Below are 43,717 nucleotides of genomic sequence, written 5' to 3'. Positions count from 1 at the left end.
TGTGGCGGCATAGAAAGTTAAACTTTTTGTGTCTAAGCTATTGACACAAGTCCACATATTCCTTTTTATTTATATATATTAATCTAGTTCATATATTCATAGAATAATAAAGAAGCTGAATAAATAGATTGATGATAATACATAAATATATTTGATTGTCTTGTAGATGCAGAAACAATTAGAGAAAGTAAGCCAGAGATTGTGCGTAGATTGGCAGAAAGAATGGATATAATTAAAGATGGTCTAAAATATACATTTCATCTAAAAAAAGGTATAAAGTTTCATAATGGTGGAGAATTAAAAGTAGATAATGTTTTATATACATTTTATAGAATGTTAACTCCTAAAATCCAAGCATTAAATATGGATTTTCTTGAATTGAATCATGTTCTATAAAATGGAAGAATAGATAAGTTTATGAGATAGAGGTTTAATAAAATATCCCTAATTGCATAATAGTATAAGAAGAATAGTGCTTAATTATGTGGAGTAATAGCCTTCATTATTATGATATCCTAAGTTGTATATATTACATATTGACAATCATTGAATATATGTTAGACTATATTAAACTTTACCCAAAGAATTACATACAAATATTATATAAAAATAAGCTCTATGAGATATTGATTAGAAAAGAATGAATTGATTCCATCAAAAAATTCCTCATAATAAGTTTATTTTTATCCCTATGCACATAATAAGTACAAGAGAATAAATTATTATATATGATTTTTTAGGAGGTTTTTATATGGCAAAAATACGAAGAATGTTTCCGGGAGGCAATACAGCCAATGGATTCTACGCTCTTCATGATAATATAATAGGTTTAAATAGAAATGCATTATATATATTGAAAGGTATGCCGGGAGGAGGAAAGTCTTCTTTAATGAAGGAAATAGGAGAGAAGGCTTTTAATAAAGGCTATAGTATAGAATATCATCATTGTCCATCAGATCCTAATTCCATAGATGGAGTAGTTATAAAAGAATTAAATATAGGTATTGTAGACGGTACAGCTCCTCATACAATTGATCCTATTTATCCAGGATTAACAGATAAGATTGTAGACTTAGCACAATTCATAGATCCTCATGCATTAGAATCCAGTAAATCGGAGATAGTTAAAGCTAAAGTAAATAATAAACGGGCATATAGAAAGGCCTTTAGTTATTTTAAAGCTGCCAAAATAATACTTCAGGATATAGAAGAAGATAATAGATTAAAATTAGATATTAGAAAAATAAACAATGAGAGTAAAAAAATTATAGAAGAAATTTTTTCTAAGAAAGAAACTGAAATAATATCTAATGGATTTAAAGAAAGACATTTATTTTCTACGGCCTATACGCCATATGGATTTGTAGACTATACAGATACCATATTAGAATATGTAAAAGATGTATATTATATAAATGGTGATATAGGAACAGGAAAATCCACATTATTAAATAGAATATTAGAAGAATCAAGACTAAGAAACTATCAATTAGAATTATATCATAACTCTTTGGTGCCAGAAAAACTTGAGTCTATTTTTATTAAAGAATTAGATACGATAATAACATCAAATAAAAATGGAGAAAACTTTGCGAAAGCAAAATTAGATTTAAATAGATATTTTGATCATAGTGATTTAAATAAAGAGGATTATAATATGTTTAATTCTTTAGTAGATAAAGGCGTTAAAAGCTTAGATGGAGCAAAAGAGAACCATTTTATTTTAGAAAGGTCTTATAGACCATCTGTTGACTTTTCAGGGGTTAATAGAGTTAAAGAAGAAATATTTAATGAAATTTTAAGCTATAGATAAAGCAAAAGGTTAGAGGTTTTCCTCTAATCTTTTGCTTTGTTTTTTACGTTTTCAAAGAAGGCATTTAGTAGCTTGTCTAAATCATCAAGAGAACATCTGCCTTGAACAGTTTGAGAACTGCCTCCTCCTTTTATTTCAAATTCTTCAGAGATTTCCTGAAGTACATCTTTTAGATTTATATTTAGGTCTTTAGATACACTGATTAAAAATTGTCCCTTATTCTCATATTTAGCTCCAAATATTTGAATAGAGTTACTTATATTATTTAGAAAAATTGATATTTTATTAATTTCTTTTAGATTCTTGTCATCAAATATCTTAGTGATAAACAATAAATCATCTATTTTAATAGAATTTCTTAATAAATCTTCACTTTTATATCTAATAAGTTCTTCTTGTAAGGTTCTATTATTTTTTTCTAAATCTTCTTTTTGATTATATAAAATTTTTACTTTTTCCAATACATCAGTATCTTTTGAAGACAATAATATGGCTATATCCTTAATCATTTTACTTTTCCATCTATAATCGAATAGGGCTCTATTGCCGCAAACAAATTCAATTCTAATATTGCCTTTATACTTTTCCCATTTTCTTATTTTTATCATGCCTATTTCTCCAGTATTTCTTAAATGAGTACCTGCACAAGGAGAAAAGTCTATATTATCAATTTCTACAATACGGATATTAGAATTTACAGTAGGTTTTTTTCGCACAGGGATTTTGTTTATATCATTTTTTTCAATATAATAAGATTTAATTTCAAAATTTGAAGATATTATTCTATTTGCGTATATTTCGATTTTTTCGGCATCGTCCTCTGATAAATCTGGTAAGGTAATATCAATATATACGAAATCTTTACCTATATGAAATCCGATTGTTTCACCATTATATAATTTATAAAAGGCAGCTGATAGAAGATGTTGTCCAGTATGCTGCTGCATATTGTCAAATCTATTCTCCCAATCTATATTTAAGATTACTTTATCACTATAAATATTTTCTTTGGTTACATGTATTATGTCACCATCTTCTTCGTATACTTCTAGTACCTGAACACCGTTTATAGTACCTTTGTCTCCAGGCTGACCACCAGATAAATGAGGATAAAAAATAGTTCTATTAAGTTTTATATAATACTTTCCATCTTTATATATTTTATCAACTATCCTTGAATCTATTTCTCGTAAGTAAGGATTATCTAAATAAAGTCTATGAGTCATTTAGCTATCATTCCCTTCAATAATTATATATTATATATTATCATAAAAAAGCAAAAACACTAATAAAATATTAGTTTGCTATGTTATAATAATATAAAATGAAATGGGGTGATATACTTGCCAGACGGTAGCTTAATGGTTTTGTTGGGAATAATACTTATTATTTGGAGTTTAAATAGAATACATAGAAAGAAATAGGTTGGAGGATTTTATGGACAGGCCCTTTGTGTTTATAACAATTCCATTAGCTTTAGGAATAATCATCTCCTATTATTTAGAGATTAATAAATCTATGGTCTTTATTTTAATTGTATTGACCATAGGAATTTATATTTTAAATCTTATAATGGAACAGTCCAACAACATAATATTATTTTTTATTCTTAGCTTATTGGGAATGATTCTTGGAATTTATAATTTGAATAGTAGTACCCTTATGATCAAAGTAGATGAAAATATTATGCTTAAGGGTATTGTTGAAGATATAATATGGAAAGAGGAAGAGCAAGGGAGATATATTGTTAAAATCAATGAAATAGTAGATGACTCAATATCTACTAAAATAAAAGAAAAACTAGTATTAAAAATCATAGGAAATAAGGATATTGAATTAGGTGATGAAATAAGTTTTTTAGGGAGATTAAAGATTCCGCAGAATAATACAAATCCAATGCTTTTTAATTATAGATTAAATTTACTATCAAATAGAATATATACAGTAATGACTATAAAGGATTATTCTATAATAGAAATTAAAGAAACAGATAGACCTATTAAATATAGAATAAAATCCAGTTTTATAAAAAATATAGAAAAATTATTTGATAATAATTTAAGTAAAGAAAACAGCTCTATGATGAAGAGTATAATACTTGGAGAATATTCCTATTTAGAAGAGGAATATGTGGAAAAATATAGAAGCTTAGGACTAGCACATATATTAGCTGTATCAGGATTACATATAGGAATAATAGCTGGATTTTTAAACTATATATTATCTAATTTAGGCATAAAAAGAAGATTAAATATAATTATAACACTTAGTATTATTTGGTTTTATGGGTATCTTATAGGATTTCCACCATCTTTACTTAGAGCTAATATAATGTTTAGTATAGTTTTTTATGGAGAATCTCTAAGGAAACCTTATGATTCTATAAATGCTTTATTTTTCGCAATGTTTATATTATTAATTATAAATCCAATGTGGATTTTTAGTCTTGGATTTCAACTTTCATTTATGGCAACATTTTCAATCATTTATTTTACTCCTAAGATACAAAAGATTTTATATCCATACAATAATAAATTAACTTCTACATTAGCAGGGGTATTAGGTGTTCAAATAGGGTTATTACCAGTACAAGTCTATTATTTTAATAAGATATCCATAATTAGCATATTCTCTAATTTAATAATAGTTCCTATGCTATCTGTGTCTTTGATTATTGGGGGTATTATGTTATGCTTGTTTTATGTAATACCAATATTGATTCCATTATTAGGCAATGTATTAGACTTGATTTTATCAATACAATTTAAGTTCGCAGATACTTTGTATAAACTGCCTTTTGGTACAGTAAAATATCATTCACCTAATATTTATGAAATTTTATTATATTATATTTTGCTACTTATAGTATTTAAAGTTATAAAAATAGATAGAATTAGTTTTAGTATAAAAAAAGCAATTATATATTATTTGGTTATTTTAGTATTATTTAATTCCATAGTATTCTTTACTGATAAATCTATTGAAATACAATTTATAGATGTGGGTCAAGGAGATGCAATCCTAATTAATACTAAAAACGGAAATTATTTAATAGATACAGGAGGAAGTATATTAGACTCATTTGATGTAGGCAAGAGCATTACACTTCCTTATCTGCAGAAAAATGGCATAAATAAGCTTAAGGGAGTTTTTATAACTCATTTTGATGATGACCATTGTAAAGCATTATCTACTCTAATAGATAATATGGATATAAAAAATGTTTTAGTATCCTATGAAGACAATAAAAATCCAATATATAATAAGATAAAAGAAAAAGACATACCCTTAACTATATTAAAAGAAAAGGACTTAATATGGTTAGATAAGAATACATCTGTAGAAGTTTTAAGTCCCAGTGAAGATTTAAAAACGAGATCATCAGATGCTAATAATTTATCCTTAGTACTTTTGCTCTCCTATTATGATAAGAAGATACTTTTTACAGGAGATATGGAAAAGGAAGTAGAACTAATATTATCAGAGAAAATTAGAGAAAATGTAGATATAATAAAAGTGCCTCATCATGGGAGTAATACTTCTTCTACTGAGGAATTGTTAAACAAAATAAGACCATCAATAGGTATTATTTCTGTAGGAAGAAATAATTTTTATGGACATCCTCGAGGTGAAGTTTTAGATAGGTATAATGAACTAGGTACTCAACTATATAGAACAGATACTATGGGAATGATTACAGTAAAATTAGATAAAGAAGTTATGGATATCAAAACTTTTATACACGATGATGTGGAATTGATGTATTTCTTAAATGAAAATTTATTTAGTATTATTTTATATATAATCTATTATTTAATAGCTTATATTTTAGCAAAGGTTTACTTACATTTGGAAGAGGGGTTGGCAATTAATGAATTATAGTGAATTTATAAACTTTATAAAAAAAGATAATCTATTACCAGTATATTTCTTTACTGGAGCTGAAGAATATCTTATGAACGAGGCAATAGAGGCTTTGAAGGAAAAATATATAGATGAATCCTTAGAAGCATTAAATTATATAACAATAGATGGGAAGGAAATGAAATTTGACAACATCTTAAATGCATGTGAAACACTTCCTTTTATGGCATCTAAAAAAATAGTTATTGTAAAGGATATAAGTGAAATTATAGAAAATGAAGGAAATAATTTAGAAGTAAAGCTTAGTTCATATGTGGAAGGATTAGATAATTATCTTTGTTTGATTATGATGGATAGGTCAAATAAGCTTAAAAAGACGAGCAAATTATATAAAACTATTAATAAATTAAATGGAGTAGTAGAATTTGGGAAGTTAAAGGGTAGAGATTTAAATATATGGCTGGAAAATAAACTAAAAAAATATAATAAAAAAATATCAAATGCAGATTTGAATTATTTTATTCAAGCATCAGGATATAGTGATTATAATAGTGTCAAGACGCTTTATGATTTAGAAAATGAATTGTTGAAAATAATTAATTATGTATCGAATAATGAAATCATGAAAGAGGATATAGATATGATTTTAACTAAGACATTGGATACTAATATATTTAATTTACTTTCCAGTATAAATAAGAAAGATAGTGATTCAGCTTTAAGAATATTTAATGAAATGTATATATCTAATGAGCCAGTCCAAAGAATACTTGTTATGATAATCAGGCAATTAAGATTAATGTTAGGATATAAACTATATAGAGAAAAAGGATATTCTGAAGGAGATGTTCAAGAAAAATTACAAATAAAACCCTATGAATTTAAGAAAATATCTAAGGAATCCCATAAATTTAGTGAAAAACAACTAAATGAAATCTTAGATTATATTTTAGAAATGGATGTAAAACAAAAGACCAGTTCTTATGATGAAAAACTAGCTCTTGAAATGCTGATTATAAAATTTGCTTATTTAACATAAAAAAACTTCGGCCTCCCGAAGTTTTATCTACTTTGATTACATTGCATTATTTAATTTCTTCGTTAAGCGGCTAACTTTTCTAGACGCATTATTCATGTGAATAACATCCTTATGAGCAGCTTTCTTTAATTTCTTATCAATAGCTTTAAGCAATATTTTCGCTTCATCGAAGTTTCCCTCATCAATAGCTTTATCAAATTTCTTAATATATGTTTTAATTTCAGATTTTCTAGCTTTATTTATAGCCGTTCTTTTTTCTGTAATAAGAATTCTTTTTTTAGCAGATTTAATATTTGCCAATAGTTTCACCTCCTCTAATCTAACAAAAAACATTTTATCACGAAGAACTATAAAATGCAAGGATATTTAAGATTATATCTGGATAAAATTATAAGGTAAAAGAAAATTTTAGTAGGATATAAGAGAGGAGAATTTAATTGTATCAAATTCGTACTGATTTAGCTGTAGAAAATAGGGAAATATATAGAAAAAGCAGCAATAAAGAGTCTAGAGGCATTGATATAGAAAAAGAAGAAAATGAATCCTATGGAATTACAAGAATAAGAGTTTTAAATAAAGAAGGGAGTGAAAATTTACACAGACCCATAGGTAATTATATAACTATTGATGTACCTAAGTTAAATAAATCTGATGAAGATTTAAAAGATGAAATTTCTCAAGTAGTGGCTAAGGAAATAAAGGGGCTCGGTAAAACCAATGAATATAGCAAGATTTTAATTGTAGGTTTAGGAAATTGGAATATTACCCCAGATGCATTAGGACCAAAGGTTGTAGAAAGGGTTTTAGTCACTAGACAATTTTTTGTTAGTTATAATAAGGAAATAGATGAAACTGTTGCCAATGTAGCAGCCTTATCTCCTGGTGTCATGGGAATAACAGGTATAGAAACAGGAGAAATAATAAAAGGGGTAGTAGAAAAGGTAAAGCCAGATTTGGTAATAGCTGTAGATGCTTTGGCATCGAGAAAGATGGATAGGGTCTCTACTACAATACAGATATCAGATACAGGTATAAATCCAGGTTCAGGTGTTGGAAATAATAGAATGGAATTTAATGAAAGCACCCTTGGAGTTCCAGTGATTGCAATAGGTATCCCAACTGTTGTTGATGCAGCTACTATTGTAAATGATACTTTGGATTTGATAATAGAGTCATTAAAGTCTGAGTCTAAGGTAGGGTCAGAATTTTACGATTTACTATCTAAAATGTCATCAGAAGAAAAGTATTCTTTGATCCAAGAAGTATTAAATCCTTATATGAGAAATGTTGTAGTGACACCTACTGATATCGATGTGTTAATTGATGATTTATCTATAATAGTAGCCAATGGTTTAAACATAGCATTACATCCAGGTATAGATTTAAAAGATGTTAATAGATATATCAGATAAATAAATTTTAGTATATTTGTCTCCCTAGAAGAATATAATTTCTGTATTGAAAGTATATTAGGGAGTGTTCAACATGAGAAAATCTAGAAAGTCTGATTATATTATTTTAGCATTAGTATGTCTAATAACTTTAAATATTGGGGCAATAGCTATTGGATTGTATTCATCAAAAGGGAATTTTAATTTAGAGAGAAAAGAGTTTAAATTAGCAAATATTTCATTTGGAAAAATCAAAAATGTTTTAAATATAAATGCAGAAATAAAAAAGGCTATAAACTCTTTATTTCCTGTAAATAAGATATCAGATGATAATAAAGATGCCATTGAAGTTGGGGGTGCTATTCCAGAGGACGAAGAACATAATTCTGAAAAAGATATAATTATAGAAAATTTAGATGAATACGAATCATTGATAATAGTTAAGGATTCTGATGGAGTGAATACAATAGATAATATTCCTGAACCTTTAACAGTAAAAAAATTTAAAGTAGATAGGGGGAAACCATATATTTTAATATATCATACTCATGCAACAGAATCCTACTTGCTTGCAAAGTCTAATAATTATCGTACTCCGGATAAAAAGAATAATATGATAAATATAGGCGATATAATGACCACTGTTTTGGAAGCTAATGGACACAAGGTAGATCATGTTGAAACTATTCATGATTTACCATCATATAATCAATCTTATTCTAGAAGTCTTAACACTATAAAGAGTAAGATAAATGAATCTAATAACTTGAAAGTATTATTGGACATACATAGAGATGCTATTTTGGAAGATAATTCAAATATAGATAATATAAAAGTAAAATCTAAAATAGAAGTAGGAGGAAAATCAGCGGCTACTTTTTCATTAGTAGTAGGACCTGACTCTGCTAATAAAGAACAAGTTCTTGGTTTTGCTAAATATGTTAAAGCTGTATCTGATACTTTATATCCTGGATTATGCAGAGGAATATTGATAAAGCCTAGAGGAAAATATAATCAATATTTATCTGATTATTCGGCTCTAGTAGAAGTAGGATATAATTTTAATACCTTAGAAGAAGCAAATGAAGGGGCAAAATTAGTAGGTGAAGTTTTGAGTTTAGCTATAAGCAGTATATTAGAAGAATAGTCTTTTACAATTCTTATAAATCTGATATAATGTAAATTACTTTAGATAGTATTGGGAGGTAGTACTTATGGAAGAAAATAATAATAAAAATGTAAAGAATGAAGCTATGGAATGGATTAAGAGTATTGCAACAGCTATAATTATTGCAATTTTAATTAAAACTTTTGTGTTTAATACTACTTATGTAATAGGGAATTCTATGTATCCTACTTTGCATGAGAAAGATAGACTTTTTGCAAATAAAGTTTCATTATATTTTGGCCGACCATCAAGAGGTGATGTAATAGTTCTTAAAGCTCCAGATGCTCCAGATAAGGACTATATAAAAAGAGTTATAGGTATAGAAGGGGATATAGTAGAGATTAAGGATGGAAAGGTATATGTTAATGGTTCTATGTTAAATGAGGAATATTTAATTAATGATTCATATACCCAGGTATATGATGAGGACACTTGGGAAGTTCCAGAAGGACAGGTCTTTGTTTTAGGAGATAATAGAGCAGAGGGAGCTTCTAAGGATAGTCGTTATTTCGGATGTATAACTGTTAAATCTATTAAAGGTATTACAGGATTTAGATATTTCCCAATAGATAATAGGTTTGGAAAAATTGATTAATATTTAGTATAAAATATACAAAAATTGGATAATCTAATCTGGGTGATAATATGGAAACTAGATTAGAGAGAAATAGAAGGCTACGAAGAGAAAATCGTAAAAAAAGAATAAAGAAATTTTATGTTTTAGTATTATTTTTACTTTTGATATTAGGGATAGAGATTGTAAACCAAAATATTATAGCATTAGATTGTTTAGATAATCCAAATATTTTTAGAATCAATATAAACACAAGAACATTAGACTTTTTTGGGGAATCCTATATAATTGATTTCTCCTATTTAAAGAAATTATTAAAAGACCAGTTTCTGGTCTTTTAGTTTTACATAATAGCAATTTTCTGCTATAATTGTCTAGAGTTATCTTGAAACTTCATAAGGAGGAAAAGTATGCAAAGAATTAGACAAGAAAATATTAGAAATTTTTCAATTATTGCTCATATTGACCATGGAAAATCTACTTTGGCAGATAGATTAATAGAGAAAACAGGAATGTTAACTTCAAGAGAAATGCAAAATCAAGTTCTAGATAATATGGACTTGGAAAGAGAAAGAGGTATAACTATAAAATTAAAGGCAGTAAGACTGATTTACAATGCTAAAGATGGAGAAGAATATATATTAAATCTCATAGATACTCCTGGACATGTGGACTTTAATTATGAAGTCTCAAGGTCCCTAGCTGCATGTGAAGGAGCAATATTAGTAATAGATGCTACTCAAGGAATAGAGGCACAAACCTTAGCTAATGTATATTTAGCATTAGATCAGGATTTAGAAATATTGCCTGTAATAAATAAAATAGATTTACCAAGTGCAAGACCAGATGAAGTAAAAAAAGAAGTGGAAGATATTATTGGAATAGATTGTGAAGAAGCACCCCTTATATCAGCAAAAGAAGGGGTAAATATAGAAGATGTACTAGAAAGTATAGTGAAAAATGTACCTGCACCTAAGGGAGATCCGAAAGCACCTCTAAAGGCATTGATATTTGATTCTTATTATGATAGCTATAAAGGTGTTGTTTGTTATATAAGAGTGTATGAAGGTACAATAAAACCTGGTATGAATATAAAAATGATATCTACAGGAAAGACTTATGAGGTAGTAGAAGTTGGTGTAAATACTTCAAAACATATAACATTAGATAAATTAGAATCAGGAGATGTAGGATTTGTAACTGCTAGTATTAAAAATGTAAAAGATGCAAGAGTAGGGGATACTATAACTGATGATGATAACCCAACTGAAGAGGCTTTGCCAGGATATAAGAAGGTTATTCCTATGGTTTATTGTGGTATTTATCCAGCAGAAGGGGAGGATTTTAATACAGTAAGAGAAGCTTTGGAAAAATTGCAAGTAAATGATGCCGCCCTAGATTTTGAACCAGAATCTTCTGCAGCATTAGGTTTTGGATTTAGATGCGGATTTTTAGGACTTTTACACATGGAAATTATCCAAGAAAGATTAGAAAGAGAATTTGATTTAAATATAATAACTACTGCACCTTCAGTTATATATAAAGTAACTAAAACTACTGGAGAAGTCCTTAATATACAGAACCCATCTAACCTTCCTCCTACTACGGAAATATTATATATGGAAGAACCTATTGTAAGTGCAAATATTATGACACCTACAGATTATGTTGGTACTATAATGGAACTTTGTCAAAATAAAAGAGGTACTTTCTTAAATATGGAATACTTAGAGGAAAAAAGAGTTGTATTACACTATGAATTGCCTTTAAATGAAGTTATTTATGATTTCTTTGATGCTCTTAAATCAAAGACTAGAGGATATGCATCTTTAGATTATGATTTAAAGGGATATAGACAATCAGAGCTTGTTAAGATGGATATACTCATTAATGGAGAATTAGTAGATGCCTTTTCTTTAATAGTACATGAAGAAAAAGCATATGAAAGAGGAAGAATTATTGCAGAGAGACTTACAGATGTAATACCAAGACATCAATTTGCAGTACCTATACAAGCTGCTATTGGCACTAAGATAATAGCTAGAGAAACCATAAGAGCACTTAGAAAAGATGTACTTGCTAAATGTTATGGTGGAGATATTTCAAGAAAGAAAAAATTGTTGGAGAAGCAGAAAGAAGGTAAAAAACGAATGCGACAAATTGGTTCAGTAGAGGTTCCGCAGGAAGCTTTCTTAACAGTATTAAAATATGATGAAAAATAATTTATTTGGTTGACATCTGTGTCACCTTATATGAAACTGTAGGGAACGATTTCTGTGTCGTTCCTATTTTATTGGGAGGAATATAATGTTAGATTTATCTCTGTATATCCATATACCTTTTTGTATAAGCAAATGCTATTATTGCGATTTTTCGTCTTTTACTAATATAAATCATAAAATTGATGATTATATAGATAGTTTAATAATGGAATTAAACTTATATAAAGAAAAAATAAAGGATTATAATATTAAAACTATATTTATAGGTGGAGGAACTCCTTCATGTATAGATTCAAAGCATATTTATAAAATATTAGAATTTATATATAAAAACTTTAATACTACTGGATTAGTAGAAGTAACTATGGAAGCAAATCCTGGTACTATAAATAAAGAAAAAGTAAAGATATATAAGGAATCAGGAATAAATAGGGTAAGTATGGGAGTACAAACATTAGATGATAGTTTATTAAAATCCATAGGCAGAATACATAGTACTAGAGATTTTTATAAAAGTTATGAAATTTTAAGAGAAGGAAATATAAAAAACATAAATGTAGATTTAATATTTGGACTTCCTAATCAAAATATAAATCATGTAATAAATTCATTAAAAACCATAATTGAATTAGGATTAGAACATATATCATACTATGGACTTATATTGGAAGAGGGTACAAAATTTCATAGATTATATGATGAGGGAAAAATATCTTTACCAGATGAAGATACAGAAAGATTAATGTATCATGAAGCTACTGAATATTTAACTAGTCATGGATATAAACATTATGAAATCTCTAATTATGCATTACCTACATACGAATGTAAGCATAATTTAATATATTGGGATGTAAAACCATATCTTGGAGTAGGACTAAGCAGTCATTCAAATATAGATCAGAAAAGATTCTTTAATACATCCAATATAAATATCTATATTGAAAATATAAATATGAATAAATTACCTATAGAAGATGAAGAAATAATAGATAGAGATACTGAAATAGTAGAATTTTGTATTCTTGGAATAAGGAAGATAAATGGTATAGATAAAAAAGAGTTTAAAAGTAGATTTGGAATTGAAATAGAAAATATATATGGGGATATAATAAATAAGCATGTAAATAATGGTTTAATATTAAATAATAATAATTATATTAGTTTAACGAAAAAAGGCCTTGATTTATCTAATTTAGTTGAAGTCGATTTCTTAAAATAATGAAATATTTTCAATAAAGGTATTGACAAAATTTATAAGTAGTGGTAACTTTAAATCGTAAGCATTAGCACTCAGTGCTATAGAGTGCTAATAAAACTATCTAGTATGTAAAGAATACTGAGGTGATTGAATATGCTAGATGACAGAAAACTCAGAGTTCTCTATGCGATTATTAATTCTTATGTGAATAGTGCAGAGCCTATAGGTTCTAGAACAATAACTAAACAATATGATTTAGGTGTAAGTTCTGCTACAATAAGAAATGAGATGTCTGATTTGGAAGAATTAGGATATTTAAATAAGCCACATTCATCTGCGGGAAGAGTTCCATCAGATAAAGCATATAGATTGTATGTAAATGAGATTTTAAAAAAACAAAAACCTAAAATAGATTTAATAAAAAAAGATGAAATAAAAAAGATATTAGCTAAGGAGTCTAGGGAAATAGAACAATTGTTACAAAACTCCGCAAAGGTTTTATCATCAATAACTAGCTATACAGCACTAGCTATATCTCCGCAGTTAAAGGGTTCTAAAATAAAATATATTCAATTGATACCAATTGATGCTAAGCAAATGCTAATGGTTTTAGTCACTAATACTGGAATAGTTAAGAACTCCATTTTTAGATTAAATATGGAAATACCAGAAGACCAAATTATAATAATATCTAACTTTTTAAATGATAAATTAAAGGGGTTATCAATAGATGAAATAGGTGAGGAGATTTCCGATGGAATTATAAGGGAGATTTATGATTATAAAACTATCATAGATGGAATTATACCTATTATAAGTCAATCTATGGAGGATATAGATAATGTTGATTTATATGCTGATGGAATAACTAAAATATTGAATTTCCCTGAATATAAAGATTTGGAAAAGGCTAAATCTTTTATCTCATTTATAGAAGATAAGGATTTAGTAGTAGATATTTTATTAAGTGACTCTTTATCTCATGATATGGATATAACTATAGGAAATGAAAATATATACGATGCTATAAAGGATTGTAGTTTGATTACAACGACCTATAAGCTAGGAGAGAGAACCATAGGTAAGATTGGAATAATTGGTCCTACAAGAATGGATTATTTAGAACTAATGAATGTTTTGCATTTGTTTTCTGTAAATATTACAGAAATTATAAATATGTTAATGAGTAAACATATCTCAAAGTAATCATAACATTTAAGAGGTGATGTAATGAGTAACAATAATGAAGGAAATAAAGAGAACAAAGATTTAATGGAAGAAGATATCAAAGAGGAAAATATTGAGGACAATTCTCAGGAAGTATTGGAAGATAGTTTAGAATCAAAGGATAAGGAAATTGAGGAGTTGAATAATAAACTATTGAGACTCCAAGCTGATTTCGTTAACTTTAGGAAAAGGGCTGAAAAGGAGAAGGAAAGCACTATTTCTTATGCTTTAGAATCTTTTGTAAGCAGTTTATTACCTGTAATAGATAATTTCCAAAGGGCTATGGAATCAGAAGATGATAAGGAAAATAATTTCTATAAAGGTATAGAAATGATATATCAACAATTGATGAAGGTTCTTAATGAAAATAATATTGAAGAAATTAAAGCTTTAGGGGAAGAATTTAATCCTAATTTTCATCATGCAGTATTTATGGAAGAATCTGATGAATATGAGGAAGGAAAGGTAACAGAAGTCCTACAAAATGGATATTTACTAAAAGATAGAGTTATTAGACCTTCTATGGTTAAAGTTGCAAAATAACATTATTTAAGGAGGAAATTTTATGGGAAAAATAATTGGAATTGACTTAGGTACTACAAATTCATGTGTTGCTGTTATGGAAGGTGGAGAATCTAATATAATACCTAATTTAGAGGGAAATAGAACAACGCCATCTATAGTGGCATTTACAAAGGATGGAGAAAGACTTGTTGGAGAAACAGCAAAAAGACAAGCTATTACAAATCCAGATAGAACTATAGCATCAATTAAGAGAAAAATGGGTTCCGACCATAAAGTAAATATAGATGGAAAAAACTATTCACCAGAAGAAATATCTGCTATGATTTTACAAAAAATTAAAATGGATGTAGAAAGTTATCTAGGTGAAACTGTTACTGAGGCTGTAATCACAGTACCAGCATATTTTACAGATAGCCAAAGACAAGCAACAAAGGATGCAGGAAAAATCGCTGGATTAGAAGTAAAAAGAATTATTAATGAGCCAACAGCTGCTGCATTGGCATATGGAATGGATAAAGAACAAGGTCAACATAAAATAATGGTATTTGACCTTGGCGGAGGTACTTTTGACGTATCTATATTGGAACTTGGAGATGGAGTATTTGAAGTATTAGCTACTCGTGGAAATAACCATTTAGGTGGAGATGATTTTGATGAAACTTTAGTAAACTATATAGCAGAACAATTTAAGAAAGAAAATGGAATTGATTTAAAACAAGATAAGATGAGTTTACAAAGATTAAAAGAAGCTGCAGAAAAAGCAAAGAAAGAATTATCTTCAACTATGTCAACAAATATAAATCTACCATTTATTACTGCAACTCAATCAGGACCATTACATTTAAATATGGATATAACAAGAGCTAAATTCAATGAATTAACTTCATCTTTAGTAGATAAAACATTAGAACCAGTTAAAGAAGCATTAAAAGATTCAGGATTACAAGCTTCTGACATAGAAAAGGTTCTTTTAGTTGGAGGTTCAACAAGAATTCCAGCTGTACAAGATGCTGTTAAAAAGTTAATAGGAAGAGATCCGCAAAAAGACATTAACCCAGATGAATGTGTTGCAGTAGGTGCAGCTATTCAAGGTGGTGTACTTGCAGGAGAAGTTAAAGATATATTATTATTGGATGTTACACCTCTATCTCTTGGTATTGAAACTTTAGGAGGAGTAACTACTAGATTGATTGAAAGAAATACTACTATACCAACTAAGAAGAGTCAAGTGTTTTCAACTGCAGCAGACAATCAAACATCAGTAGATATTCATGTATTACAAGGTGAACGTCAAATGGCAAGTGATAATACTACTTTAGGTAGGTTTCAATTAACTGGAATACCACCAGCACAAAGAGGAATTCCTCAAATAGAGGTAACTTTCGATATAGATGCTAATGGTATAGTAAATGTAAGTGCTAAAGATTTAGGAACAGGAAAAGAGCAAAGAATAACTATTAGTGCATCAACTAAACTTTCAGATGAAGAAATAGAAAGAAAAGTAAAAGAAGCAGAAAGATTTGAAGAAGAAGATAAGAAGAAAAAAGACGGAATTGAAATAAGAAATAATGGAGATAACTTAGTTTACCAAACTGAAAAAACTCTAAATGAGCTAGAAGGAAAGATTTCAGCAGATGAAAAATCAAAGGTTGAGGCTAAGTTAGAAGAACTTAAGAAGTCATTAGAAGGCGATAACTATGATGAAATTAAGAAGAAAACAGAGGAATTAACTGAAGCTTTCTACTCAATATCTCAAAAGATGTATGAGAATGCTGGAGGAAATCCGGGTGAAGATACTTCCAAAGCAAATGATGATGTAGTAGATGCAGATTACGAAGTTGTAGATGAAGATTAAATATAAAATATATATTAAGCTAAATCATTTGATTTAGCTTAATTATTTGATATAATTGTATAAGCAAAGTTAAAGGTTGGTGAAATAATGAGGGATTATTATGAAATCCTAGGTATAGAAAAAAATGCATCAGAAGATGAAATAAAAAAGGCATATAGATCCTTAGCAAAAAAATATCATCCCGATTTAAATCCAGATAACAAAGAAGCAGAGGCAAAGTTTAAAGAAGCTAATGCGGCTTATGAGATATTATCAGATCCAGAGAAAAGGTCTAGATATGACAGGTTCGGACATGCAGGAGTAGACCCGCAAGCTGGAGGATATGGCGGTGGATTTGGAGGTTTCGGTGATATCTTTGAGGATATATTTGATATATTTGGAGGAGGATTTAGTCAAGGTTCTAGAAAACCTGGTCCAGTAAGAGGCTCGGACTTGAGATACAATTTAAATCTAGAATTTAAAGAAGCAGTTTTTGGAGCAGAAAAGGAAATACAAATTAGAAGAACTGAAAATTGTAAATCTTGTGGCGGAACAGGAGCTAAAAAGGGAACAGAAAAAGAAACCTGCGCAACATGTAAAGGTAGAGGGGAAGTAAGATATGCACAACAAACTCCTTTTGGTCAATTTGTAAGAACATCAACCTGTGATGTATGTAACGGAACTGGGGAGGTAATCAAAGAAAAATGTAATACCTGTGGTGGTACAGGTAAAGAAGTTAAGATGAAAAAGATGAAAGTAAAGATTCCGGCAGGAGTAGACACCGGCTCTATTATCTCCATGAGAGGAGAAGGTGAAGCAGGAGATAGAGGGGGACCTAATGGGGATTTATATATTTATATAAATGTTATTGAAGACTCAATATTTAAACGTTCAGGAAATGATATATATCTATCAATACCTATTTCTTTTACAGAAGCAGCATTAGGAGCAGAAATAGAGATTCCAACTTTGGAAGGTATAACTAAATATACTATTGAAGCAGGAACTCAAACTGGAACAGAGTTTAGACTCAAAAACATGGGGGTACCAAATGTTAGAGGGCATGGCAGAGGAGATTTATTTTTTAATGTAGTGGTACAGGTTCCAACTAATCTAACTGATAAACAGAAAGAACTACTAAGAAATTTTGCAAATGAAAAAGGAGAAAATATTAGGGAACATAAAAAAGGTTTCTTTGATAAAGTAAAGGATGCCTTTAATTAACAATCACTCTAAGAGTGATTGTTTTAAAGTTATGGTAGTTTTTTAATGACTCTTAGGGTATAATTATTTTAGATTTAAAAAAAGGATGTGTATTTATGAATTGGACGGAGGTTCAAATAAAGACTACTGCAGAATTAGAAGATTTGGTAGCAAATGTATTATATGATGCAGGTGCCACAGGACTTGCCATAGAAGACCCGAGGGATTTAATAGAGTTATCTAAGTCGAAAGAAAGATGGGATTTTATTGATTCCAGTTTAATAAATGTAGATTTTGATGGTGTATTGATTAAAGCATATTTTTCAGAATCAGATGATTTAAAAAATAAAATTCAAGATATTAAAAATAGAATAAAGAATGATCCTATATTAAATACTGGTGAAAATGAGATTAAAATAGGTATAGTAGACGATAATGACTGGGCGGAAAATTGGAAAAAATATTATAAACCAATTAAAATAGGAGAGAGAATTTTAATTAAACCTTCCTGGGAGGAATATGATTTAGAAGAAAACGACATATTAATTGAATTAGATCCAGGCATGGCCTTTGGAACAGGAACTCATGAAACTACCATGATGTGTACGGAAGCTTTAGAAAAATACGTAAAATCAGGAGATATAGTATATGACATTGGCTGTGGAAGTGGAATACTTAGTATAGTTGCAGCAAAACTAGGAGCTGAAAAAGTAGTAGGAGTAGATCTTGATGAAGCGTGTGTAAAAGTATCAAATGAAAATATAAGACTAAATCATGTGAAGAAGGTTATTGAGATTAAGGAAGGTAATCTGCTAGATGTAGTTGAAGGTAAGGCCGATATAATAGTATCCAATATAATAGCAGAAATAATTGCAGGAATGACAAAAGATTTAAAAGCTTATTTAAACAATAGTGGCATATTTATTACTTCAGGTATTATTGTAGAGAAAATTGAATTAGTAGAAGAAGCTTTGTTGGCTAATGGATTTAAAATACTTGATATCAAGAAATTAAATGGCTGGGCTTGCATTACAGCCATTAACAATTAGGTGAGGAATATATGCATAGGTTTTTTGTTGAAGGGAAACAAATAATTGATGATATAATAGAGATATTAGGGAACGATGTAAAACACATAAAAGATGTATTAAGACTTAAACCAAGTGAAAAAATTGAAATTGCATCAGGTGGAATTACTTATACTTGCAGAATAGAATCCTTATTAAAGGACAGGATTATTACGAAAATAATAGATAGTGCTGAAGGTAAAAATGAGTCCAAGATTAATATTACTCTCTATCAAGGACTTGCTAAAGGAAGTAAAATGGATTTGATTATACAAAAATGTACAGAAGTAGGAGTAAAGGAGTTTTATCCTGTAGCAACTCATCGTTCAGTAGTAAAAATAAAAGAGATTAAAAAAGAACAATCCAAGGTCGAAAGATGGAATAGTATAGCCGATGAAGCTGCAAAGCAAAGTAAAAGAGATATACTTCCAAGAGTAGGAAATATTATTTCTTTTGATGAGATGATAGATCTATTGAAGGATGAAAAAAACATAATAGTTCCTTATGAAGATGAAAAGGGAAATGCAATAAAAGAAAAATTGAAGATAAGTAAAAGTATGAATGTACATTTAATAATTGGACCTGAAGGTGGATTTGAACCTCGTGAAATACAGAAATTAGAATCAATAGGGGCTAATATTGTAACATTAGGACCAAGAATATTGAGAACGGAAACAGCAGGAATTGTAGCATCTACAATAATATTTTATGAACTTGGAGATTTGGGAGTGATTTAATGAATAAGGTAGCTTTTTATACCTTAGGTTGCAAGGTAAACCAGTATGAAACAGAAGCTATGGAGGAGATATTTGAAAAAAACAATTATACCATTGTCAACAGTGATGAAGTAGCTGATATATATGTAATAAATACTTGTACAGTTACTAACTTATCAGATAGAAAATCTAGACAAATTATATCTAGAGCAAAGAAAATGAATAAGGATGCTATAATTGCAGTTGTAGGATGTTATTCCCAAGTATCTCCCTATGAGGTTTCCGAAATAGAAGGAGTAGATGTTGTAATTGGCACTACTGATAGAAATAGAATTTTAGAATTATGTGAAAGAGCTAAAGAAGAAAATGAAAAGATAAACATTGTTAGAAATATAAAAACTCAGAAAGAATTTGAGACCATAAATATAGATGATATAAAATCTAAGACAAGGGCATATATAAAAATACAAGACGGTTGTAATCAATTTTGTTCGTACTGTATAATTCCATATGCAAGAGGGCCTATTAGAAGTAGAAAACTAGATGACATTGTAAAAGAAACCCAAAAATTGGCTGATGCTGGATTTAAAGAAGTAGTTTTAACAGGAATTCATGTAGCATCCTATGGGAAAGATATAATAGATAAAACACCTCTTATTAATGTTTTAGAAGAAGTTGGAAAAATAGAAGGAATAGAAAGAATTAGACTTAGTTCTTTAGAGCCAACATTAGTTGATGAAAATTTTATGGAATCCATACTTAAAATAGGTAAAGTATGTGATCATTTTCATCTGTCTTTACAATCAGGTTCTGATACGGTTCTAAATAGAATGAATAGAAAATATACAACGGCCGAATATAAAAATATTGTAAATATTATAAGAAAGTACATGCCAAATGCAGGGATTACAACAGATATAATAGTAGGATTCCCAGGGGAAACAGAAGATGAATTTAAAGAAACCTTAGATTTTGTAAAAGAAGTTGGATTTTCAAGGATACATGTATTTAAGTACTCACCAAGAAAGGGAACTCCAGCGGCTAAATATGAAAACCAAGTAGATGGCAATATAAAACATCAAAGATCAGAAACCTTAATAGCCTTGGGAAAAGATTTGATGTTAAAATTTAATTTGCGATTCATAAACTCAACCTTATCTGTATTATTTGAGGAAGAATGTAAGAAAGAGAAAGATAATATAGAAGGATATACTACTAATTATATTCGAGTTAAATCTAAAAAGAATATTAATATGATTGGTCAAATAGGAGATGTGAAAATTAAAGATATAGAAGATGATTTTTTATTGGCATACTAGATGACTTTAATATAATATATAATATAATAAGATAGTATATAAAGGAGGTGGAGAATTTGACGGATTGCTTATTTTGTAAGATTATTAATGGTGAAATACCTAGCACCTTAATATATGAAGATGAAAAAGTAATAGCATTTGAAGACATTAATCCTCAGGCACCTGTTCATTATTTAGTAGTTCCTAAAGAACATATACAATCAGCAGACCATATAGATGATAGTAATAAAGAACTTATAGGACATATTTTTTTCGTAGCATCTAAAATAGCAAAGGATAAAGGATTAGATGCAGGATATAGAATAGTAAACAATTGTGGTATAGATGGTGGTCAGACTGTAGAACATATTCACTTTCATATATTAGGAAAAAGGAAAATGTTGTGGCCACCAGGCTAAATATTAGTTGAAATATTATGTATTATAATGTATAATAGTCTAGTGCAAACCCCTTTAGGGATAGTATGAAGTACTCTTGCAGTAGAGAGAGGAGGGAGAAGTCGATGTCAGAAATTAAGGTAGGAGAAAACGAATCTCTTGATAATGCATTAAAAAGATTTAAAAGACAATGTGCACGTGCTGGCATTTTAGGTGAAGCCAGAAAAAGAGAACATTATGAAAAGCCAAGTGTAAAGCGTAAAAAGAAATCTGAAGAAGCTAGAAAAAAGAAATACGCTAGATTTTAATTGATTTTAATTGAGAAGGTGGAAGGAATGTCCCTTAAAGAAAAATTAATGGAGGATTTAAAAGACTCCATGAAATCTAAAGATACAATAAGAAAAAATACTATCACTATGATAAGGGCAGCGATAAAGCAAAAGGAAGTTGATGAAAGAATAGAAGTCTCAGAAGAAGCCATACTAGACATTATATCAAAGCAATTGAAGGAAAAAAGAATGGCTATTGAGGACTTTAAAAAAGGACAACGACAGGATTTAGTTGAACTAACAGAAAAAGAAATGGAAATTCTCTTACAATACTTACCAAAACAGCTTTCTGAAGATGAAGTAGAAGAAATTGTAATTGAAACTATAAAAGAGATAGATGCTAAATCTATGAAAGATATAGGCATTATAATGAAAGCAGTAATGCCAAAAGTAAAAGGTAAAACTGATGGCAATATTGTAAATAAAATAATAAGAAAAGTATTTAATTAACCTGGGTTAAGTCCCAGGTTTTTTGATAAATAAATTTGTTAGTTATTTTACAATTATTTGGGTAATAGTATAATAAGGATATATTTATCGAGAGGATATCTTATCTTAAATACATATAATGGGGGTGTTAAAATGAAAAGAAATAAGTTAATCATTATATTGGTATTTATGGTAGTGCTAATTTCATCAAATATGGGATATGGGGAAGCTAATGGAGATGTATATGTCATTCCCATAAAAGGTGAAATCAATAAGGCAACATATAATTTCTTAAATCATACTATGGAGAGTTTAACTAAAGAAGACCCATTGGCAATTATATTTGAAATAGATACATATGGCGGACTAATTAATGAGGCTGAAAAAATAAAATCTTTAATTATTTCTTCCCCTATACCTACTATTTCATATGTAAATAGCAAGGCGGAATCGGCTGGGGTATTGATAACAATTGCCTCAGAAAAGGTTGTCATGGCAAACTCAGCCACCATTGGCTCTGCCGAGACCATACCAAATACAGAAAAAACATTATCCATGTGGCGAAGTCTTTTAAGGGATACAGCTCAATATAGAAATAGAGATTCTCAAGTTATAGAAGCTATGGCAGATAAAGATATGGAAATTGAAGGAGTAGTGCCTAAAGGTAAATTAGTCAATTTAACTTCAGTAGAAGCTGTTAAATATGGAATAGCTGATTTGGCTACAGATAACTATAGTGAAATACTAGAGCATTTTAATCTTGGAAATGCAAATATACAGAGGGTAGATGAAAGTCTTCAAATAAAATTGGCAAAATATATATCTAACCCTTATATAAGTAGTTTATTATTGACCTTGGGATTTATTGGATTAGTAGTTGAGATATTAACGCCAGGATTTGGAATTGGAGGAACAGTTAGTATAATAGGTTTTGGATTATATTTTGGTGGTAATATTTTAGCTGGAAATTCTCATTGGACATCTTTAGTGCTTTTTATAACAGGTTTGATACTATTAGTCATAGAGGCATTAATACCTGGATTTGGACTTCCTGGAATTAGTGGTATAATATTGGTGATAGTAGGTACAGTTTTGGCTATGGATTCACTAGGTGTGGCAATACTTTCTCTAAGTGTGGCCATAATAATAACGACAATAGTAACCATGATATTAATAAAATTAGGATTTAAGTCTAAAATGCTTAATAAAATTGTTTTAGACACAGAACATAAGGATGAAAAAGGATATCTATCCGTTGATTCTATGAATCAATATATGGATAAAGAAGGAATTAGTATAACAGAACTTCGCCCTGCTGGGTTTATAGAAATAGATGGAATAAAATTAGATGCATTGTCAGATGGTGGTTTTATTCCAAAGGATATATCTATAAAAGTAGTAAAGGTAGAAGGGTCAAAAATATTTGTTAGGAGGTTGTAGTATGCCAATTTTACCAATAGGGTTTGCCCTAATTATTATTATTCTTGTAATGCTTTTCTTCTCATTTGTACCAGTAGGACTTTGGATTACAGCTTTTTTCTCAGGAGTTAAAATTTCCATGTCAACGCTTATAGGTATGAGACTTAGAAGGGTAGCACCATCTAGAATAGTAAATCCAATGATTAAAGCAACAAAAGCAGGTCTAGTTATTAAAATTAATGAATTAGAGGCTCACTATCTAGCGGGAGGAAATGTAAATACTTTAGTAGATGCTTTAATTGCAGCTCAAAGAGCTAATATTCCTTTGGAGTTTGAAAGAGCAGCAGCAATTGACTTAGCTGGTAGAAATGTATTAGAAGCAGTCCAAGTATCAGTTAATCCTAAGGTAATAGAAACGCCTCAAATAGCAGCAGTAGCTAAAGATGGAATTGAAGTAATAGCTAAAGCAAGAGTTACAGTTAGAGCAAATATTGAAAGATTAGTTGGAGGGGCTGGAGAAGAAACTATTATTGCTAGGGTAGGTGAAGGTATAGTAACTACTGTAGGTAGTTCTAACTCACATAAAGACGTATTAGAAAATCCTGATAGTATATCAAAAACTGTACTTAATAAAGGATTAGATTCAGGAACAGCATTTGAGATATTATCTATAGATATAGCAGATGTTGATGTAGGTAGAAATATAGGGGCTAAACTTTTAATGGACCAAGCAGAGGCAGACAAGAGAATTGCTGAGGCTAAGGCAGAGGAAAGAAGAGCCATGGCAGTAGCTAAAGAACAGGAAATGAAAGCAGATGTAGAGTCTATGAGAGCCAAAGTAGTGGAAGCAGAAGCAGAGGTACCACTAGCATTAGCATCAGCTCTAAAATCAGGCAAATTAGGTGTTATGGATTATTATAATATGAGAAATATATTAGCAGATACAGATATGAGATCATCCATATCAAAGATAGCTGAAGATGATAAGAAACAGAAATAAGGGGGGATAATATGTCCGGTCCTTTATTATTCTTTATACTTATAGTAGCAAATATAGTTTTGAAATCAGTAAATGATAAAAATAAGATAGAGAAAAAACAAACTAAAGTTTCTAAACCTATTTCAGATCTTAAAAAGATATTGGTAGAAGAAATTGAGAAGGAAAGACAAAGAGAATTAAAGAGAACTCAAAGAGTCCCAGCTGGAAAGAAGAACAGCTTACCAGAAAAGAGAATTCAAAAAAAGACTATTAATAATGAAAGAAATGCTAAAAGAGATATATCTTGGGAAATAGTAAGAAAGGAAGACAATGTTAAAGAGGTTGAAAACATTAAAGAAACTGAAAAGATAGGGTCTTCAGTGCAAATTAAAAATGAAAGTCAAAAAAGAGATTTAAGAAAAGATGTATTACGAGGAATAATATTTTCTGAGATATTATCAGAACCAAAGAGTTTACAAAATCAAAAAAGAAGTCTGTAATTTTTACAGACTTCTTTTTTGATTGGAATAGTACATATATTTTGGGCATAGAATTAATTGGAGGGATGAGGATGAAACGGCAGATAGAAAATGTAAAATACAATATTTCAGAGGTCTTAGAATTGCCCATAGATATTATGATGGATTTACCAAGGTTGACAGTTATAGGAAATGTTGAGGCTTCATTGTTAAATCATAAAGGGATTATAGAATATACAAAAGAAACCATTAGAGTAAATACAAAATCAGGAATATTTAAAATAACAGGAGAAGATCTAGAAATAAAAACTATACTGTCAGAAGAAATAATTATTGTTGGATTAATAAAGGATATAGAAATAATCAGCTAGGGAGTGTTGCTATGCTAGCTATAAAAATATGGAATTATTTTAGAGGATATGTTATTATTAGGGTTGAAGGATTAACTTTGGAAAGATTGTTAAATTTAGCTGCCAATTATAATATATATCTATGGGATATAAAAAGACATAGTAATATTGTTATAGAGATGAAAGCTACAACTAAGGGGTTTAAAGAACTTCGAGAAATAGTGAAAAAAGTAGGTTGTAGAATAGAAATAAAAGAAAAAATAGGATTTCCTTTTTTAATACTAAAGTTAAGGGAAAGAAAAATGTTATCAGCAGGATTTCTCTTATTTTTGATAACGATTTTTCTATTAACATCTACTATTTGGAAGGTAGAAATAGTAGGAAATGAACAAACTCCAAGAGAAGAGATAAATTCTTTGCTAAAGGAGAACAATATATCTATTGGAAAACTTAAATTTAATATAAAAAAGGAAGAAGTAAAAGATATTTTAATAGATAATTATGATTATTTTTCTTTTATTTCAGTAAAAATAAAAGGGACAAAATTGATTATAGAAGTTAGAGAACAGGATTTACCACCAGAAAAAATAGATAAATCATATCCCTGCCATATAGTAGCAAAGAAAAAAGGTGTAATAGTTAAGGCAGTCCCTAAAAATGGAAAGGCAGTTGTAGAGAAAGGCCAAGTAGTTAATGAAGGAGAAATATTGATTACGGGTATACTAAATAATGAAAATATGTTAGTTCATGCAGAAGGAGAAGTATTTGCTCTAACGAGATATAGTAGTATTATTAAAGAACCCATAGTAAAAAATGAAGAAAAATACACAGGAAAAGTCCATAAGCAGAGAGGAATAAAAATTAAAGATAAAGGTATTATGTTTATGAAAGGTGATATTCCTTTTTCAAACTATAAAGAATTTGAGGTGGAAAAGGATTTAATTAATCTTAGTAAATTAGGTATAGAATTTCCCATTAAAAAACTTGAATATGAATATAAAGAGGTTGAAATAAAAGAAATAAAGCAAAATGTAGATTTTTTAAAACAGTCTAACCAAATTAAAGCTATAAAGGAAATAAACAAAGAATTGTCACAAGACGCACAGATACAATCAAAAAATACTAGACATCAAATAGATGATAATATATTAACAACACAAGTTGTAGTGGAAACCATAGAAGATATAGGAAGAAAACAAATAATCGGAAACAGGGAGGATTAAATTTGTCAAACACTATAGAAGAAAATAGCATAACAATAGAAAATCATGAGATTATTAGAGAAATATTTGGGGAACTTGATGAAAACATTAATATAATAAAAGAGGAATTAGGTATTAGAATTGCTATTAGAGATGATAAGATAAAATTATATGGCGATAAGGTATCTATAGACTTAGGAGAAAAATTAATTTATAATTTAATAGATATAGTAAAAAGACAAGGTAAACTAGATGAACAAAGCTTAAGATATTCAATTAAACTCTTTCTTGAAGGAAAGGAAGAATATGCAAAAGAATTGCTTAATGAAGTGATCTGTGTAACTTCTTCAGGTAAAAGTATAAAACCAAAGACATTAGGTCAAAAAAGATATTTAGATTCCATAAGAAAAAATGATATTGTCTTTGGTATTGGCCCTGCAGGTACTGGAAAGACTTATTTAGCCATGGCAATGGCAGTTCAGTCATTTAAAAACAAAGAAGTAAATAGAATAATACTTACAAGACCAGCCGTTGAAGCAGGAGAAAGTTTAGGATTTTTACCTGGAGATTTACAAGAAAAGGTAGATCCATATCTTAGACCAATTTATGATGCCCTATTTGATATATTAGGAGCCGAATCCTATGCAAGATATATGGAAAAGGGTGCAATAGAAGTAGCTCCATTGGCTTATATGAGAGGTAGGACATTGGATTCTTCATATGTCATATTAGATGAAGCACAAAATACAACTAATGAACAAATGAAAATGTTTTTAACTAGACTTGGATTTGGATCAAAAGCAATAATTACAGGTGATATAACTCAAATTGACCTCTCTAAGGGAAAAGAATCTGGATTAAAAACAATATCCAAGATATTAAAAGATATAAATGGTATAGATTTTATATATCTTTCAAAAAATGATATAGTTAGGCATCCTTTAGTTCAAAGAATAATTGAGGCATATGATAAATACGAAAATATAAAGGAATAAACAAGAGGTAAACTATGGATAACAAGAAATTTAATCAATAAAAATAAATATTATTTAATGGTTATTGCTTGTAATTTTTACGGCAATCCTTTTTTTTATAGCCTCTTAGATATAAAAACAGATAAATTTGGACAAGATTAAATACAATTATGGAGTAACGAAAAATTGGAGGAGCAAAACAATGGATATATATATAGATAATAGGCAGGATAAAGTCAAAATTGAAGAAGAAATCAATGAAATAATTGATAAAGTAGCTAAAGAAGTATTAAATCTTGAGGGAAAATCCTTAGATTGTGAAGTGAGTGTATCCTTCGTAGATAATAAAGAAATACAAGAGCTAAATAGAGAATATAGAGGTGTTGATAAAGAAACTGATGTATTATCTTTTCCCATGGAAGATGAATTTAATATAGGGGGGCCAGTGTTACTTGGAGATATAATTATATCTGTTGAGAAAGCTTTGGAACAATCTAATGATTTTGGACACTCATTATATAGAGAAGTAGCATATTTAACTGCTCACTCAATGTTACATCTACTCGGATATGATCATATGGAGGAAGAAGAAAAAAGTATAATGAGGAAAAAAGAAAAAGAAGTAATGAAGAGATTAGGAATTTTTAAAGATAATAAAGGAGAGTAATATAATGAGGAAAAGAACTCTCATTGATAGCTTTAACTATGCAGTATCAGGCATTATTATAGCACTGAAAACTGAGAAAAATATGAAGATACATTATCTGATTGCCATTGGAGTTGTATTATTAAGCCTTTTCTTTGACTTTACAAGAACAGAATTTCTTATTTTATTGTTTTCTATTTCTTTAGTAATTGTAGCTGAAATGTTTAATACTGCATTGGAGAGAGTAATAGATTTAATTACACAAGACTATCATCCGTTGGCAAGATTAGTAAAAGATGTAGCTGCTGGTGCAGTACTTATTGCAGCTATAAACTCTATAGTAGTGGGATATCTTTTGTTTTTTGATAGATTAAATTCCACTACAGATATATTGTTTTCAAAAATTAGAGGTTCACCTATTCATTTGACTTTTGTAGCCTTATTAGTTGTTATATTACTAACTCTAGGATTAAAAGCAAAGTTTTATAAGGGAAGAGGAACACATTTTCAAGGTGGCACAGTAAGTGGTCATGCCGCTGTATCTTTTTGCATAGCCACTATAATAGTTTTTTTAGCACAAAATATGCTTGTTACGACTTTGGTTTATAGTTTAGCTATTCTTGTGGGAGAAAGTAGAATAGAAGGTAAGATTCATACGTTTATTGAAGTGTTATTAGGAGCTATATTAGGTACAATAATAGGTATTTTAGTATTTCAAATCATAGGATAAGGGGGAAAAAAATGAAACTTAAGTTAAAAATAATTTTCGTAGCAATTTTCGTAGCATTATTATCTAGCAGCTGTAAAAAGGATAAAATAGAAGAACCAGTGGCAATAGAAGAATCTGATGAAGAAGCAAAAGAAGAGGAAAATGATTTACCAGAAGAGATACCAGTGAAAGAAGGAATACCTTCACCTTTAAGTGGAATATATGCAAAAGAAGAAAAGGTAAATAGAAGACCAGTAGCTGTTATGTTTGATAATCATAATGGTGCTAGATGGCAATCGGGATTAAAAGATGCTGAAATAGTATATGAATTTTTAGTAGAAGCACCTTATACAAGATATATGGGTATATATTTAATAAATGACCCATCATCAATAGGACCCATTAGATCAGCTAGACCATATTTTATAACAACTGCTTTAGAATATGATGCTGTCTATGCTCATGTTGGAGGTAGTGAACAGGCCAAATCTGATATTAAAAGCCTTAAGATAGCTGATATAGATGGATTATCTAGCTCCAATAAAGTGTTTTGGAGGAAAAAACATAAGAAGATGCCACATAATCTTTACTCCAGTATGGAAGTTCTAAGAGCCACTCAGGAGGAAAGAAAGTATAAAATGACTGCAGAATATACTCCATTTAAATTTAGAGAAGATGATTTGGATATAGAAGGAGATATAGCTAGTAAAATTACAATAAACTATAGAAAAAATAATACAACAGAATATAATTATGATATAGAAAAGAAGAATTATACTAGAAAAAAAGATGGGAAGCTACATATAGATGAAATGGATGAATCACCAATTATAGCTAAAAATATAATAATCCAAGAGGCTAAAACTAAAGTATTAGATAAGGAAGGCAGATTAGAAATTCAAGTAATAGGAGAAGGACGAGGAAAATATATAACAAATGGAAAGACTATAGATATAAAATGGGTAAAAAAATCAAGAAAAGATAAAACTAAGTATTATAATCAGGAAGGAAAAGAAATAACTTTTAATCCAGGAGTAACATGGATTCAAGTAGTAGAGCCAACAACTGATATTATTATAGAATAATAAACAATTTTGGTATATAGTTAAAATCTAGTGTAATATTTATTTTTAACTGTATGCCTTAAATATTAATTGATTTAAGGAGGAGGTATTTTATGGATACAAGAGAATTAATAGAGAAGGCTTTAGAAGCTCAAGGAAAAGCATACGTACCTTATTCTAATTTTCGAGTTGGAGCAGCATTGATTACAGAGGATGATGAAATATTTACTGGCTGCAATATAGAAATATCCTCTTACTCACCTACATTATGTGCAGAAAGAACTGCTATATTTAAAGCAGTATCAGAAGGACATAAAAAAATTAAAGCAATAGCAATAGTCGGAGATGCAAACTTCACTTATCCTTGTGGGGTTTGCAGGCAAGTAATTAGAGAGTTTGGAAAGGACGCTAAAATAATTGTAGCCAATTCTAAAGATGAATATAGAGAGTATAAATTGGATGAACTATTGCCACATAGCTTTGGACCTGAAAATTTAGAAGAGGCAAATACTAGGGGTGGAAAAAATGTATAAATCAGGATTTGTAACAGTAATAGGAAGGCCAAATGTAGGAAAATCAACATTATTAAATCAAGTTATAGGGGAAAAAATATCTATAATATCAGATAAGCCTCAAACCACAAGAAATAAAATTCAACTTGTATATACAGAGGAAAATAGTCAGATAATTTTTCTAGATACGCCAGGAATACAGATGCCAAAGAATAAACTTGGTGAATATATGTTAAAGATTTCAAAGAGTACCTTAGAAGAAGTAGATGTTGTTACATTCATGGTAGATAATAGTATGGAAATTGGAACTATGGATAATCTTATTATAGAAGACCTAAGAAAGATATCTACTCCAATGGTGCTATTAATAAATAAAACTGATATGTTAAATAATGAAGAAATATTACAGTTAATAGATAAATATGATAAAATGAATATGTTTGAAGAAATAATACCTATATCTGCAATAAATAATAAAAATATAGCTAGATATATAGAAGTATTGAAAAGTAAGATTCCAGAGGGACCCCAATACTTTCCAGAAGATATGATAACTGATCAACCTGAAAGATTTATTATATCTGAAATTATAAGGGAAAAAGCTTTATTGAATTTAGATGAAGAAGTACCACATGGAATTTATGTAGAAATAGATGGTGTCAAAGAACGAGAAAATAAAGATATTATTGATGTATTTGCAAATATTTACTGTGAGAAGGATTCGCATAAAGGAATAGTAATAGGAAAAAATGGGACTAAATTAAAGGAAATTGGCCAGAATGCAAGGAAAGACATAGAAGCATTATTAGGCAGCAGAGTAAATCTTCAACTTTGGGTTAAAGTAGAAAAAAATTGGAGAGAGAGAGAAAATAAAGTAAAATACTTTGGGTATAAATAACTAGGGGAATTTTATGTTAAAAACAGAAGGTGTGGTATTAAAAGAATTAAGATATAGAGATACATCTAAAATATTAAGTATATATACAAAAAGATATGGGAAAATAGCAGTTATGGCTAGGGGTGCTTATAGACCTAAGTCCCAGATGATAGCCAATACTCAGCCTTTTTCATATAATGAATATAATTTGTATAAGGGAAAAAATTTCTTTTATCTTAATCAAGGATATATAATGGATTCTTTTTATTCCATAAGGGAAAGGATAGAAAGAGTTACTTATGGGTATTATATCCTTGAATTAATTGAAAAATCATTGCCTGAAGAACAAGAAAATGAAAAAATTTTTAAACTTTTAATAAAAGGTTTGACAGTTTTGTCTACTTTAGAAAAAGACTATTTAAAGTTTATTGTAGCCTATGAACTTAAATTTATATCTTTTTTAGGATATAAACCTTATCTGGACAAGTGCGTAGTATGTGGCTGTCCTAGTAAAGACAATATTAAATTCAGTATTTATGAAGGTGGGATAATCTGTGATAAATGCTTTATCACAGATCCTTTTGGTATATATATAAATAAAGAAATTTACAAAGTAATGTATAATCTATTATATACTCCATTTGAAAAGATATTTGATATGGTTATACCAAATGACATAATTTATAAAATACATGATATGATAGTAGAATATATATTGTATAATATAGATAGAAAAAAATTTAATACACTAGACTTAATAAAAACATTAGAATAAGCATAAATGCCATGTTGTCACTATAGAACGACAATATTTTAGATGACTATAGACTTGACAATAAAATCAATTTTTGCTAAATTAATAATCATACAAAAAGCATTACTATACGATGAGGAAGAAAATATTGACACTTCGGAGTATACATTATAAATTAAATACTCTCTCAAGGGTATTAAATAGGGTGGAACTGCGGAAGTCAACCTTTCGTCCCTATGAGGGATGTAAGGTTTTTTGTTGCCACTAATTGTAAAAATAAGGAGGTTTTTATATGTATTTTCAGGACTTAATGCTGAAATTACTAGACTACTGGGGAAATAAGGGATGTATAATATTAGAACCTTATGATATAGAAAAGGGTGCTGGAACTATGAGTCCACATACTTTTTTAAGATCACTAGGGCCAGAACCGTGGAAAGTAGTATATGTGGAGCCTTCCAGAAGACCTGCAGATGCTAGATATGGTGAAAATCCAAATAGAGTTTATCAGCATCATCAGCTTCAAGTTATACTTAAACCATCGCCAGAAGAAGTCCAAGAAATGTATTTAGATAGTTTGAGAGTAATAGGTATCGATCCGCTTAAGCATGATATTAGATTTGTAGAGGATAATTGGGAGGCACCAACTTTGGGAGCTTGGGGGCTAGGATGGGAAGTGTGGCTAGATGGCATGGAGGTTACACAATTCACATATTTCCAGCAAGTAGGCGGCATTAACTGTGAACTGGAATCAGCAGAATTAACCTACGGACTAGAGAGAATAGCAATGTACTTACAAGATGTAGATAATATATTTGATATAAAATGGAATAAAGATTTTACTTATGGAGATATTTTTAATAAGGCAGAGTATGAACACTCAGTATACAGCTTCGAAAAAGCAGATATTGAAACCCTAAAAGGATTATTTAATACCTATGAAGAGGAAGTTAAAAAGATATTGGAATATGATCTTGTATTACCAAGTTATGATTATGTACTTAAATGTTCTCATACATTCAATATATTAGATGCAAGAGGCGCTATTTCCGTATCAGAGAGAACAAATTATATAGGAAGAGTAAGGAATTTAGCTAGAACAGTTGCAGCAAAGTATATTGAACAAAGGAAAGAAATGAACTATCCTCTAATTAAGAAGGAGGGTCATGATAATGAATAAAAGCTATTTACTAGAGATAGGTGTAGAGGAACTACCAGCAAGATTTGTTGGAGATGCTTTGGAGCAATTAAAAACTAATACTTTAAATTTGTTTAAAGAAGAAAGAATAAATTATAATAATATAAAAATCTATTCTACTCCAAGAAGGTTAACTTTAATAGCTGAAGGATTAGAAGATAAGCAGGGAGATTTAAAAGAAATAGTAAAAGGTCCATCTAAAAAGATAGCTTTTGATGAAGAGGGAAATCCTACAAAGGCATTATTAGGCTTTATGAGAGGCCAGGGTATAGATATAGCTTCTATTTATGTAGAAGAATATAATGGAGTAGAATATGTTTATGCCAATATTACTAAAGAGGGAAGTCCTATAGAAGACATATTAAGTCGAAATATGCCAAATATTATTAAATCTATTAATTTTCCTAAGTCTATGAGATGGGGCGGTAAAAATATAAGATTCGCGAGACCTATTAGATGGTTAGTTTCATTATTAGATGATGAAATTGTACCATTTAATTTAGAAGGAATAGAAGCTTCTAATATTACAAAAGGTCATAGGTTTTTAGGTAGCAATAGAATCGTAATAAATAATGTAAATGAATATATAAATTCTTTAAGAGAAAATTTTGTAATATTAGATCAAGCAGAGAGAAAAGATATTATCAAATATGGTTCTGAAAAATTAGCAAAAGAAAAGGGTGGAAATCTACAACAAGATGAAAGTCTTTTAGATGAAGTCACTAATATAGTAGAATATCCTACACCAATCATAGGGAGAATAAAGGAAGAATACTTATCTTTACCACCTGATGTGGTTATAACCCCTATGAAAGAACATTTAAGATTTTTCCCAGTTTTAGATGATAAGAAAAGGTTATTGCCTTATTTTATTACTGTAAGAAATGGAAATGAGGAATTTATAGAAACAGTTATAAAGGGAAATGAAAAGGTATTAGGTGCTAGATTAGAAGATGCTAGATTTTTCTATATGGATGATATAAAAATGCCATTGGAATCTTATGTGGAAGATTTAAAAAGAATAGTATTCCAAGAAAAGCTAGGAACTTTATATGATAAGACTAGAAGAGTGCAAAATCTAGCTATGAAAATAGGAGAATATTTGGAAGTAGGAGAAGAAACCGAAAAGAATATAGAAAGAGCAGGATATTTATCTAAAGCAGATTTAGTTACAAAAATGGTTAGTGAATTTACAGAATTACAAGGTAAAATTGGTATGGAGTATGCAAAGACTTCGGAAGAAAATGAAATCGTAGGCTTAGCTATTTTTGAACAGTATTTACCTAGGTTTGCTGGAGATGAACTTCCAACAACTACTGCTGGCTCAGTTCTTAGTATAGCAGATAAAATGGATACTATCTCTGGACTATTTGCAATAGACATACATCCTACAGGCTCTCAGGATCCATTTGGATTAAGAAGACAAGCATTAGGGATTATAAATATTATACTAGAAAAGAAATTAAACTTATCTATAAATGAATTGGTAGAGACAGCATTATATTTTTATGTAGAAATAAATGGATTAGCTTTTGATTATAATAAAGTTAAAGAAGATATAATTGAGTTCTTTAATGGAAGAATAAGAAACATGTTCATAGATATGGGGATTAGACATGATATAGTAGATGCAGTAATTAGTACAAATATTGATGATATCTATGATATGAAAATAAGAGCGAATAAACTGAATGAATGGTTAAAGAAAGATGGATTATCAGAGATGCTATCTGCATTTAATAGAGTAGCAAATTTAGCAGAAAAAGCTGTTACTAATGAAGTTCAAAGAGATTTATTAACTGAAGATGAAATAGAATTATATGAATCTTTTAACAGTATGGAAGAAAAGATAAACGCTTCAATTAATAAGAAGGAATATGATAAAGCATTGGACCAATTAGTAATGTTGAAAGGATCAATAGATAATTTCTTTGATAAGGTTATGGTAATGGTAGAGGATGAAAAAATAAGAAATAATAGGCTTGGTTTATTGAGAAAGATATATGATAAAATGTTACAAATCTGTGATTTATCAAAAATCGTTAATAAATAATATGCTAACTATATAGATGATTATATAATTAGTATAGATGAGATATTGGGGGAGATCATCATTCAATTAAGTGAGAGACAAGAAAAGATAATAGATATAGTTAAAAAAGACCAACCTATTACATCTGAAGCCATTGCAAATGAATTGGATCTTACAAGATCAACCCTACGACCAGATTTAGCTATTTTGACTATGTCTGGAATATTAGATGCAAGACCAAAAGTAGGGTATTTTTATACAGGTAAGACTAGTCTATCCTATATTTCAGAAAAAATAAAAGGTATAAAAGTATCAGAAGTAAAATCATTTCCAATAGTGGTAGATGAATCTACCAGTATCTATGATGCAATAGTAACAATGTTTTTAGAGGATGTAGGTTCAATATATGTTACATCCAATGGTTTTTTATCTGGAGTGGTGTCTAGGAAAGATTTTCTTAGAAATGCCATAGGAGGTATGGATTTAAATAAAGTCCCAATGGGAATGATTATGACAAGGATGCCTAATATTGTATATATAGAACTAGATGATAGTATTTTAGATGCTGCAATAAAATTAATTGAACATGAAGTAGACAGTTTACCTGTAGTTGAAACAGATAGTGAGAGAAAAAACTTTAAAGTAATTGGTAGAATAACAAAAACAACCATAACGAGACTGTTTGTTGAACTAGGTACAAATGAGTAAAGGGGGTAAAATTGTGGATAATAGCTTAACAATTTATGTGTTATCAGATTCCATAGGGGAAACGGGAGAATTGTTATCTCGAGCATCATTAAGTCAATTTAATTCAGGAAAACATCAAGTAAGAAGATTCCCCTTTATTACAGCTGAAGACCAGATATTGGAAATATTTGAAGAGGCTAAAAGAGAACCTAGTGTGGTAGTTTACACCATGGTAATAGAAAGATTGAAAAATTTTATAGACATAAAGGGAGAAGAGTTTAATATTCCTACTGTAGATTTAATGACTCCAACATTGAATGCAATTGAATCTGTTCTAGAATATCAACCAAAGAGAGAATCAGGACTTATTAGAAGATTGGATGAAAACTATTTTAGAAAAGTTGAGGCAGTTGAATTTGCTGTAAAATATGATGATGGAAAAGACCCTAGGGGAATAAAAAAATCAGATATAGTATTAGTAGGAATATCAAGGACATCTAAGACACCTTTAAGTATGTATTTGGCTCATAAACATTTTAAGGTAGCTAATGTACCTTTAGTGCCAGAGGTTCCTGCACCAAGCGAATTATTTTTAAAAGATAAAAGAAGAATAATAGGTCTTGTTGCTAATCCAGCTAAATTAAACGAAATTAGGCAGGAAAGATTGAAGTCATTAGGCTTAGCTGATAATGCTACTTATGCAAATGTAGATAGAATTAATTTAGAATTAGAATATTCTAGAGAGATAATGGAAAGACTAGGATGCATAGTCATAGATGTATCATATAAGGCTATAGAGGAGACTGCTGGAATTGTCATAGATCACATAAAGAAAAATTTTGGAGATAAAGTCTTTGAATAGAAGTGTTTAAGATAGCACTTCTATTTTATTTGTTGAATGTTAAAAAATGTTAAAAGAAATTTATTATAAAAGAAGGATTATTGAAACTTATGTTGTATATATATAATATGAACAATTTATTACTCAACATTAGCTTATAGTTTATTTAAAGTGTACATATAATGCAAAGGGGTATATATATGGATATAAGATTGAGAATTGAAAGAACAGAGAAAGATAGTTTATCTCAATATGCTATGCTTAGTCAAAATTCAAGAGGAAGAAAGACATTTGAAAATAAATGTACAGTAAGGACTGACTTTCAGCGAGATAGGGATAGAATAATCCATTCCAAATCATTTCGTAGATTAAAACATAAAACTCAAGTATTTATAGCCCCTGAGGGAGATCATTTTCGAACAAGACTTACCCATACATTAGAAGTTGCCCAAATAGGGCGAACATTGGCAAGCGCTCTATTGTTAAATGAAGATTTAGTAGAGGCTATAGCCTTGGGTCATGATTTAGGACATACACCTTTTGGACATACTGGAGAAAGGGTCTTAAATAAATTGCATCCAAATGGATTTAAACATAATGAGCAATCAATAAGAGTTGTGGATTTCCTTGAACATAAAGATGATCGAATAGGGTTAAATCTTACTTATGAAGTAAGAGAAGGTATACGAAATCATACAGGAGAAGAAAGATCCCATACATTAGAAGGACGTATTGTGAAATATGCAGATAGAATAGCATATATAAATCATGATATTGATGACGCAATAAGAGCAGGAGTCATTAAAAAAGAGGATTTACCTAAGGAATGTATTGAAATTCTAGGAAAAACCCATGGAGAAAGAATAAATACTATGATTTTAGATATAATTGAGAATAGTATGGAAAAAAATACTATTATAATGAGTGAAGAAGTTGAAGAAGCAACAAATACATTAAGAGAATATATGTTTGAAAATGTATATCTTAATAAAAATGCAAAATCAGAAGAATCTAAAGCTGAATATGTTTTAGAACAGTTATATAGGTACTATTTAAAAAATATAAAGGCTTTACCAGAAGAACATCTAAAAATTTATAAGAATATGGATTCTGAAATAGAAGATATTATTTGTGATTACATTGCTGGAACAACAGATAGATATGTAGTTAATCTTTTTAATAATATTTTCATTCCTAAGCCTTGGCAAAAATATTAAAAAAAAGAAGGATTTTTGATATTTATGTCGAATATATAGATTATAATAAAAAAATATTTTAGCAAATTCTGGTAGGTGAGATATTTAGGTGATAATATGACGGGTTATATAAATGATGAAACAATTGAAAAGATACGTGATGCTGCAGATATAGTTGATATTATTTCAGATTATATTCCGCTGAAAAAATCAGGTGGAAATTATGTAGGATTATGTCCTTTTCACAATGAAAAAACTCCTTCATTTACAGTCTCAGATACTAAGCAATTTTTTCATTGCTTTGGATGCGGGGAGGGAGGAGACGCACTAGCCTTTATAATGAAAAAGGAAAATTTATCTTTTCCTGAAGCTGTTGAAGTTTTAGCTAATAAGCTTGGTATTACCATTGAAGAACAAAAGCCTAAAGACGATAAATTGTACCGAGAAAGAGAGAAGGCATATGAAATAAATAAAGAAACTGCCAGATTCTTTTTTGATAATTTAATAAAGAACCAAGACTCATTATCTTATTTATATAAAAGAAAAATAAATAATAAGATTATAAGACAATTTGGTTTAGGTTATTCGTTAAATAAATGGAATTCTTTGTATAAATATCTTGAATATAATGGATATAAAGATGAAGAAATAGAGAAACTAGGATTGATTGGCAGGAAAACTGGGAAAGATAAATATTATGATAAGTTTCGAAATAGGATTATGTTTCCTATAATCGATACTAAAGGAAGAATTGTCGGATTTGGTGGAAGAGTGTTGGATAATTCAATGCCAAAATATTTAAACTCTCAGGAAACATTTATATTTAACAAGGGGAACCATCTTTATGGATTAAACTTGGTTAATAAATTTTCAGATAGAAAGAGAATTGTATTAGTCGAAGGATACATGGATGTAATTTCATTATTCAGTAAAGGAATAAATTATGCAGTAGCAAGCCTAGGAACAGCTTTGACTGAGAGACAGGCAAAACTACTTAAACGATATGGAGAGAATGTATATATTTGTTATGATTCAGATCAAGCAGGAATCAATGCTACTAATAAGGCAATTAAAATACTACTAAAAGAAGGTATTGAGCCTAAAATAGTAACGTTGGGAAATTATAAAGATCCTGATGAATTTTTAAAAGAAAATAATCTTGAAAAGTTTGAATATAAATTAAATGAAGCTCTTAATCATGTAGATTTTAGGATTCATATTAATAAACAAAAATATAATACTGATGAGGCAGAAGGAAAAATAAAATTTACGATTGAAATAGCTAAAATTATAAAAGAATTAAATTCACCAATAGAAAAGGATGTATATATAAACAAAATATCTAAAGAAATGAATATTTCAAAGGAAGCAATACAGAAGGAGGTATTTGGCAATAATATAAAGATTAAAGAAAATAAAAATGTTAAAGAAAAAATTACTATTTCTCCAATTAAAACAATATTACCATCTGCTAGTCTAGTTGCAGAAATAGATTTAATAAAATTGATGATTTTTGATAAAGAATATTTTGATATATTAATTAAAGAGGTTCCTCTAGATGAATATGAGAATTTAGAATGTAGGGAAATCTTAAGGATAATGATGGTACTATATGAAAAGGATGAAATTTTAGATGAAGACTTATTATATAAGAGAGTAAAGGAACTACATGATATAGATGCTAAACTACTTGACTCAATATTTAAAAAGCGAATAAATTTCTTACCAGAAAATATAGATCAGATGATAAAAGATTTAATAACTACATTGAAACTTACTAAGTTAGAATCTAGGAGGGACAATATTAAAAAAGAAATTGAAGAGTTAGAAAAAAAAGAGGATAAGAACCCTAATGAAAATGAACGATTTCTTAATCTGTGTATAGAACTAACTAAATTAAATAAAGAACTAAACCTCATGAGAAATGAGGAAGGGAGGTAAACCAGTTGGATCAATTAAATAAAGACAATGAAAAAATAAATATAGCGAGAATAGAAGCAGTTAAGAAATTGATCGCTAGAGGAAAAAAAGATGGAATATTGACATATAGTGAACTAATAGATAGTTTAGAAGAAATAAACCTAGATGCTGAACAAATTGAAGCAGTTTATCAGGGGTTAGAAAACTTGGGAATCGAAGTAGTGGGAGATAAAGACGATTTACTACTTGAAAAAGATGAACTGGATGAAAATATTGATAAGGAAGAATTAGAAGAAACAGATATAAAGGAAGATTTATCAGTACCTAAAGGAATCAATGTAGACGACCCTGTTAGAATGTATTTAAAAGAAATAGGAAAGATACCTTTATTAACAGGGGATGAGGAAATTGAATTGGCTAAAAGGATGCAAGATGGCGATGAAGAGGCAAAGAAGCAACTTGCAGAGGCAAATCTTAGATTAGTAGTTAGTATAGCTAAAAGATATGTAGGCCGTGGAATGCTTTTCTTAGACTTAATCCAAGAAGGTAATTTAGGACTTATGAAGGCAGTAGAAAAGTTTGACTATAAGAAAGGATTTAAATTTAGTACTTATGCAACATGGTGGATTCGTCAAGCAATTACAAGGGCAATAGCAGACCAAGCTAGAACAATTAGAATACCTGTTCATATGGTTGAAACAATAAATAAGCTAGTTAGAGTACAGAGACAACTAGTGCAGGAGTTGGGAAGAGACCCTAGTCCAGAAGAGATTGGCAAGGAAATGGGTATGGAAGTTGAAAGAGTTAGAGAAATAATGAAAATAGCTCAGGAACCGGTTTCATTGGAGACTCCTATCGGTGAAGAGGAAGATAGTCATCTAGGAGATTTTATACCTGATGATGAGGTACTAGCTCCTGCAGAGGCTGCTACATTTACTATGCTTAGAGAACAATTAATTGATGTATTAGATACCTTAACCCCTAGGGAGCAAAAGGTATTAAGGCTTAGATTCGGTTTAGATGATGGTAGAGCTAGAACTCTAGAAGAAGTAGGAAAGGAATTTGAAGTTACAAGAGAGAGAATAAGACAAATAGAAGCTAAAGCTTTGAGAAAACTACGTCACCCAAGTAGGTCTAAAAAATTGAAAGATTTTCTAGAATAATTAAGGTTCGCTTATGCGAACCTTAATTATAACTTTTAGAGAGGAAGAAATAGATTATGAAACTATCAGAAAGATTATTAGCCATAGCAAATTTGGTGCCTAAAAATTCTATAGTAGCAGATATAGGTACAGATCATGGATATATACCAACATACCTTATAGAGAATAAGATATCTAAAAAAGTAATAGGAACAGATATATCAAAAGGTTCTTTAGATAAAATAATAGAATATGTAAAGGAATTGGGATTCGAAGATAAAGTAGATACACGCTTAGGAGATGGACTAGATGTAATTAAACCATATGAGGTAGATACCTTAATTATTGCAGGAATGGGTGGACTGCTAATTAGGGATATACTAGAAAAGCATAAGAAAACATCAGATACTATAATTGATTTCATATTACAACCTATGGTGGCTAGCAAGGAGTTAAGGCAATATTTAATAGAGAATAATTTTGAAATAATAAAAGAGGAATTAGTAAAAGAAGATAATAAATATTATGAAATAATACATGCCCAAAAGGGTAAGTATTTTTTAGAGAAAGAAATCTATTATGAGATTAGCCCAATATTAATAAAGGATAAACACCCTTTATTGAAAGAATTTGTAGAGAGTAAAATAATATCAGCAAAGAAGATTGCTAAGGGATTAGAGGGGATGGAAACAGATAAATCGAAGGAAAGATATATGGAATTGAATAAGATTATAAAGGACTATGAGGAGGTGTTTGTGGAAATTGAAGGCTAGAGAAATAATAGGATTAATGGATAATTGGGCATCACCAAAGTTAGTTGAGGATTGGGATAATACTGGTTTTCAGATAGGTGATGATAATAAAGAAGTGAATAAAATTTTAGTTGCTTTAGATTTAGATAGAGAAGTCTATGAAAAAGCAATGAGAGAAGATTTTAATATGATAATCACCCATCATCCACTTATATTTAAACCTATTAGGAATGTAACTACATCAACATATAAGGGAAAACTTATATATGATTTAATTAGGAGTGGAATAGTAGTATATAATGCCCATACAAACTTGGATCAAGCTAATAAAGGAGTTAATGATGAGTTAGTAAGGATTTTAGGGTTAAAGAATTCTGAAATACTAAAGTTAAATAATTTAGATGAAGAATTAATACATGGATACGGAAAAGTAGGCGATATAGATGAAATCCATTTATCTGATTATATAAAATATATTAAAGAAAAATTAAATACTGATTATCTAGTAGTATATGGACAACAAGATAGAATAATAAAGAGAGTTGCTATCTGTGGTGGCAGTGGCTCAGAATTTATTTATGACGCATATAAGAAAAATGCAGGTGTCTATATAACTGGAGATGTGAAATATCATGATGCACAGTTAGGAAACGAATTAGGACTGACTATTATAGATGCAGGACATTATCATACGGAAAAAATTATATTACCTGCTATAAAAAAATATTTAGATAAAGAAAACAGAAATAATCTTTATATAGAGGTATTTGAAAAATCAAGCCCTTTATATAGGATATACTAAAATTTAAGGAGTGAGGGTATGGAACAACTAGATTTATTGAGGAATTTAGAGGAGCGCCATAATTCACTTAATTTATATCAAAAGGAATTATTAAATCTAAAAAATAATTTAACTATTAATAAGACAGAAGAGAAGATAGCTTATACTGAAGGAAAATTTATAAAACTTAAATCTAATCAAAAAAAGATAGAAGAGAAATTAAAAGAATCAAATTTAAGATTAAATGACTACAATTTGAAAATAAAAGAAATCGAAAAGAGTTTATATAATGGACAAATAGGGGATTTGAAACAACTTGAATATTTATCAAGTGAAAATAGCAAACTAAAAGAAATAATTGATGTTACAGAAACAGAAGTCTTAGGATTTATGAATGAAGTGGAAGACATGAATAATGAATTATTGGAAATGGAAAAGGCGTTAGATGATATTAAAGATAAAAGTAATAAATTGAAAGGGCAATATAAAATAACAAGAGAAGATTTAGAATCAAAGATTCATTTAGAAGAAAAGGAAATTTCAACATTAGAAAATAAAATTGATTTAAGTTTATTGAATAAATATAATACAATTCGGAAAAGCAAAAAAACTGGTATTGCTGAAGTAAAAGATTCCATATGTTCTGGATGTAATATGTTAATTCCCATAGCTTTAATGGATAAATTAAATAGTCAAAGTGAAATAATACGTTGTGAGAATTGTGGCAGGATATTATGTAAATCATAGAAAATATATCCTTTGCATATATTGACGATTTATGGTATATTATATATGAGTAAGTTGAGTGGTCGCGTGCTTTAAGGCATGAGGAAAGTCCGTGCTCCATAGGGCAGGATGCTGGATAACGTCCAGTGGGGGTGACCCTAAGGATAGTGCAACAGAGA

Annotated in this window: 44 protein-coding genes; 42 read left to right on the top strand and 2 right to left on the bottom strand. The window is 29.3% G+C overall.

What is annotated here, in order from left to right; genetic code table 11:
- The first annotated feature begins 201 nt into the window (after window positions 1-201).
- Both ABWP20_RS12275 and ABWP20_RS12270 read left to right on the top strand, forming a co-directional pair.
- Window positions 202-396: an ABC transporter substrate-binding protein gene (locus ABWP20_RS12275; protein WP_353096104.1), complete on the top strand. Its 195-nt coding sequence runs from the start codon at window positions 202-204 to the stop codon at window positions 394-396.
- A 355-nt stretch (window positions 397-751) separates the two neighbouring features.
- Entirely contained in the window at window positions 752-1,813 is a 1,062-nt protein-coding gene (locus ABWP20_RS12270; protein ID WP_353096103.1) for an ATP-binding protein, read from the top strand.
- A 23-nt stretch (window positions 1,814-1,836) separates the two neighbouring features.
- Here the strand turns inward: ABWP20_RS12270 and ABWP20_RS12265 are convergent, their stop codons facing one another.
- Window positions 1,837-3,039, bottom strand: a complete 1,203-nt coding sequence (locus ABWP20_RS12265) for an alanyl-tRNA editing protein (RefSeq protein WP_353096102.1) — start codon at window positions 3,037-3,039, stop codon at window positions 1,837-1,839.
- A gap of 211 nt (window positions 3,040-3,250) precedes the next feature.
- On the opposite strand from ABWP20_RS12265, the gene ABWP20_RS12260 reads away from it, so the two are divergent.
- Window positions 3,251-5,695 (top strand): DNA internalization-related competence protein ComEC/Rec2, encoded by a 2,445-nt coding sequence (locus ABWP20_RS12260; protein WP_353096101.1) that lies wholly within the window; start codon window positions 3,251-3,253, stop codon window positions 5,693-5,695.
- Window positions 5,685-6,716 carry a DNA polymerase III subunit delta gene (gene holA, locus ABWP20_RS12255; RefSeq protein ID WP_353096100.1) on the top strand — a complete coding sequence of 344 codons (1,032 nt, stop codon included), beginning with the start codon at window positions 5,685-5,687 and terminating at the stop codon, window positions 6,714-6,716. Before ABWP20_RS12260 ends, holA begins: the two co-directional genes overlap by 11 nt.
- A 36-nt stretch (window positions 6,717-6,752) precedes the next feature.
- Here the strand turns inward: holA and rpsT are convergent, their stop codons facing one another.
- Window positions 6,753-7,016 (bottom strand): 30S ribosomal protein S20, encoded by a 264-nt coding sequence (rpsT, locus tag ABWP20_RS12250; protein ID WP_353096099.1) that lies wholly within the window; start codon window positions 7,014-7,016, stop codon window positions 6,753-6,755.
- A 137-nt stretch (window positions 7,017-7,153) separates the two neighbouring features.
- On the opposite strand from rpsT, the gene gpr reads away from it, so the two are divergent.
- The 38 genes from gpr (at window position 7,154) to ABWP20_RS12060 (ending at window position 43,559) form a co-directional block, all read left to right on the top strand.
- Window positions 7,154-8,128: a GPR endopeptidase gene (gene gpr / locus ABWP20_RS12245; protein WP_353096098.1), complete on the top strand. Its 975-nt coding sequence runs from the start codon at window positions 7,154-7,156 to the stop codon at window positions 8,126-8,128.
- A 73-nt stretch (window positions 8,129-8,201) separates the two neighbouring features.
- Entirely contained in the window at window positions 8,202-9,254 is a 1,053-nt protein-coding gene (spoIIP, locus tag ABWP20_RS12240) for a stage II sporulation protein P (protein ID WP_353096097.1), read from the top strand.
- A 67-nt stretch (window positions 9,255-9,321) separates the two neighbouring features.
- Complete coding sequence (gene lepB / locus ABWP20_RS12235) at window positions 9,322-9,870, top strand: signal peptidase I (RefSeq protein WP_353096096.1); 549 nt, start codon at window positions 9,322-9,324, stop codon at window positions 9,868-9,870.
- Between the two features lie 50 nt (window positions 9,871-9,920).
- On the top strand, window positions 9,921-10,190 hold the full coding sequence (locus tag ABWP20_RS12230) for a hypothetical protein (protein ID WP_353096095.1): 270 nt from the start codon (window positions 9,921-9,923) through the stop codon (window positions 10,188-10,190).
- A 69-nt stretch (window positions 10,191-10,259) separates the two neighbouring features.
- Window positions 10,260-12,071 carry a translation elongation factor 4 gene (gene lepA / locus ABWP20_RS12225; RefSeq protein WP_353096094.1) on the top strand — a complete coding sequence of 604 codons (1,812 nt, stop codon included), beginning with the start codon at window positions 10,260-10,262 and terminating at the stop codon, window positions 12,069-12,071.
- A gap of 85 nt (window positions 12,072-12,156) precedes the next feature.
- The gene (gene hemW / locus ABWP20_RS12220) at window positions 12,157-13,293 is read left to right on the top strand and encodes a radical SAM family heme chaperone HemW (protein ID WP_353096093.1); all 1,137 of its coding nucleotides are present in this window, start codon (window positions 12,157-12,159) and stop codon (window positions 13,291-13,293) included.
- A 132-nt stretch (window positions 13,294-13,425) separates the two neighbouring features.
- Window positions 13,426-14,478, top strand: a complete 1,053-nt coding sequence (gene hrcA, locus ABWP20_RS12215; RefSeq protein WP_353096092.1) for a heat-inducible transcriptional repressor HrcA — start codon at window positions 13,426-13,428, stop codon at window positions 14,476-14,478.
- Window positions 14,479-14,502: 24 nt separating this feature from the next.
- A complete protein-coding gene (gene grpE, locus ABWP20_RS12210; protein ID WP_353096091.1) occupies window positions 14,503-15,042 on the top strand; it encodes a nucleotide exchange factor GrpE in 540 nt (179 codons plus the stop codon).
- 22 nt (window positions 15,043-15,064) lie between these two features.
- On the top strand, window positions 15,065-16,879 hold the full coding sequence (gene dnaK, locus ABWP20_RS12205) for a molecular chaperone DnaK (RefSeq protein WP_353096090.1): 1,815 nt from the start codon (window positions 15,065-15,067) through the stop codon (window positions 16,877-16,879).
- A gap of 87 nt (window positions 16,880-16,966) precedes the next feature.
- Complete coding sequence (gene dnaJ / locus ABWP20_RS12200) at window positions 16,967-18,082, top strand: molecular chaperone DnaJ (protein ID WP_353096089.1); 1,116 nt, start codon at window positions 16,967-16,969, stop codon at window positions 18,080-18,082.
- A gap of 95 nt (window positions 18,083-18,177) precedes the next feature.
- Window positions 18,178-19,110 carry a 50S ribosomal protein L11 methyltransferase gene (gene prmA, locus ABWP20_RS12195; protein ID WP_353096088.1) on the top strand — a complete coding sequence of 311 codons (933 nt, stop codon included), beginning with the start codon at window positions 18,178-18,180 and terminating at the stop codon, window positions 19,108-19,110.
- Window positions 19,111-19,121: 11 nt separating this feature from the next.
- Window positions 19,122-19,865: an RsmE family RNA methyltransferase gene (locus tag ABWP20_RS12190; protein WP_353096087.1), complete on the top strand. Its 744-nt coding sequence runs from the start codon at window positions 19,122-19,124 to the stop codon at window positions 19,863-19,865.
- On the top strand, window positions 19,865-21,163 hold the full coding sequence (gene mtaB, locus ABWP20_RS12185) for a tRNA (N(6)-L-threonylcarbamoyladenosine(37)-C(2))-methylthiotransferase MtaB (RefSeq protein ID WP_353096086.1): 1,299 nt from the start codon (window positions 19,865-19,867) through the stop codon (window positions 21,161-21,163). The genes ABWP20_RS12190 and mtaB overlap by 1 nt, the downstream gene beginning before the upstream one ends.
- A 56-nt stretch (window positions 21,164-21,219) precedes the next feature.
- Window positions 21,220-21,561: a histidine triad nucleotide-binding protein gene (locus tag ABWP20_RS12180; protein ID WP_353096085.1), complete on the top strand. Its 342-nt coding sequence runs from the start codon at window positions 21,220-21,222 to the stop codon at window positions 21,559-21,561.
- Between the two features lie 104 nt (window positions 21,562-21,665).
- Window positions 21,666-21,848 (top strand): 30S ribosomal protein S21, encoded by a 183-nt coding sequence (rpsU, locus tag ABWP20_RS12175; protein WP_353096084.1) that lies wholly within the window; start codon window positions 21,666-21,668, stop codon window positions 21,846-21,848.
- Window positions 21,849-21,875: 27 nt separating this feature from the next.
- Window positions 21,876-22,319, top strand: a complete 444-nt coding sequence (locus tag ABWP20_RS12170) for a GatB/YqeY domain-containing protein (protein WP_353096083.1) — start codon at window positions 21,876-21,878, stop codon at window positions 22,317-22,319.
- 132 nt (window positions 22,320-22,451) lie between these two features.
- Window positions 22,452-23,738 carry an NfeD family protein gene (locus ABWP20_RS12165; protein ID WP_353096082.1) on the top strand — a complete coding sequence of 429 codons (1,287 nt, stop codon included), beginning with the start codon at window positions 22,452-22,454 and terminating at the stop codon, window positions 23,736-23,738.
- A 1-nt stretch (window position 23,739) separates the two neighbouring features.
- Window positions 23,740-24,717, top strand: coding sequence for a flotillin-like protein FloA (floA, locus tag ABWP20_RS12160; protein ID WP_353096081.1), 978 nt, complete (start codon window positions 23,740-23,742; stop codon window positions 24,715-24,717).
- A gap of 11 nt (window positions 24,718-24,728) precedes the next feature.
- Complete coding sequence (locus ABWP20_RS12155) at window positions 24,729-25,196, top strand: hypothetical protein (protein WP_353096080.1); 468 nt, start codon at window positions 24,729-24,731, stop codon at window positions 25,194-25,196.
- A gap of 71 nt (window positions 25,197-25,267) precedes the next feature.
- The gene (gene yqfC, locus ABWP20_RS12150; RefSeq protein ID WP_353096079.1) at window positions 25,268-25,546 is read left to right on the top strand and encodes a sporulation protein YqfC; all 279 of its coding nucleotides are present in this window, start codon (window positions 25,268-25,270) and stop codon (window positions 25,544-25,546) included.
- Between the two features lie 11 nt (window positions 25,547-25,557).
- Window positions 25,558-26,748: a sporulation protein YqfD gene (yqfD, locus tag ABWP20_RS12145; RefSeq protein WP_353096078.1), complete on the top strand. Its 1,191-nt coding sequence runs from the start codon at window positions 25,558-25,560 to the stop codon at window positions 26,746-26,748.
- A gap of 2 nt (window positions 26,749-26,750) precedes the next feature.
- A complete protein-coding gene (locus tag ABWP20_RS12140) occupies window positions 26,751-27,722 on the top strand; it encodes a PhoH family protein (RefSeq protein ID WP_353096077.1) in 972 nt (323 codons plus the stop codon).
- A gap of 181 nt (window positions 27,723-27,903) precedes the next feature.
- Window positions 27,904-28,368: an rRNA maturation RNase YbeY gene (gene ybeY / locus ABWP20_RS12135; RefSeq protein WP_353096076.1), complete on the top strand. Its 465-nt coding sequence runs from the start codon at window positions 27,904-27,906 to the stop codon at window positions 28,366-28,368.
- 4 nt (window positions 28,369-28,372) lie between these two features.
- The gene (locus tag ABWP20_RS12130; protein ID WP_353096075.1) at window positions 28,373-29,077 is read left to right on the top strand and encodes a diacylglycerol kinase; all 705 of its coding nucleotides are present in this window, start codon (window positions 28,373-28,375) and stop codon (window positions 29,075-29,077) included.
- A gap of 11 nt (window positions 29,078-29,088) precedes the next feature.
- Window positions 29,089-30,141 carry a DUF3048 domain-containing protein gene (locus ABWP20_RS12125; RefSeq protein WP_353096074.1) on the top strand — a complete coding sequence of 351 codons (1,053 nt, stop codon included), beginning with the start codon at window positions 29,089-29,091 and terminating at the stop codon, window positions 30,139-30,141.
- Window positions 30,142-30,233: 92 nt separating this feature from the next.
- Window positions 30,234-30,653, top strand: a complete 420-nt coding sequence (locus tag ABWP20_RS12120; protein ID WP_353096073.1) for a cytidine deaminase — start codon at window positions 30,234-30,236, stop codon at window positions 30,651-30,653.
- Entirely contained in the window at window positions 30,646-31,530 is an 885-nt protein-coding gene (gene era / locus ABWP20_RS12115) for a GTPase Era (protein WP_353096072.1), read from the top strand. The genes ABWP20_RS12120 and era overlap by 8 nt, the downstream gene beginning before the upstream one ends.
- A 13-nt stretch (window positions 31,531-31,543) precedes the next feature.
- Window positions 31,544-32,284: a DNA repair protein RecO gene (gene recO / locus ABWP20_RS12110; RefSeq protein WP_353096071.1), complete on the top strand. Its 741-nt coding sequence runs from the start codon at window positions 31,544-31,546 to the stop codon at window positions 32,282-32,284.
- 271 nt (window positions 32,285-32,555) lie between these two features.
- Window positions 32,556-33,443, top strand: a complete 888-nt coding sequence (glyQ, locus tag ABWP20_RS12105) for a glycine--tRNA ligase subunit alpha (RefSeq protein ID WP_353096070.1) — start codon at window positions 32,556-32,558, stop codon at window positions 33,441-33,443.
- The gene (glyS, locus tag ABWP20_RS12100) at window positions 33,436-35,514 is read left to right on the top strand and encodes a glycine--tRNA ligase subunit beta (protein ID WP_353096069.1); all 2,079 of its coding nucleotides are present in this window, start codon (window positions 33,436-33,438) and stop codon (window positions 35,512-35,514) included. The genes glyQ and glyS overlap by 8 nt, the downstream gene beginning before the upstream one ends.
- Window positions 35,515-35,559: 45 nt before the next feature.
- The gene (gene ccpN, locus ABWP20_RS12095; RefSeq protein WP_353096068.1) at window positions 35,560-36,201 is read left to right on the top strand and encodes a transcriptional regulator CcpN; all 642 of its coding nucleotides are present in this window, start codon (window positions 35,560-35,562) and stop codon (window positions 36,199-36,201) included.
- Window positions 36,202-36,214: 13 nt separating this feature from the next.
- Window positions 36,215-37,042 carry a pyruvate, water dikinase regulatory protein gene (locus ABWP20_RS12090; RefSeq protein ID WP_353096067.1) on the top strand — a complete coding sequence of 276 codons (828 nt, stop codon included), beginning with the start codon at window positions 36,215-36,217 and terminating at the stop codon, window positions 37,040-37,042.
- Between the two features lie 179 nt (window positions 37,043-37,221).
- The gene (locus ABWP20_RS12085; RefSeq protein ID WP_353096066.1) at window positions 37,222-38,238 is read left to right on the top strand and encodes a deoxyguanosinetriphosphate triphosphohydrolase; all 1,017 of its coding nucleotides are present in this window, start codon (window positions 37,222-37,224) and stop codon (window positions 38,236-38,238) included.
- Between the two features lie 96 nt (window positions 38,239-38,334).
- On the top strand, window positions 38,335-40,158 hold the full coding sequence (gene dnaG, locus ABWP20_RS12080; RefSeq protein ID WP_353096065.1) for a DNA primase: 1,824 nt from the start codon (window positions 38,335-38,337) through the stop codon (window positions 40,156-40,158).
- A gap of 5 nt (window positions 40,159-40,163) precedes the next feature.
- Window positions 40,164-41,300 (top strand): RNA polymerase sigma factor RpoD, encoded by a 1,137-nt coding sequence (rpoD, locus tag ABWP20_RS12075; RefSeq protein ID WP_503012538.1) that lies wholly within the window; start codon window positions 40,164-40,166, stop codon window positions 41,298-41,300.
- Between the two features lie 56 nt (window positions 41,301-41,356).
- The gene (locus ABWP20_RS12070; RefSeq protein ID WP_353096064.1) at window positions 41,357-42,052 is read left to right on the top strand and encodes a tRNA (adenine(22)-N(1))-methyltransferase; all 696 of its coding nucleotides are present in this window, start codon (window positions 41,357-41,359) and stop codon (window positions 42,050-42,052) included.
- Window positions 42,042-42,833 (top strand): Nif3-like dinuclear metal center hexameric protein, encoded by a 792-nt coding sequence (locus tag ABWP20_RS12065; RefSeq protein WP_353096063.1) that lies wholly within the window; start codon window positions 42,042-42,044, stop codon window positions 42,831-42,833. Before ABWP20_RS12070 ends, ABWP20_RS12065 begins: the two co-directional genes overlap by 11 nt.
- Before the next feature lie 18 nt (window positions 42,834-42,851).
- On the top strand, window positions 42,852-43,559 hold the full coding sequence (locus ABWP20_RS12060; RefSeq protein ID WP_353096062.1) for a zinc ribbon domain-containing protein: 708 nt from the start codon (window positions 42,852-42,854) through the stop codon (window positions 43,557-43,559).
- The last annotated feature ends 158 nt before the right edge of the window (window positions 43,560-43,717 follow it).

The organism is Tissierella praeacuta, assembly GCF_040396155.1.
In the GTDB taxonomy this organism is placed as follows: Bacteria; Bacillota; Clostridia; order Tissierellales; family Tissierellaceae; genus Tissierella; species Tissierella praeacuta_A.
Note: the sequence above shows the minus strand (reverse complement) of the source record. Positions and strands in the feature narration are given on the sequence as shown.

Bases quoted from the DNA above. Each gene is read 5' to 3' on its own strand.
- ABWP20_RS12270 (WP_353096103.1), top strand. From the start codon at position 752: ATGGCAAAAATACGAAGAATGTTTCCGGGAGGCAATACAGCCAATGGA.
- ABWP20_RS12265 (WP_353096102.1), bottom strand. From the start codon at position 3,039: ATGACTCATAGACTTTATTTAGATAATCCTTACTTACGAGAAATAGAT.
- ABWP20_RS12260 (WP_353096101.1), top strand. From the start codon at position 3,251: ATGGACAGGCCCTTTGTGTTTATAACAATTCCATTAGCTTTAGGAATA.
- holA (WP_353096100.1), top strand. From the start codon at position 5,685: ATGAATTATAGTGAATTTATAAACTTTATAAAAAAAGATAATCTATTA.
- spoIIP (WP_353096097.1), top strand. From the start codon at position 8,202: ATGAGAAAATCTAGAAAGTCTGATTATATTATTTTAGCATTAGTATGT.
- lepB (WP_353096096.1), top strand. From the start codon at position 9,322: ATGGAAGAAAATAATAATAAAAATGTAAAGAATGAAGCTATGGAATGG.
- ABWP20_RS12230 (WP_353096095.1), top strand. From the start codon at position 9,921: ATGGAAACTAGATTAGAGAGAAATAGAAGGCTACGAAGAGAAAATCGT.
- lepA (WP_353096094.1), top strand. From the start codon at position 10,260: ATGCAAAGAATTAGACAAGAAAATATTAGAAATTTTTCAATTATTGCT.
- hemW (WP_353096093.1), top strand. From the start codon at position 12,157: ATGTTAGATTTATCTCTGTATATCCATATACCTTTTTGTATAAGCAAA.
- hrcA (WP_353096092.1), top strand. From the start codon at position 13,426: ATGCTAGATGACAGAAAACTCAGAGTTCTCTATGCGATTATTAATTCT.
- grpE (WP_353096091.1), top strand. From the start codon at position 14,503: ATGAGTAACAATAATGAAGGAAATAAAGAGAACAAAGATTTAATGGAA.
- dnaK (WP_353096090.1), top strand. From the start codon at position 15,065: ATGGGAAAAATAATTGGAATTGACTTAGGTACTACAAATTCATGTGTT.
- dnaJ (WP_353096089.1), top strand. From the start codon at position 16,967: ATGAGGGATTATTATGAAATCCTAGGTATAGAAAAAAATGCATCAGAA.
- prmA (WP_353096088.1), top strand. From the start codon at position 18,178: ATGAATTGGACGGAGGTTCAAATAAAGACTACTGCAGAATTAGAAGAT.
- ABWP20_RS12190 (WP_353096087.1), top strand. From the start codon at position 19,122: ATGCATAGGTTTTTTGTTGAAGGGAAACAAATAATTGATGATATAATA.
- mtaB (WP_353096086.1), top strand. From the start codon at position 19,865: ATGAATAAGGTAGCTTTTTATACCTTAGGTTGCAAGGTAAACCAGTAT.
- rpsU (WP_353096084.1), top strand. From the start codon at position 21,666: ATGTCAGAAATTAAGGTAGGAGAAAACGAATCTCTTGATAATGCATTA.
- ABWP20_RS12170 (WP_353096083.1), top strand. From the start codon at position 21,876: ATGTCCCTTAAAGAAAAATTAATGGAGGATTTAAAAGACTCCATGAAA.
- ABWP20_RS12165 (WP_353096082.1), top strand. From the start codon at position 22,452: ATGAAAAGAAATAAGTTAATCATTATATTGGTATTTATGGTAGTGCTA.
- floA (WP_353096081.1), top strand. From the start codon at position 23,740: ATGCCAATTTTACCAATAGGGTTTGCCCTAATTATTATTATTCTTGTA.
- ABWP20_RS12155 (WP_353096080.1), top strand. From the start codon at position 24,729: ATGTCCGGTCCTTTATTATTCTTTATACTTATAGTAGCAAATATAGTT.
- yqfC (WP_353096079.1), top strand. From the start codon at position 25,268: ATGAAACGGCAGATAGAAAATGTAAAATACAATATTTCAGAGGTCTTA.
- yqfD (WP_353096078.1), top strand. From the start codon at position 25,558: ATGCTAGCTATAAAAATATGGAATTATTTTAGAGGATATGTTATTATT.
- ybeY (WP_353096076.1), top strand. From the start codon at position 27,904: ATGGATATATATATAGATAATAGGCAGGATAAAGTCAAAATTGAAGAA.
- ABWP20_RS12130 (WP_353096075.1), top strand. From the start codon at position 28,373: ATGAGGAAAAGAACTCTCATTGATAGCTTTAACTATGCAGTATCAGGC.
- ABWP20_RS12125 (WP_353096074.1), top strand. From the start codon at position 29,089: ATGAAACTTAAGTTAAAAATAATTTTCGTAGCAATTTTCGTAGCATTA.
- ABWP20_RS12120 (WP_353096073.1), top strand. From the start codon at position 30,234: ATGGATACAAGAGAATTAATAGAGAAGGCTTTAGAAGCTCAAGGAAAA.
- era (WP_353096072.1), top strand. From the start codon at position 30,646: ATGTATAAATCAGGATTTGTAACAGTAATAGGAAGGCCAAATGTAGGA.
- recO (WP_353096071.1), top strand. From the start codon at position 31,544: ATGTTAAAAACAGAAGGTGTGGTATTAAAAGAATTAAGATATAGAGAT.
- glyQ (WP_353096070.1), top strand. From the start codon at position 32,556: ATGTATTTTCAGGACTTAATGCTGAAATTACTAGACTACTGGGGAAAT.
- glyS (WP_353096069.1), top strand. From the start codon at position 33,436: ATGAATAAAAGCTATTTACTAGAGATAGGTGTAGAGGAACTACCAGCA.
- ABWP20_RS12085 (WP_353096066.1), top strand. From the start codon at position 37,222: ATGGATATAAGATTGAGAATTGAAAGAACAGAGAAAGATAGTTTATCT.
- dnaG (WP_353096065.1), top strand. From the start codon at position 38,335: ATGACGGGTTATATAAATGATGAAACAATTGAAAAGATACGTGATGCT.
- ABWP20_RS12070 (WP_353096064.1), top strand. From the start codon at position 41,357: ATGAAACTATCAGAAAGATTATTAGCCATAGCAAATTTGGTGCCTAAA.
- ABWP20_RS12060 (WP_353096062.1), top strand. From the start codon at position 42,852: ATGGAACAACTAGATTTATTGAGGAATTTAGAGGAGCGCCATAATTCA.